The sequence below is a fragment of the Deltaproteobacteria bacterium genome (assembly GCA_016931625.1).
In the GTDB taxonomy this organism is placed as follows: domain Bacteria; phylum Myxococcota; class XYA12-FULL-58-9; order XYA12-FULL-58-9; family JAFGEK01; genus JAFGEK01.
Window position 1 is genome coordinate 1 of sequence record JAFGEK010000026.1, and the last position, 57,671, is coordinate 57,671.

Below are 57,671 nucleotides of genomic sequence, written 5' to 3' on the forward strand. Positions count from 1 at the left end.
ATAAATGGTGTTTATGATAAATTTAATCTATCAAATATTTTAACAAATCAAAATACACGAGAAAATATTGCTAAAAATGTAGATAACATACTAGCAGTTGAAAACCTGCTTGACACATATTGGGAATTTTATGGTTATGGTGATATTTTGAGAAAGTCAGTTCCATTTGTAAAACAAATCGAGCAAACACCGACCTGCAATGCAAATGTACCAAGTACATTTGCATCTTTTGCTAAAAATATAGGGGAATTGATGCATGACTATAAAAATAAAATAGCAATTTATTACCGTTTCTTAAAGGGCAAACAAGGTTTATACAATAAGGATATAGAACCAATAATGAAAAATCTATATGAAAAAATTCATATAATTAATAATGACGCTATACATAGAATTAATTTAAGAACTAAGCAACTTATAGTTCATATTCAAGATGTATTGAATATGACAAGAGAGGCTATTAAAAATAGTGCTAGTGAGAAGTTAGCGAAAAGAAGTGAGATATTAAAATATTACAAAGAACAACTTGAGCAATGCGATTTTAAAAATGATGGATTTCGTAATATACAAAAATGGGCAATATATTTTGAGGCTGAAACGATGGGTGAGGTTAAGATACAGTCGTATAATCTTAATGAATTATTGTTTGAAGGTGAGAGTTTGCTTAAAGAAGTTACTAAGCAGCTATCTGAAGTTACTACAGAGCTATCTAAACCATAATAATTTATTATCCTAAAACACCATTATCCCCACACCACTTAATATCGCCCCCAGTGAAATATAGCCTAGCCATAAATGAGTTTTAGCGATGGACTTTTGGTCATTATAGCCGAGATGATTGCGGGCTTTAAAGCCTTCGTTGATAAATCGATGTATTTAGAATAAATTAAAATGGTTAGGCTTACATTTAAGCGGTTAATTAAATGGCTAATAGATAGACAGATGACTACAGATATTATAGTATTATTTTCATGACAGCGCGAGAAGTGCTTTTGGTAATCAAAGCAAGAGGAGGTGTAGTTGTTCGACGGCGCGGATCGCATGTGCGAATCAAGGCGGGGAAATGTTTTGCTACTGTACCAGACCACGGTTCTCACGACATGCCGCCCGGAACGCTTCGTTCTATCGAGCGTCAGCTTGAGCCTTGCTTTGGTAAAGGATGGCTGCGAAGTTAAAAAGGAGAAAGCATCATGGCGAAATATTTAGTCAACTATGAACGGGATGAGACTGGTTGGTGGATCGCCAAACTTAAAGGCGTCCCTGGTGTAAACAGCGATGGACGTACCGTTGCCGAGGCCCGTCGGCGTGTACGTGAAGCACTATCCCTAGCGATCGGTGATGACCAAGCCAAGACGGCAGAGCTCGTCGATCATGTAAAGCTACCTACTCAGGCACAAAAGATCGTAGATCGAGCTACTGCCACTCGGGCGAAGCTTGATGAGATTCAGGCTGAGGCTCAGATAAGCACAGCCAAAGCTGTACGTGAACTTCGCAAACAACTTGGGCTTTCGACCCGAGACATCGCAGACCTTCTTTGCATTTCTCACCAACGTGTCCAGCAGCTTTCCCGCGTTCGGTACTCTAAAATGGCTTATATGAAATAGGCTAATCGCTGTTACAAATCGATGTTTGACATAGTGCTATGCAGCGGTAGAAATTTTTTTAATATGAGTATCCATTTCCTTTATGACTGCTTGAATTTCCATGACTTGTTCTTCATCGAAAAGTGGCTCGCTGCATTGAGTACAGACCCAAGTGCAGACGCGATCGAGTAATAAATGATATCCATTGCACCCCCACTCCACTTAATATCGCCCACAATGAAATAGGGCTTAGCTATATAATGAGTTTTAGCGATGGACTTCTGGTCATTATAGCCAAGATGACATCTCGTTACCCTCGGGATGATCTAGCTGTTTTTCCAGGGTTTTTGAAAAGTTACGCGATAATTTGCTAGAAAAAGGATAAAAAAATAGGTCAATGAACTACATATTATTTTGACATCAGTGGTTCGATGGCCTACTATCTTAATTATGGAAAAGGTCTGGATCACCATAGTTGAAACAAAGCCTTTTATGAGGAAAGGCAAAAGTCTACTATCAGAAGACGAGGTAGACGCAATCAAAAATCTCATTGCCACTAATCCAGAGTGTGGCGAAATTATAGAAGGTACGGGAGGTATTCGAAAAGTGCGTATAGGTTTGACGGGCAGAGGTAAAAGAGGGGGCGCACGTGTGATTTATTACTTCTATAACATCCATTTCCCCGTGTTTCTTTTTGATGTGTTTGCTAAAAATGAGAAGGATAACCTTCCAAAAGCAGAAAGAAACGATTTGGCCAAGCTTTCGAAATTGCTTGTCAAAACTTACAAACCAAAGAGGTAATACCATGGCAACAAAAGCCTACAAAAGAATAAAAGAGGGCATGCTGGATGCTATCGCTTATGCGCAAGGAGATAATAGCACTGGGCATATTGTCACAAGAATCCAAGTACCCACAGTTGATGTGAAGGCAATTCGAAAAAAGCTCAATTTGACACAAGATGAGTTTTCACGAATGTTCGGCCTGAGTAAGGAAACCATTCGTAACTGGGAGCAAGGGAAAAGACAACCAGAAGGTCCAGCACGAATCTTGTTGCTCGTCATCGACCGTAAACCGCAAGCAGTTTTACAAGCACTTGCAAGCTAACCTTTAAAAGATAGCAGCTCATCATTATCTTTATAAGACTATAGTTGCTTGATTTCTTTTCTTTTAGGCAGTCAAATTGGCACTATTGGATGGAATTAGGTTTATAAATATTTTGAAACCACCGCTTATACTGCGGACATCTACCGTATTACTAACAACGCAAATAGCTCTATTTGACAAAGCTTGATTGTACGTACATAATTGTACATATGTTTACTTATGCTACAATTCGAATGGGACAATCAAAAGAATGCCTTGAACCAAAAGCGCCACGGTGTAAGCTTCGAGGTTGCAGTTTTGATCTTCAACGATCCGAATATAGTCACTTTTCTGGATACCCGTATCGACTATGGCGAAGATCGCTGGATCAGCATTGGCATGGCAGGTCAGACTGTATTGATCGTGGTACACACATTAAGGGAAGGGTATGACGGTGAAGAAGTCATTCGCATCATCTCGGCACGTAAAGCAACGACTAGTGAAGAAAGACGCTAACTATCAAGTGACGCCTAAAATGCAGCAAGAGCTAGCACGACTCGCTGTCATGAAGGATGAAGATATTTGTCTTAATGACACGGACATTCCCTCTATTGAAAATTGGGATAACGCGGTACATGGCAAGTTTTACCGACCGTTCAAACAATCCATTACAATTCGTGTCGACCGTGATGTTCTTGCCTGGTTTAAAGCACGAAAGGGAGCCTATCAGACCAGTATTAACAAAGCTCTACGCGAATATATCATCGCACACACGCAAAAATAGTTTTAGAGTCTCGTGTTGTTGTAAGTCTAATAACGTGTGATTTCGAGCGATGCGAGAAATCTTGGTTTTATCTTGGGTAAGATTTCTTCTTAGCTACGCGTATGCCAAATGGGGCGATGCTATGCAGCGGTAGAAATTTTTTTAATATGAGTATCCATTTCCTTTATGACCGCTTGAATTTCTATAACTTGTTCTTCATCGAAAAGTGGTTCACCGCATTGAGTACAGACCCAAGCGCAGACGCGATCGAGTAATAAATGATATCCATTGCGATCGATATGATAAGGAGCTTCTCCTCTTTTAAGGTCAGCTTTGCAATACATGCATTTCATGGCTTTAGCCTCCTTTTAAAATCTGGGGTCCATTTTGATGCTTCTGGTATGTAAGCTGTAATAATTGCCAGGTAGCCCTCTTTAGGTGCACAGACGATATGAATAGGCCTATTCGTAACAAAGTCAAACATTAAGCAGCTATGTCCTCTTGGATCATCACAATAGTCTTCGATAATTTCGCCATTTAAAATGACGTGACGTACCTCATTGGGAGAAATCATACGATCTACTCGGTTTATTTGATTAATTGCATGAGGTAAAAAGAGGATCCTTTGGCTGGCCGATTCAAGTATCTTTTTTTTAATATTATCGGTCATTGAATTTTAGCCCTTTAAGAATAGCTGTATTACACTATTAACAACAATACTATCATAAAATATTCTGCAAACCAGAGGATTGCAAATAAATGAAGAAAAACGACAACGTATTTAAGCTTATACAGATCTATAGATTACAGTTCATTTGCTGTAATAAGCTATAGTTGTTAATGAAGTGGAGAAATTATCCTAAAACACCATAACCCCCACACCACTTAATATTGCCCCCAATGAAATATAGCCTAACCATAAATGAGTTTTAGCAATAGATTTTTGGTCGTTATAGCCAAGATGATTGCGAGCTTTATACCCAAGATAACCGCTGGTGGCCATCGCGGCAGCGGCGGTAAATAAAAATATTTTATGCACTAAGCTGCGGTCAAATTTTAGTAGGTTGCGTTCAAATGGTACAGGGGCAATAATGGCGGCAAGCGCAGTAGTGGTAAATAAACCCATGGTACCATAGGCTAAGTATTTATGGGGTTTTTTATAGCGAGCGGTAGTACCGCCAGCTTCGGTGTACATATCATTATAACTTAATTGGCCAATGATACATAAAGCAGTAGTTGAAGCGATAAGAGAAATGCCTAAGCCTTGATGCACGTTGAGCAATAGACGACGACGTTCAACAGCTTGAGGGTCTACTGCTGGTGGTGGGGGTGTTTCGGGTTTACCGAGTAAGTCAAAATCAAATTGGTCCTTAGATACTGCCCTTGCTTGGTAAGCTAGGGTAAAAATAATAAAAGTTAAACAAAAGCAAATATATCTAATTAGATAACGCATAAGTTTATAATTTACCCCCTGTAATGATAACGCGGTTAGTGCGACTGCGGCTTTCACCAACTGAGGTTACACGAATGGCGGCTTCATCTGCCACTGGGCAGTGGGTTTCACAAATACCACAACCTACACATTTGGTTAAATCAATATAGGGTTGTTTAAGGGTGCGGTCTTTTCCATTACGAGCTTGAATAGTTACCACTTTATAATGAATAGCTTTCGGTGAAGTCGGGCATACTTCTTCGCAGACAATACATTGAGTTTCATTAGCCCAGGGTAAACAACGACCGCGATCAATAGATGCCGAGCCAATACGAATTGGTTCAGTATATGGTGGTAAACCTAATTTTTCTGCTAAGGAAATATAACGAATCGCACTGGTTGGGCAAATTTCACCGCACAAGGCACATTGTTGTTCACAATAGCCTAAGCGCGCAATTAATACCGGGGTCCACAGTCCTTCAATACCGGCTTGCTCAAATGCGGGCTGCAGTCCGCCGGTAGGGCAAACTTTCATGCAGGCGCCGCATTTAATGCATTTTTCTAAAAACTCTTCTTCGCTGCAAGCCCCCGGAGGGCGAATTCGTTTGGGATTAGCGCGAGGGTTAACCCCATCAGAAGCACGCAACAGCGGTACCGCGGTTACACCCAAGGCAAGCGCAGCAAGTGAACGGCGGCGACCTAAATTGATTACATCAGTAGTAGTGGTAGGAGATGACGATAGAAAACCGTATTTTATACCGCCGCGAGGGCAGGCTTCAATGCAGTTAAGACACAATAAACATTCATTTACACGCAACTTGTCTTGCGGTTGAGCGGCTCCGGCACAATCAGCACCACAAACATTACAGTTGTTGCATAAATCTAAATTGCGATGCAGGCGAAATAGTGAAAAGCGTGATAGCAAACCTAGCAAGGCCCCTAGTGGGCAAAGCAAACGACAGTATAAACGTGGAATAATGAAGTTAAGTGAAATAGCAACGACAAATAAAAAGGCAATAATGCTTGAAGCGTGAAAGTGGCGTTCGCCCTGATAAACACCCCAAGCAAGGTTATCAAGAGCGGGGATGAGGGCAGTACTCATAGCCCGCCAGGTAAAGGCAATAGGGTCAAGCCAGCCGATTTGATTGCTGCCCAATAACGCCATTGCCAGTAAGGCTAAGAGAATAAAATATTTTAATTTAAATATTTTGCGGGGATTATTAATTTTTATGCGGTCGCTAACACGGCGTTTTTTTGCCACAAAGCTACAAGCGTGGTGAATAGTGCCAAAGGGGCAAAGCCAACCGCAAAAGAAGCGACCGAAAATTAGAGTGATAATAATTATGGGTACTGACATCAGTAGAAGCGGATGAATTTCGCGGCTAGCCAAACCAGCGCTAAGCGCAACTAACGGGTCGATGGCTAAAAACCATTCTACCGGATAGCCACCGATCAGTGATGCGGTGGTGGCAAAAACCAAAAAGAGAAATAGAGCGAAAAATACTACCTGGTAAATACGGCGAACTTTTCGAAACATTTTTTTTTAGCCTGACGTCTCAACTAGTTTAAGGCTTTTATAGTCACTACGACCAAGACCAGCTTTTTCACCAACAGCGATAAAGCTTAATTCATCTGGCGAGCGTTCAAGTAAAGTGGCGCCAAAGGCATCAAGCGCAACTTCGTCAATGCCAGCGGCGATGGTATCGCAGCGTTTTACATCATCGAGACTACCGCCTGATGGTCCGTTATGCATCATCACGCGCGTGCCATCGAGCACAGTCAAAGTGGGTTTCATCATGATGGCCAGATCAGTTATGGCTTGATCAATACGTTGATGTAAACGAACGCGATGCCCACCTAAGACCCCGTACCAATTTTTCATCGCCATACTTGCGCCGGTAAGTCCATGATGCTTAACAATAGGAACATTGATAATGCGGTCAGCCTTAATAAAAGGCCAAAAAACTTCAGCTTCGCGCAAAAGTTGACCTTTTAAACCCACCAAGCGAAAACCACCGCTATCAGGTAAAATTAAACGCGCCCCATTATCTTGAGTAGCTTTTTGAAGGCCCGAACGTGCAAAGCAACGTTCGGGTTTATTAACCGATACGTCAGCAACCCATACTTCACTGGCACCAGCTTTAGTAACGAAGCGAATGATTTCAGCAATAACTTCGGGATTAGTATTTGCGGCTTGCTCTGGTAGGCGGTTCCAACCAGCATTTGGTTTTATTAAAACCCGTTCACCTTTATTAATGAAACGACCCATACCGCCTAATGCATTAATTACCGCGCGTACATTGGCGCCAGGATCGGGGCCGCGTGCAATTGCCATATCAATACTGCCAGGTGATGAGCTAGTGCGATGATCACGTATTTCTTCATACTTAGTACCAGCAGGAGAATGCCGTGAAGCTAAAAAAGCCCCAAGACCAGTAGTCGAAACCATCAAAGCAGAGGTAGTAACGACGCGGCTAATAACTTCACGTCGTGTATAAACACGTGGTGAGGTTTTTTGGTCGTGTTCGTTGTGCATGAAAAATCTCTTATAATCTTTGCGCGAGTATTTGCGCTAAAGCAGGTAGTTTACTTTCGGCTTGTGCATCAAAGGCAGTAAGTTTGAGGTAATAAACCTTATAGTAAAACACCAGCGACATTTTAGCAGAACGTCCAGCATCACCAACCTTTACCGGCGTAGTTTGCGCCGAACCTTCGGTGTCATAGATTGCTTTGGCACCATTATTGCTGCCCATATTATAAACATCACAGGTAAATTCGTGATCATCGCTGGTAGCCATTTCCGCAGCAGCTAATCGCACAAAACCATTTTTTATATAAACGGGGGCAGCGCCATCGATATAGTCAAATAATCCCTTATCATCATAAAAAACTAATTCTTCTTTAAGCTTAAAGCCTTCAAAGGGATTGGTAAATATTGCCTTAAACGCGATAATCGGATCGTTGGTGTTAGGCAATGCAGATTGTGGCTTAACCACCGGTGGTTGGTCTTGATTATCTGCAGTGCTGTTTTGCTCTAATGTTAATGTTGGTGTGCGGGGACAAGATGCACCGCGAGTTAAAATGAAGGTAATAAGAGCTGTTGGTAATGCTACTAAAATGGCCAATAGTAAATGGCGCACGTAAAGCCTCCTGTTGGGTAATAAGATCTCTCCTCGCCTTCGGCTCGTCGAGATGACATAATCTCACCATAAAGCTCGTCGAGATGACAATCTCGCCAGGACTTTTGAAGAGGTTACTGACAATCTTCAGTTTAATTTAAATATAGCGATTGTGCCGCTAATTTAAGTTTTTTTGCAAACACAATGTTAAAAAAAAGATATTAATGAAGGGTGGTTAAGATAAAAAGTACAATTATTCAACCGTGACACTTTTGGCGAGATTACGTGGTTGATCAATATCGGTACCAAGCAAATCAGCCACATGATAAGCCAAAAGCTGCAGTGGAATAGTTGCTAATAAAGGAGCTAAAAGCGGGTCATTTTTGGGTACATAAAGAACGCTGTCGGCAAAGTTTTTGATATTTGTATCACCGTCATTTGCTACCGCTACAATATAACCTTCGCGGGCTCGTGCTTCTTGAATGTTGCTGAGAACTTTTTCGTATAAGGGGCCGGTGTTGGCGACCACAATTATCGGCATTCCCGGTTCTATTAGCGCAATCGGGCCATGTTTCATTTCACCAGCGGCATAACCCTCAGCATGGATATAAGAAATTTCTTTTAGTTTGAGTGCACCTTCAAGAGCAACAGGATATCCATAGCCTCTCCCTAAAAATAGCACCGAACGTGCGGTAGTCATGCTACGGGCAGCAGCAATAACATCGTTTTCTTTTTGCAGAGCTTTTTCGATTTGTAATGGAATTTCGCGCAAACCTTCTAATAACTCACTAGCTCGTTTTGAAGATAAACCTCTTTGACGGCCCATACCAATTGCTAAAATTAGCAGCGCTGCTACTTGAGTTAAAAAGGCCTTGGTTGAAGCCACACCGATCTCAGGACCAGCATTAGTATAAAAGACATAATCAGATTCGCGGGCAATAGAGCTATCAATAACATTTACAACAGATAATACTTTTGAGCCGTGGGCGCGGGCTGCTTTAATGGCAGCTAGCGTATCCGCTGTTTCACCTGATTGCGAAACTGCAAGTAAAAGAGTTTTTGGACCCCATAAAGGAGTGCGATAGCGTAACTCACTAGCAAGTTCAACTTCACAACCAAGACGAGCTAAATCTTCAAATGCCAAGCGACCCACCAGACAAGCATGCCAGCTAGTGCCGCAAGCAGTTAGAGTAATGCGCTCAGTGTTGATAAAAATATCTATCAATTCTTGATCAAGTACGACATCGCTGGAGCTGGCACTTAATCTACCGCGCAAGGTGTTGATGATAGCGCGCGGTTGTTCATGAATTTCTTTATGCATAAAATGCTTATGGCCACCACGCTCGGCCATTACCGGTGACCAATCGATTATACGTGGTTGGCGTTCAATAGTACGACCGTCAATAATTGATAAACGCACACTACCTGGACGTACGACCGCTAATTCATCTTCGCCTAACACTATAACTTCACGGGTGTGCGCTAACAATGCCGGAATATCAGAAGCAATCATGCCAGCATCGGGGATGACTCCGATCACTAATGGTGAAGCATTTTTTGCTACAACTATAGTATCAGGTTCATTAGCAGCAATTACTGCAATCGCATAAGCACCTTTTACTTGCGCTAAAGCGCAGCGAACTCGCGCTTCAAGATCACCTTTAGCTAAATGAATTAAATGCGCCATAATCTCAGTGTCAGTTTCACTAGTAAAGGTGCGACCAAGGCGCGTTAATTCTTCACGAAGCTCATGAAAATTTTCAATGATGCCATTATGTACGACTAAAATATCATCAACACGATGGGGATGGGCATTTTCATCTGAAGGTTTACCATGGGTTGCCCAACGCGTATGTCCGATAGCTATATTACCGGCTAATGGTTCACGGGCCAGCTTTTGTGTAAGTTCAGCTAATTTCCCTTTTTTGCGCTGCAATAAAATATTGCCTTGGTGTACGGTAGCAATACCAGCAGAATCATAACCACGATATTCAAGCCGACGTAGACCCTCAAGTACATATTCAGCCGCATTAGGTGAACCAACGTAACCAACAATGCCACACATTTATTTTTTTCCTTTTTGGTTAGCAATACGTTTGCGTAAGGTATTAGCATAACCCTCGCGGTTTTGTTGCCGCGCGCGTCCAAAAGCCAAAGTATCAGCAGGAACTTTTTGGGTTATGGTAGAACCCGCTGCAATGTAAGCGCCATCGCCAATTTCTAAAGGTGCTACTAAAGTAGAATTTGAACCGATAAACGCCCCTTTGCCAATAGAGGTAGGATGTTTATTTTTGCCATCGTAATTGCAGGTTATGGTGCCAGCACCGATATTCACTTTTGGTCCTACAGTCGTATCACCAAGATAAGTAAAATGGTTGGCTTTAGCACCTTTACCAAGTGAGGCTTTTTTAATTTCGACAAAGTTACCAACATGGGCATCAGCACCAACATCAGCCCCAGGACGTAAACGTGCAAATGGACCAATACGTGCGCCCGCAGCTATGTGAGCATTTTCGATATGACAAAAGCTTTCGATTTGGACATTTTCGGCGATAAACGTATCACGTATGATAGTTGGACCATTGATGCGACTACCGCGACCAATTTTTATTTTGCCATATAATTGAACCCCAACTCCAATTTCGACATCAGCAGCAAGCGTAACATCAAAACCGATAACTGTGTTTTGGGGGTTGCGAAAAGTAACTCCGTTTTTTTGATGCAATGCGATAAGACGTTGTTGCAATACCGCTTCGGCACTAGCCAACTCAGCGCGATTATTTACCCCGCATGCTTCAGCAAAGTCCGCGATTTTTACGGGCACCGCCCCACCTGCGGCAGCGGCTATTGGAATGATATCAGTTAAATATAATTCGCCTTGGGCATTACTAGGCGATAAGCCTTTAAGTGCTTTGCGTAGTAAAGCTGCATTTACAACATAAGCGCCAGCATTAATTTCACAAATAGCTTGTTCGCTAACATTAGCGTCTTTGTCTTCAACGATACGTTGCGCTAAAGTTCCTGAGCGTACTACACGCCCATAACCTTTAGGATCAGCCAATTCAGCAGTTAACAAAGCCAATGATGCTTTTTTAACAGCACGCTCAAGGCGTGCCACAGTGGCGCTGGTTAATAAAGGAACATCACCATAGGTAATAAAAATATTACCAGTATAATTTTTTAATGCTTCAAGACCTACTGCCGTTGCATCACCAGTACCGTATGGCTTGCTTTGCACGGCAAATTTTAAATTGGTTTGCGGAAATAGCTTGATCAACGTTTCTTTAACTTTTTCGCCTTGCGGGCTGATGACTACTACAATTGGGTTACATTTGCGAGCTAAGGCAAGGCGTACCGCATGGCTTATGAGAGGTAAGCCACAGCAAGAATGTAGTACTTTTGGTAAACGTGAGCGCATTCGTTTGCCGACGCCCGCAGCTAAAATAATTGCGGCTAATTTGTTTTGCATAACTCTGTGGCGTAGCTTTAGTGGTTCGGCAGTGTCAAGACGCGCTACTAATTTGCGTTTTGTTATTGGCATCTTGATCCCATTTACCTTGTTTGCGCAAACGTTTAATTTCAGCTTCAGCACGGTGTTTAAGCTCAAGCACATCAATTTTAGTTACACGATTGTACGGCATTTCTCCTGTTTTTAAAAATACAACATGGCTAGGTCGTTTATAAGCGGCAATATCAAGCATGCGAGATGATAGCTCAGCATTATTAATTTCTTGCTCACTAGCCAATTCAATAAAGGCAACTATAGCTTCGCCATAAATTTCATGAGGTACACCAACGCATCCAACGGCACTAATAAGGCTGGGAAAACAACCAGCAATAAAACTTTCAATTTCAGCAGGAAATACTTGATAACCTTTAGTTTTTATAACAAATCTTACCCGGCTCGCATAATGTAAGCCACGCTCATCATAGCGGCCTAAGTCACCGGTATAACAAACTCCGTCAGTCGAGATGGTTGCCCGTGTTGCTTCTTCATTATTCATATAACCTAAAAATATTTGTGGACCGTTAAAACAAATTTCACCTATTTCTCCAGCAGGTAATTTTTCTCCGGCACTACCATCTTTTTGCATGGGCTTACGAATTGAAATCGGACAAAGCGGGGTGTCAAAGCCAATGCTTGCTGCTATATCTTGGGGTTTCCATGATATCGGTGTATAGGTGCAAAAACCCGCGGTTTCCGTCAGCCCTAAACCAGTAGCGATTTTACTAGTCATAGCATTAAGGCGTTCAAGAAAAGATAGCGATACCGTCTCACCACCATAAAGGGCAGCGCGCAGCGATGACAAATCAAATTGCTCATAATTGGGTAGTCGCCACTGCATATTAAAAAGTGTGGGTATTTGACCGCATAAAGTAATACGGTGTTCAGCTATCGCCTTAAGAGATTTTTCAGCGTCAAAGACATGTAATAATACTGCAGTGGCTCCAGTATAAAGAGTTGTCATTAGCTGTTCAGTTTGGCCACCCACATGGCTAGGCGGCAGATTTATTAGCATGCGATCGCTAGGTTTCATTTTTACAGTTTCAGCTAAGCCAATATTTTGTATGAGAATATTTTCATGCGCCAAAAGTGCTGCCTTGGGGAAACCTGTTGAGCCGGTGGTAAAAATTATTAAAGCCGGGTCACGTTTAGTGACGTTGCGCTTAGCTTTACGCAAACGCCCAGTAAAGAGCGCCATAAGATAGCGGCGTTTAATATCGCGTGCAAAATCAAGTACATGTACAGCACCTGGGAGAGTGCCACCAGCGGTTTTTTGAAATTGAATAAAGTGTTTAACCGTCGTGGCTTTTTGCATAACCACTTGCACTATGGGTCTAAAATCTATCTTTGGGGTTTCACCAAGAAAGAAATATGCACACGGTTTAATAATCTCAAAGGCATCAATAATTTCTTGAGCTTTAAGTCGTAAATCTAAAGGTGCGACAATAATACCTAGTTTAAAACAGGCGTATTCCAGAAAAATGTGTTCTTTAGTGAAAGGTAAGCTAGTGGCGATAACATCACCGCGTTTTAATCCCAAAGCTAACAATTTAGCGGCAAAGGCATCGGTGATACGGGCTAAACGACGATAGGTAATTTTTGCGCCGGTATCATACTCAATAAGGGCTATTTGTTTTGGTGACTTAACTGCATATAAATCAATGTAATCACTTACTAAATGCAAAAGGCTTTTATAGTGGATTTCGCATTCAATGCGTTTTGGTTGAGTATTCATGAAAAACCGTCACTTGGTGTTAGTTAAAAGTCAACCACCAAACTTGCACGTACTTGCGCAAATTAGCAACCGGTATTTTATTGTTGAATTCTTTGCTTTGTTAACCACGTGTGGTTTAAGACTAGGTTGTATGATCATGGTAGCTGGGTTTGCAAAAATTCTAATAGCATCACTTTTTGTGACCACTACCGGTGATGTGTCACGTCTGCGTCCACCTCCCGCACCAATCGAGCTAATTGGCATGCAGATAGCTGCACCATTGCTACCATCGCAATATGCTGCTGGTATTACCTTCTCCTATGTACGCAACCCTGTAGTTTGGCACTATCCTGACGGATCATACGATCCAGTAGTTTCAGCGCAATTAATGACTGATATTGGTATGGCTGTTGGTTTGGTACCACGTTTTGACATTGGCGCAGTGGTACCAGTAGCATTGGTTCAACAAGGCACCTCAACTAGTTTATCAGGTTTACCCAGCGAGCGTTTATCTAGAGCTGGCGCTGGATTAGGTGATATACGAGTGGTGCCACGCTTAGCTGTTATTGATATAGACGACGTGGGTGTGGGTTTATCCTTGGCTGCAGAAGTAACTTTGCCAACCGGTGATAGCCAGCGTTTTCGTGGTGAGGGCACCTTAACGGCCACCCCACGATTGATTTTATCTGTACCAGTTGCCTCAATAGGTGAGCAAGAAATTCTGCTTAGTGCTAGTACTGGTATGCATTTTCGCAAAGCTACTGAAAATGGCAAAGTTGAGTTAGGTAATGAAATCGAGCTGCATTCTGGTTTAAGTGTGCCACTGCCAAGTGAAATACCATTAACCGCACTAGCTGAAATAAGTGCGCTTGCTGCGGCGAAAAAGCCATTATCGAGTCAAGGTCTTTTTGGTGCTGAAGTTATAGGCGGCATCAGAGCGTATTTAGAGCCCATTTTGGTGACTGTTGGTGCTGCGGCAGGATTATCAGACGGTGTTGGTACTCCTGATTATCGCATTATTGCAACCTTGAGTTATTGCTCACCCGCTGAACCAGAACCAATAGGGCCGACTGAAGGCGGTGGTGATGAATATATTGAACGGTGCCCCGAAATTGAGCCTGGAGTTGAAACATTTATTGGCCTAAATGGCTGTCCTGAGCCAGTTAAGCCAATCAAAGCGCCTGAAGCTAAAGATTTGTGTGCCGAAGAAAATTGCCCCAATGAAGATGAGGCGCTAACTAAATATATTCCTAAAGTTAAAATTGACATTAAATCTACCATTCTTTTTGAGACGGCTCGTTCAACAATTAAGGATAAATCTAAGCCAATACTCGATGAAGTGGCGATGCAAATGCTGGCGCATCCCGAGGTTAAGAAAATGCGTATAGAGGGGCACACTGACAGTGTCGGCCCAGCAGAAGATAACCTATATTTAAGCCAAGATCGTGCAGATAGTGTACGACGATATCTAATTGCTCGTGGGATCGAAAAAGAGCGTCTATTTGCAATAGGTTTTGGTGAAACCCGCCCAATAGCTTCAAATTCTACCGCCCGAGGGCGAGCGAAAAACCGTCGTGTTGAGTTTGTTATTGTCGAATAAAGGGGCTAAATGTCTGGTAGTTGCCGTTACCGGTTATGGTTAGATGACATTAAACCGGGCATTGTCGAAGTTAGTGGCGAGCAGGCTCATTATTTGCGTAATGTGCTACGTTTATCTTGCAGCGATAAAATTCGCCTGCTTAGCGGAAAAGGCTATGAGGCCATAGCCACAATTTTAAAAATTACCAATGATTGTGTAGAACTTGAAGTAGGCGATGTTAATCAAGCTATGCAATCATCTTTAGAGTTGACGGTAGCTTTGCCTACCCCTAAAGGCGAAAGAGCTGATTGGCTTATTGAAAAACTAACAGAGTTAGATGTTGCGCGTATCATTTGGATGCGTACGAGTAGGTCGGTTGTTTTAACTAAACCGGGTGGGCAACGCGAGCAACGTTGGCAGCGGCTGGCTCAGGCTGCAGCTAAGCAATGTGGCAGAGCGCAAGTGCCAGAGATCATAGGCACGATGACGCAGGAAGAAATTTTGCAAATTCCGGTCGCACAGCGTTACATCGCAATTAAAGGAGGCCAATCGTTAATAAGGCAGCTTAAAAGTGCAATCCCAGTTGCTACAGCTACTTTATTGATTGGGCCTGAAGGTGGATTTACCGATACAGAAATGGCATTTGCCTATAAGTGTGGATGTTTAGGTGTAAGCTTAGGTTTGCATACCTTGCGTATGGAAACAGCAGCAATTGTTGGTGCAGCCATGATTTTATGCGAGCAAAGTGCTACCATAAACACATGCGAGCAAGGCGGAGAGTAGAATAATGGAGCGGGTAGCTTGCCCATATTGTAAGTTTATGAATTTTTCTATTTCAGCTTATTGTGGCCGCTGTGAAAGACCGCTGCCTCGTTCTAATAATTTAGTTAATAAAAATCAAAATACAGCTACGCATGGCAAAGCAACTATTACATCACCTAATCTAGGGGCACTACCACCTGTACATAAAATTGTGGGTTTGCCACCTTCGCCAGTAAAAGAAGCAACGCCACCACCAACTTCATCAGTAGCAGCACCAATACCCGTATTAACACCAGCACTAGTAATTAACTCACCGAGTAAAGAAAATATTGCAGCCCCTGAAAAAATCGCTGCCATACCAGCAGCAGTGAAGCTCACACCGTCACCAGCGGTGAAAGTTACAATGCCAGCTAAACCACATGCATCACCAGTTGTAGAAATCCCAGCGCCATTGCCGCCTTTATCACTTGAAGCATCACCACCTACAGTGCAGCCTATTGCTCTTGATAGCAAAGCAGTTAAAAAGCCAAAGTTGCAACCAAACTTTAGCGATGTTTGGCCCGAGCAAGATCAAACGATTGCCCTAAAAATACCCTCTTTTTTAAGAGCAGGTTTAGCAAAAGCAATTGATTTAAGTTTAGTTGTTGCGGTTGCAGTAATCACCCTTATCATTCAAGTTTTGTTATGGGACGTTAGTTTTGTTTCAACTGGTAATACTTGGCTTGATCGTATAGCCGAGTGGCTAAATTTTAATGATGAAATTTTAATCAACGCCATTATTACCGCAGCTTTATTTGCCGCAATTTATAGTGCGATTAATGCGCTTGGTAGCGGTCAAACGCTTGGCCGTAGAGTTACCGATACTGTTTTGGTACGCCAAAATGGCAAACCCTTTTCTATTTGGCTGGCTATTATTCGCTCGTTGATTGGTTTTATCAGTGTCGTTCTTGGTGGCATCGGTTGGTTTTGGTCGATTGTTGATCCCTGGCATCGCAGTTGGCCTGATAAATTTATGGGTAGCGTTGTAGTGTGTCGCCATCATAGTAAAACTCGGTAAAAAATAATTTTTCATCTACCAAATAATATTAATGTTAAAACAGTGAATATCATTATCGCAGCTAATAAGTGAAATATTTTCTATATAACACTGAGCAGCAAGCATGCGGTCAAAGGGGTCACGATGTTTTTGAGGCCATAAACCAGCACGCTGTGCATGGGTAAGTGTTACCGGCAACTCAGTAAATCCAGCACGTTGCACCCAACCAGGAATATCCTGAACTAAAGTAGAGGCCGAAGGTAATTTGCCTAAACGATATTTGGTTGCGATTTCCCAACCACTGGCACTTGATATCAGAATTTTATTAGCGCGATCAGCTATTAGTGCTCTTGCAGCGATAGATAATTTGTCATCATTAAAAAGCCACCATAACAAAACATGAGTATCAAGTAATAATTTCAATTTTTATTTGCCCTCCCAGGCTTGTAGTTCATCTGCCGGTAATTCATCAAAAAATGAGTCATCTAATTTGCCGTGTAGTAGCCCAGGAACACGAGGCTCTAGGGTGTTAAGCGGGCATAATCGAGCATAAGGCTTACCGTTTTTAGCAATAATGATTTCTTCACCTGCATGAGCATGCTCAAGCAATTTTGAAAGCTGAGTTTTGGCTTCGTGAACGTTGACAACCATATAATTGATTATGACCATATATTTAGACTAAGTCAACCATAATAAGATATACGCCACTCACGTTATCCAATTGCTTCTTGTTTTAAGATGCGCCACAACCAGATAACTAATGAGCCCTAAGAGCATAGAAGCATTGGCGATGTTGCCGAACGAAGTACAAATGCAGCTTACTGATATTGCTGAAGTCTTTGCTGCCGTACCTGCCGTCGAGTTGTTTTTATTATTTGGCAGCTATGCCCGTGGCGATTATGTGATTGATCACAATACCGGTTATCGCTCAGACTTTGATTTATTGGCAGTTACTAAAACCGCCAAAGATGCAGCAGATTATAACATTTTTATGGGTCTTGAAGAGCGCACTCGACAAATTGCCGGCAAAACCCCAGTTTCACTTATTCGCCACGATATTGCCGAGCTCAATCGCGAAATTCGTATGGGGCAATTTTTCTTTGCCGACATAATCCGCGAAGGCATCGTGCTTTATGATTCACATCATGTGCAATTAGCTAAGCCTAAGGCAGTTACTCTGCAAGAGCGTTTTGAATTAACGCGGGGGTATTTCAACACTTGGTTTGCCAGCGCCAGTTCATTGTGGACCGTGGCGCATCATATTCCATTTATTGAGCGACGTATGGCGGCTTTTTTGCTGCACCAAGCCGCCGAGCGTTTTTATCATGCGGTAACTTTAGTTTATGATGGCTATAAACATCGCACGCATAATCTTGAGTTGTTAGCCTCATACGCCGAGCCTCATCATCAACTGTTGCAACCCTCATTAGCGCGCACTAGTGCTGACGACGAACATTATTTTTCACTACTCAAACGTGCTTATATTGAAGCGAGATACTCATTAAAATATGATGTCACTAAACCTGAGCTTACCGAGATGTATTTGCGCGTATTTGATTTTGCCAAGCGCGTGCGCAGTGTCTGTCTTGAAAAATTAGCATCATATTTTGGCGCTGAAGCATTAGGTGAGCTGCCTGATATTGAAGAGAATGTTGATCTTAACGAACTACCCCCACCACCTGATAATTTAAATGATCAAGAAGCATTAGATTTGTGGCAAATGGTAGTCAAACGCTTTGTACAAAAGCGTGGTGATGAAAGGTATGAAGAGGGGCATGAAGCTGGGAAGCAAGAAGGTGAATTTATTGGCGAACTGCGCGGCAAAGTACAAGAACGCGCCCAAGCAATTATCGATGTATTAGCGCAACGTAACATTGCTATTAGTGACACTGAGCGTGAGCAAATATTAAATACCCGCGATGAAGAAATGTTAAAGCTCTATTGGCAGCGGGTGTTTGAGGTGCAGAGTGTGACACAAATGTTTGTAATCAATGGTAAAATATAAACAATTTTATATAGTATTATAAATATTGACATATGTGTAAAGTAATGTGTAAAGTTATATTGTGAACCGAACTTTACCGCCACTAAAGCTTGAAAAATCGCCTCTTGTTTTAGCATTAGCGCAAATTCGTTTTTCTGCTGTGCTAAAAATGGAAAAATTTATTCCAGATTTACAGGAAATATTACGTCATAAAGGATTTCCAAAGTTTTTTGAAACGCAGTCGCAAGAATTTCAGCAAGGCCCACAAAAAATAGAGTTGATACCAACTCCTCGATGGGGGTTTGCAGATAAAACATTACAGCATGTAGTATTAATCGCACCAAATTTTATCACACTACAAACAAATAATTACGATGTATTTGAAAAATTTGTCGATACGTTACAAATCATTTTTCGTGCGGTTAATGAGGTAGTTGCTCCTGCTTTAGTTGAAAGAATTGGATTACGCTATATTGACTTAATTCGTCCTCAAGCAGAAGAACCATTAACAAAATATTTATCTGAAGGATTGCATGGATTGCATGGATTGAATGCGGCTAAATTAGAAGTTCAATCGCTCCAGCATCGTTTTGAGACAATTGGGAAAACAGATAACGGTATACTCGTTATACGTTTATCACAAAATAAAGAAGCAAAATTTCTTCCACCTGAACTTGATCCGGTTGGATTAAAATTTGATTTAGATATAAGTCGTAATGAACTAGTTACATTGCTTGATATAGATCATTTCTCAATAACTCAGCTTGATATGGATGAACAAGTTGTTGTTGATACAATGTGGAATTTACATGACCATTGTGACCGTGTTTTTCGTGAGGCTGTGACTCCTTATGCATTGCAAAAATGGGGAAGCAAAGATATACCTATGAGCTAAACAGAGGGGGCATTATGAATTCTTTATTACAATACGAACCTACAGGGATGAGTAAAACAACTTCTGAAGGTGTTGTACAAACTGCCGCAACAAACGATGAAGTATATGAATGTACACAAGCATTCAGAAAATTAATGCCTTATGTATTTGCAGTTGCGTCTGTAGGCAGCCTCAACTCAAATTGTATAAACAATAGCACTTTTTACCCAACAGGTAGCAATAATTTAGCAGCGTTAATACAGAATGAAACATTTCAACCTGAGCGTTTAGTATTTAATCAAGAGCCAGTAAATGAAATGCTTGCTAATTTTAGGGCGGCATTTTTACTAACAATTAAAGAGGCCGCTGCAATTTTGCGTGTAGAACGTCCAACAATTTATGCTTGGCTTAGTGAGAACGTTAGACCACACGCAGATAATCTACGTCGACTTCATGAACTTTCTAATTTAGCAAAAGAATATGCTTCACGAGCACAAGGTGCAATTACACCAATTCGTAAATATGCAGCCCCTCAAGGTGAGTCTGTTTTTGAGCTTATGTGCCAAGAGCCACTAGATATTTTAAAAATACGTGAAGCATTGCATCAGATTACCCATGTTTCTAAAGATGTTGAGAAACCAAAAAGACACCGCAGCGCCAGAGAAGCAGCTCGCGCTTTAGGGCTAGATCCCACAGCTCTTGCTTCACAAGAACGCTTAGATTTTGAAACTGGAAAAAGAATTGCAGATGATAACGAGGTTTAATCAAATACGATAGGATTGTGAGTTTTACAAATGGAAGATGAGCAATCCGTAAAATTCGCAAATCAAATTAGCGAAAATGGATGGCAACAAGGCTCTATCTTACCATTATCTTTAACATCGCAAATTGATTTATCAAAAGACATCATCGCAATAGTTATATCTCATGACTGTGATTTACTGACTGCAAATTTTATTGACGAACCTTTTGTTGAAATTGCACTAGCGAGAGTTTCAAAAAAAAATGGTTCATTATTGTGGGGAAAGAATCCTAGAAAATTGCAGTTAAAAATCTGTGGTAGTCAGCAAGAATATTATGAGATTAAAGCTTGGGAGAAGAGACAAGTAAAACGAGAGTTATTGGCGACAAATAAACCAGATCAGCAAATTAATATAGATGATCAAAATTTAAAAGTTCTTCAGCGTTGGCTTGGAAAAAGGTATTTCAGAGCAGCATTTCCAGATGAATTTAATAACAGATGGAAAAATGGTAAAAATAAAATCTCAAAAATTTTAAGAAATGATGCAGAAAATATATCAGCGATTTATCTACTTGGTTCTAATGCAGAATTACCAAAGGATAAAAATTATATTATCGAACTTCGTGCAACTATGGCAGTCGATGATTTCGACGACTTTAAGAAACGAAACCAAGCTCAAAATGTAGTTCAACAAATTGAAACAGAACTTAACTCATGTGACGGTATTGAAATAGCAGAAACCATACTATTATCAGAAGCTGATATATCCCTGGATGACTTGAAAATATTGAAACGTTGGGATTTTGATTCTATGAGTATTCGTGATTCAGAAAGCGCAATAGCTGAAGAACCAATATAACAATTTAAAATAATAAAAGGGTGGTACTGGGAGTCATATAAATTTTTTGAAAAAGGTTTCCACATAACCACCAAATTCATTAACTAACCAGTTTCAGCAATCACCACTTTTTCATTTTTTTTAACATCTGCATAAAAACATCAGGTAGCTGCTCGCGAATAAAGGTTGACCCGGCTTCACTCGACCCCCCGGGATGTGCCACGCGCTCGATTAAGGCTTTGGCGGATAGATTATCATTAGCTAATAATGCTAGGCCTACAGCCATATTTACGTTGGGTAAGGTTTCGGCAAAACGTGAACAATATTTAGCTAAGTCAGTATTAGTAACGCATGAAACTATTAGGGGATTATGTTTTTGTATCAATACTAATGAGTATTATATTGTTTACTAAAACTAGAGTCTTTGCGCCTGGTCGTGTAAGCTTTCTATTATTGATGGAGGTATTTACCCATGCCGCTTAGTCGTCGTCATTTTCTTGCTGGAACCGCTGCGGTAGCTGGTCTGTCATTATGGCCAATTCGTCGTTTATTAGCAGCCCAACTACCTGATATTATAGATGTTTCAGGTAGTGACCCAGAAAAAATGGTAAATGCCGCGCTAGAAGCTATAGGTGGTATTAAGCGTATTGTTAAACGCGGTGACTTTGTTGTGCTTAAACCTAATGCTGGTTTTGCTAATCCGCCGGATTGGGGCACCACCACTCATCCGCAAACCGTGGTGGCAGTTGCAAAAGCTTGCCTTAATGCTGGTGCCAAACGAGTTACCATCGTTGAATATCCACAGGGTAATGTAAGTAAGTGCCTAAAACGCTGTGGCTTACAAGCGGCGCTGACGGCAGTGCCAGAGGTGCAAGTAAAACTGCTTGGTGCTGCTGAAGATTTTAAATCGGTAAATATTGCCAAAGGCAAAGCGTGCAAAAAAGTTGAAGTTGCTAAGTTGGTATTGTCAGCAGATGTTTTAATTAACATACCAGCCGCAAAAGCCCACACTGAAACTACCGTTTCGCTAGGGTTAAAAAATGCTATGGGGTTAATTAAAGACCGTGCGGCTTTTCATACGCAATTTGATTTGCATCAAGCTATTGCTGATTTAGGTCATGTTATTAAGCCGCAATTAACTATTGTTGATGCGACTCGTGCTTTGCTTACTAATGGTCCGGCAGGCCCTGGCGAGACCGTTACTCCAGGACGTTTGGCTGTTGGGCGCAATGTCACTTCAGTTGATGCCTATGCATTATCGTTGGCGCGTTTTGCACAACGACAGTTGTCGGCAAATGACGTAAAGCATATCGCATTTGCTGGTGCCGCAGGTTTGGGTGAAGTTAATATTGCTAAGCTTAAAGTTAAAAAGGTGCAGGCCTAAAAAAGAATAAAATCGGTTGGTATTTGCGAAATACCTGTGAAAGTCTCATGATCGATCACATCTTTTTTTTAATTTTCATAACCGTATTAATAAATTACATTTTTCATCAATGTCATTCCCACGAAAGTGGGAATCTAGAGTATCTTTATTATAATTTAATTTGCTCCTGGATGCCCGCTGTTGCGAGCATGACGAGGAGGCTTTGGTGTCAACTAAAAGACACCATCGTCAGGCAGTGGTTGGATTATAAACGCTACGATCATTATACCTGCATTTTTACATTCGCGATAATGACCTTATTATTAAGCATTTTTATAAATACTAATGCCTTTGCCCGTGTTCCTTCGTTAGCCATTGACTCCCGTGAAGGCGTCTGGATGGGCGTAGGCCATACTTTTATTCAGCAATCTCGTGATCGTTGGAATGTTTATGCTGCGTCGGCCCCGGTGAATGCACTTACCGTTGATGATTTGACTTTATGGGTTGCCACCGACGATGGTGTGGTACGATTTGAAACCGCCAGTCGTCGACAAACTATGCTAACTATGGATGATGGTCTGCCAAGCCAAGCAATCACTAGCGTGGCAGTTGACCGTAATTTCGTATGGTTTGCAACTAACCGAGGTCTAGTACGCTACCGCAAACTTGATCGTACGATTAGAGTTTTTGATGACGAAAATGGCCTGCCACATCGAGCAGTTAATGCAATTTTAGAAGTAGGCAATGTGGTTTGGATTGCTACGCGTGCAGGTCTAGCGGCATATGATGCGGCCACTGAAAGTATCCGTTCTTATACCGCAAACGATGGTTTAGCTTCTGACTATATTGAAGAATTATATGCGTTTCGTGATGAAATTTGGTGCCGTACTGACGTAGGTTTAAGTCGCTTTCGCCCAGATACCAAGCGTTTTACTAATTTTAGTTTCGCTGACCTTGGTGGTGAACAAATACGTGCGGTTGTTGCAGACGGTGACAAACTTTGGATTGGTACTGAAAAAGGGTTAACTAGTTACGACTCAGCCAGTGAAGCATTGGTGGCTTTTACGCAACAAAGTTCGCTTGAAAATAATTCGATTATCGGGCTTGAGCCTTTTACTGATTATTTGTTTATTATCACTGAAGCTGAAGTAGTTCAGTATCACAAAAACAATCGCAGCTTTAGGCGATTTACGGACACCGATGGTTTAAAAAGACGCACCGGCGCGATTGGTACTGTATTGGCAAGTGGTCAGCTTATTGTAATGTTTCAAGATGGTGCTGAGGTTTTAGATATTCAGCGTGATCTGTGGATGCATCGTACTCTTGAAGTCACTAAAACCGCAGGTGAAACAAGTGCGATTAGTTGGCAAATTTGGAGCACCCTCGATGCTCAACAACCACGCGATTTAGATACTGGTAAGAAAGGCACTGGTGGTTATGCCAACTTAAGTGGTGGTGCGGGCCTTGGTGTTGACGTTGGTGAAGGGCGTTCTTTTGACGCTTCGGCAATTCTTGATTATGGCGAGCTTGAACTTAAAGGCATTCGCGATGTCGAAGGCAAAGTCGAATATCGCGGCCGCGATAGTGATGTCGTACGTGAAGTTGAATTAAATGACAAATATAACTATCGCTCACTTGAAGAAGGTATTGTTGGGCCGTTGCTAGTATCAGGGGCGCATACGCGGGTAGCAACACCGGGCAGCGATCCAACATTTAGTTTTGCAGTTGATGGCGGTGTTCGCCGTGGTGTTAGTGCGCGTGATTTTATTATTAATCAACCTCGCCAAGAGATTTATGCATTGAAACATCAATATATCTTGCCAAACTCTGAAAAGGTTTATCTTGATGGTGAGTTATTAACCTCTGGTACTGATTATACGGTGTTATATACTGCTGGTAAAATTGCTTTTTTAGATCCCGAGCGTGTTGATGATTTAAGCGTTATCGAAATTGCTTATGAATACGATGTCATACCTAAAAAGGGCTTAGGTGTTATTTCATTGTTAGATATGCTGCCCGACAACAATGAAATAGGTTCGTGGGCGCAAGCAGCACAACCAACTGTAGTCAGCCAAGAATCTGGCCTATATCTACAAATCGATGGTGCTGCCCCAAAATATATTGATCGTGGGTGGGTGCGTAGTGTCTTTGCCGAGTATCAACAAGGCAGCTTAACTATGCGGGTGTGGGTACATGATATGGGGTCTAAAGAAAACGCCCAAAAAATCTATGATGATGATCGCCCCGCTTCGCTTGAAACGTTTGCCGGTAAAAATAACATTGTTTTAGATATTGGTTTAGCTACGTCCTATGCCATTAAAGCTTACGTAGATTCATTTTATATTGAATTATCAATTGATGATAAAAGTGAAACAGGTAAGAGTTCAATTAATATATTTGGTTTAGAGTTACTTGAACGTGGTGAAAATGCTGGTGAGTATCAATTTGAAGCTCGCCGTGAATCAATTGTTGCAGCACGGGCGGCATTCTCACCTTTATCGGGTTTAGAATTTGGTGGTCGGGCTATTCAAGTAGAAAGCTTGCCTAAAGAAACCTCAGAAATACCCAAACGACGTTTAATAACTGGGATTGTAGACACGCGTTTTGAACGAGCCTCGGAGCAAGGAGCTCGATTTACTGCGTATGCAGAAGGCGCCGCCAGTCATGACATGCGCCACAATAAAAAAGACGGTTTTACAGGTTTGGGGCAATTGCGTATCGCTCATCCATTTATTGAAGGATCAGTATCAGGTCAGCATACGGATAATTATTATATACCAATTGGTAGTATGCAATCAGCATATGGTTTGCTGCGTGATGAAGTACGCGCTGATACAACGTTATATCCTACGCGTTGGTTGCCAACCTCGCTTTTCTTTGTGCGCCAAACATCACGTAACGATGAGGAAGATGCAACCCGTAATGGCGGTCTAAGCCAACATACAATTATGCGTATGCAACTCACTCATCCCAGTGTACCGGCTTTAGATATGCAAGTCGGGCATAGCTTGCTTGATGCTAAAAATGGTGCTGAAACTAATCGGCTTAAAGCCATCGGCCAAGGTGAGTATGATTTAGCTGAGGGTATTTTAAAACCCTTAGGTTTTAAAAAATTATATATTAAAGGGTTGTATAGTATTTCAGAAGCCGAAACTGAAAACGCTCCCACTATCAATGATAATGGCAATGACCGAGTAGTTATTGGTCGTATTGAAACCAAGTTTTCACCGACAGCAACAGAAAGTGCTTATGCGATTTGGCGTAGTCGTAACGTAGGTGCTAGTAGTCCAGAAAATTCAAAGTTAGCTACGACTAATCATCATTGGGAGCTTAATGCTGGGGCACGCAGTGCGATTATTCCAGGCCTAGTGCCGCAAGTTAATGAGTCAGTAATTTATGATGATGACCGTTTAGCTGACGAGGGACCAACAAGACGAGCTAACTCATCACTTTCAGGGCAGCTGGGTATTTATCCGGGGGAGTGGATTGCAGCATTAACCCCAGTAGTTATGGATGCGAAATATTCATATAACACTGAGAATGTTGTAGTGTCAGGTTTACGTGAAACCGACACCCGTGCGCATCGCGCTGATAATCGTATTAGTTACAACGGCATGGGCATGTGGGAAATGTTGTTGCAGCAAGTATATGAGACTAGCTTTTTAGGGCAAACGCAAAAACGCCAAGATGAAACTTTAGAGATTAGAAATCGTTTTGTTTTTAAGCCCGTGCATACCTCACCAATTACGGTTCGTTTTGATTATGTGCGTGAGCGTACTCGCAATGATTTAACAGTACTTGCAAGTGCGCCACTTTGGGGGGTGCGCGATTTATATGATTCGCTTTTAAGTTGGCAAATGCGTTGGACCGATAGTTTTACGACTAAACTTGAAACGGCCTATACGTTGGATCATACTCGCAGAAAACTACAAGAAGCCAGTACCGGTACGCCTGCAGTATTGCAAAATTTTCGTCAACACCAAGTTACACCCGGTATTGAGTTACGCTATCAATTACAAACAGATGAAAACTCATTGTTTGTGGTACAGCGCAACCAAATTGGGCGAATATTTGGTAGTGCTGAGGCGCAAAAAGCGATTACCGGCAATTTTTCATTGGGTATAATTTGGACCTATGCTGATAATATTTATTTTGACGGTGAAGTAGCCTATACCCAGACCTGGTGTGATACTGATAGTTGTTCAACGCAACGTTTGTTGACCCCGCGGTTGTTGTTTACTGCAAAGATGTGATTAAGTTGTTCAGTTATTAGACACTCTTTTCGAATAAGCTCACTTATAATTCTTAAGTTCTTAAGTTTTATGTTCTTTAAATCTATATTTTTATGTAATGACCGATTTTTACCTTTAACTAACAAATTTGAACTGGATATTTAAAGAACAGGGAATAGGAAACTGAGAATGAAAGGCGATGATATAGCTGATAGACGGATACTTTTTGATGTTCTTATTTGTGATCAAATCTATTATTTAGTTAAAGTATATACAGTAATAGGAGTTTCTATTGCAGGTATATCTGGTTTTGTTTTAATGTCATTTGGTACGGGAGTCATAGAATTACATCTTACAATAGTTCCATATTTTGGATTGATAAAATAATAATTTGAACGAAACTGTTGCGCTTTTAAACCTTCTTTTATAGCACCGCCAATTAATACTAGCGGCTCATTGGCAGCCGTAAAACCTAAAATATCTGTAGCAGATGAAATATTATCTAATGAGTATAGGTAATATATTATTTCTGGATTAACATATTCTTTTAAAAAGTCTATATTGAATTCATTAATTAAATACGAATTCATTATTTGGGAAACAGGTTTAGAATGCGCATACCAAGCTGTTTTAAAAATAAAGCGATCTTTGTTTGTAGAGTCTGGGTTTGAATTAGAGTCATTATCTGTGTTAATCGGTACAAAACAGTGACTGCTAAATGATGGCAGCTTTGGTTGCGGCTGATTTGTAGAAGTATTTTCAGATAATGATTGTAAAAATAAATTATTTTGACGATTGATAGTGGGGTTCTTAATCTTATCGTTTGCCTTAATTAAAACATTTTTGAGCACATTTTTTATATCAAGCCCTATTGATGCAAAGCGCTTTAAATCATCAATATTAATTGTTAGCTCACCAATATTATATTTTGACTTGTTTTTATCGTAACGTAAAGCGCCATTTTCAGCTAATGTCATTAAGTCTTGCTTAAATTTTAAAGCAACTTCACAATATTCAAAAATGTTAGCGCCGGATTGATTGAACTCAAATTTGTCGTAAGCAGTGAAATCAATCGATGTAAAGGTTTCTCTGACACGTACCGTACTTTGTTCTAATTTTGCGTTAGTACTTGTAGCGCGATATGCTTCGGCTAAAGAGCAATAAAGAGATGTGTAGTCTGACTGTTGAAACCGTTTTTTTCGTTTCCACCCTTTTTTTAATTTTTGTATTGATACCAGCTTTTTATACGCTTTCTCGTATTTTTCAATTAAAACACCATTAGTCTTTTGCACATCTAATTGGTCCTGATTAACTAAGTATGCCGCCGGGGTGTCTGCTTGGCTTTTCATTTCTGTTACAGATGCATATTTATCAATATTATTACCGTGATTATCACCCCATTGAAATCGCTTAATGGTATTGTAAAGCTGTACTATTAGCAGATCTTGATCGAGTTTTTTGATATTATCGCCACCCATACTGTCTCCAAATATTATAACATTATAAAGGTGTATTTTATCCGATTCAGTCTCACTCAGTTTTTATCGGCAATTTTATTAATTTGTTCACAAAATATTACTTGTTGTAATAAAATATTCTAAGATTACGTTATCAGAACAGAATAATTTTAATTTATTGATAATATATAATTTACTGAAATCCATCAAGGTAGTTAACTATCGTAATTTCGGCATTAGTAAAGCGTTTTTGCAAGTCAGGCAAAATAGCATCAGCAGTAGCAACTAGTACGACTATTAAATTATCAGGGTGAAGATAAAGTTGTAGGGCTTTGCTAACCGCTTCAGGTTCAATAACAGATAGTCGTTTAGGCAACTTTAAGAACTCATTAGGTGGTAGATTTAATATTTCATCGCGAATAGCAGGTAATACCAGGTCAGAAATAGTTGCTATTTCTAAAGGATAGCGGCAAAGCAAATATGACCGTGCCGCCTCAATTTCTTGGTTTTCAATTTGGCCATTAGCCAGTTCGCGATAAAGTTGCAATTCTAATTCTAAGCAATCAACTGCATCAGTAATTGCTGGGGCACTATGCAATATTAGTGGGCTTTTAAATGGTAATTTGCGTGCAAATTCCGCGTAGGCAGTATACGACCAACCACGAATATCACGCACTTCACGACAAAATTTTGCAGTAAAGGTACCGCCAAAAGCAACGATACCAAGCCAAAAGTTAAGTACATCATCAGCAAAGCCGCTTACCGCCGAACGGCCAACACACATTTGCACTTGTGAGCGGTAGGGTTTATCAACAATGAAAATATTTAAACCATCAGGCTCAGGTAAATTTGTAATTTGTTGTTGATGGTAATGTTTAGCATTAAGTTTAGCGATTATTGGTTCAAGCAATTGTTGCGCCTCGAGTTTGTTGATGTCGCCACTAAGGGCGGCAATGAGGCTGTTAGCATTCCATTGAGCTTTATAGGCTGAACGTAAATCGTCAGCTTTTAGCCAAGCTATTTCACTGGGTTCACCGGTTGGTCGACGAGCTAAAGGGTGGTCTTGATAAAGCGCACGCCGCCAAAAATGATAAGCTAAAGCTTCATCACTTTCGCGCTCGAGGCGCAGGGCATCAATAAGCTCTCGCGATAAAATTTTACATTCTTGTTCATCAAATGCCGGGATAAGCACAGCATCGCTAAGCAAATTAAAAGTAGCTGATAAATTTCGTTTTAAAGAGGTGCCATGTAACAAAATTAATTCACTAGTAACGGTAGTATCAATTTGTGAACCTAAACACTCAAGCGCGCAATGAAACTCACGACGGTTTTGTTTTTGCGTGCCTCGCAATAACGACTCAATCATCATACGAGTGCGACCAGCCTGGCCTTGGGGATCAACGAAAGCACCATGGCGCAGTGCTAAAGTAAAGTGCACCACGGGTAAGCTGGTTTCTGGTAGGGTTAGTAAGACAGCCGGACCCACTTTATCGCATTGTACTATCGGTTTATTATTCATTGCCATTTCTCCTACTAGCAGATTGGGCCACTACGATATTGCGATTATCTTGACGAAAAATTTCACGGGCAACTCGTGATAATTCTACGGGAGTTATTTGTTTAAGTTTTTCTAAGCTTAAAAGGCCAATAGTAAAATCAGCAAAATTGGCTTCAAAGTGTCCGAGAGTGTCAGCAATAGCCACGGCATTTTTTAAACTGTTAAAAAAGTTAAGCTCGAAGGCTGCTCTTACTTTTTCATCTTCGTCTTTAGTTATGCCATTAGCTAATAGATCAAGTTCATTTTGGGTAACACTAATTATTTTCTCAGGGTCAACTTCAGGACGTGCAGCAATAAAGAGTTCATAAAGTCCTGGTTCAGCAAATGGCAATAAGCCACCTTCAACGCTACTGGCTAATTCGCTGATTGTAACTAAACGATGGTAAAGCCGAGCGTTATCGCCATCGAGTAAAACATCAGCTAATAGCTGGGCGGTGAGAAAGTCATGGTCATTTTGGCTGGGTGTATGAAAACCGATGCATAATTGTGGTACCACAACTGAGTGGGTAATATCTAAACGACGTGAAATATTTTGTTTAGGCTCACATGGTCGTTCACGCTGATTAATTGTTTGAGCCGATAAGGGGCCATAAGAGCGTGCTAATTGGCTGAGGGTAGTAACTACATCAAGCGCACCTGCAACTACCACTACAGCGTTATTAGGGGCATAATAGGTACGATAAAATTGCTTTAGGTCATCGATAGTAGCTGCCTGCAAATGTTCAATTGAACAAATGGTCGGCCAACGATATGGGTGGCAAGTAAATGCTAAGTTAAATAGTTTTTCAGAGAGGGTGCCGCTAACTGAATCATCGATACTCATACGTCTTTCATTTTTTACTACTTCAAGCTCGCTAGTGAAGGTGTCTTTATCGATAGTTAGGTTGGCCATACGGTCAGATTCAAAATCAACCACAGTGGTAAAATTGTCCCCATAGGTAGAGAGAGCTTGGTGGTAATAGGTCCAGTCAACCCAAGTGGCAGCATTAGTTTGAGTTCCACGTCGCTCCATTTCACGATCGAATTTGCCTGCCGCGTGATTTTCGGTACCTTTGAACATTAGGTGTTCAAAGAGATGGGCTAAACCGGTGCGATTAGGATCTTCATGTTTGCTGCCAACTTTATACCAGGTTTGATAGGTAAAAATGGGAGCGCGATCATCTGGAGCAAAAATAATTTTTAGGCCGTTATCAAGCACAAAACGAGCCGCCCCCACTGACTTATTAAGACTAAATGCACAATCAAAATGAATACGATGCCCAGAAATAGAACTGGCATCAGCAGCGGCCTTTATTAATAGCTTGCGATCGTCAAGACTCATAAAATTACTCTCGGGGTTAAAATTTTATAAATTCATATAAGATATTTTTTTGACCGTAGAACATACATATACCTACAATGTAATGAATCATCACACCTAACAACAGTGTGTTGATATTAGGTATATCAGTAAGAAGGGTTTATTTGGAAAATTTTGTTGTTATAATTTTAATATCCAAAAGTGCTCGTGTGCTCAGTAAAGCTGATACGAGCAGGTCATCTTAGGGAGCCCCCTCCGAGTCCCCGCGATGATCAAGAAACGGTGAGCGCGCACTCGCCGTTTCTTCTTTGGATGCTATAAGAATAATTAACTTAAAAAAATTATCGCATTCCTCGATTATGTAATTGCCAAGCCGCCACCGCCTTATTGTGACAGCTAAGTGTTGGGCAAAAGAAATGTCTCCCATTATTCATGGATACAAAAAAGAAATCATTGCAGTTGCTTGGGGCAACAACAGCTTTAAGTGCAGCTTTACCAGGATTAGCGATGGGTCCAGGTGGCAAGCCATAAATATGATAGGTATTGTAGGGGTGTTTAAAATCACGCAAATGTTTACGCTTTAGATTGCCATTAAAATTAGGGTCAGCAATGGTAGCAGCATAAATTGAAGTTGGATCAGTTTCTAAACGCCAAGCAGGTTTAGCTTTTAAACGATTATAAAACACGCAGGCAATTCGTGGTCTTTCTTCAGGGGCACCAGTTTCTTTTTCAACAATCGAAGCCAGAGTAACTAATTGACGGGGAGTGAACTGTAAGGGGCCGGTTCCGACATGAGTTATTTCGCGATAGACATTATGAAACATTTGAAACATTACTTTAAAAATAGCTTTAGCAGAAAGGCCTCTGGCAATCGTATAAGTTTCAGGAAATAGATATCCTTCACAGGTTGGTCCAGGTATATCATTTTGTTTTAGAAAATTTTGATCATCACAAAGGTGATCAAATTCGGTAACAGTCATCCAAGCAGCAGCAGCTAAGCTGTTACGTATTATCCAACGATTTTGCCCTTCGACAATGGTAAATTGTTCGGTGCGAACTTTTCCGGTAATTAATTTATCAAGCATAATTTTAGGAGTATCTTGCGGTTCAATTAAATATTCACCGGTACGAATACTGGTGCGTTTTAACCAACGCGCATACAAATAAAGCAGACGGGTGTGTTGTAATATTTGTTCTCGTTCTAGTTTATCTAAGGTTTGCTTTAAAGTATCACCACGCTTAATTGATAAGGTATGCGGTTTTGATAGGGAAAGCGGGGTATTAAGATGGCGCTGAAACAAAAAAAATCCGCCGCCCAAAGTTATGATCAGCGCCAAAAAAAATAGTAAAAAAATCGAATGACTAATTTTTTTTAGGCTCATGTGCTTTTCATATCCAGAAAAGATTGTAGCATAATTGCTGCAGCAACTTTATCAATAGTTTGTCGACGTTTATTACGACGTACTCCTGCTGAAATCATGGTGCGTTGCGCACCAGCGGTAGTTAAACGTTCATCCCAACGTTTAATAGGTACGGATGTATGTTGGGCAAGTGAATTAATAAACTCGTCAACATATGCGGCAGCAAAACTGGCTTCACCGTTGAGTTGTAAAGGATAACCAATAACTATTTGATTTACTTCGTGTTGATTAATTAATTCTATAATTCTTTTTAGTGTATCTGTTTTGCGTCGATCGATAACTTCAAGCGGCTGTGCGGTAATACCTAAAGGGTCACTTAAAGCGACACCAATACGGACTTTACCAACGTCGATCCCGAGTACTCGAATCATTTAATAGTTCCGCTAGATAAAGAAGAGAAAAAAAGAAGATCTTATTGTTTGTCTGATAGGCGTTCTTCAAGAGCTTCGAGGCGTTGGCGAATTTCATCCATATCACGACCTAAGTTAGCGTAACGGGAAACAGTACCAACACTGCCTTTAATACGTTCTTCGACGTTTTTCTGTATTTCATCGAAAGATTTTTTCAATTCGCCGAGCTTGCTTTGAGCGCTGGACTCATTTTCTTGGCGTCTATGAGTAAAACGCTCAATACGGCCCTCGATGTCAGATTTAAGTTTTTGCGCTGTATCGCGGATTTCTATCGCGGCATTTTGAACGCGTTGCGCGCCATCGCGAGCTATCTCACTAATACTCTCACCGCTATTTTGAATAAGATCGCGCAATAAAGTAAGCGGCATAAAGCTTTTTTTCTTTTCAGTTTCGAAAATGATTTGGGCCAGAGTAACACTGGTGAGATCTTCACCAGTTTTGTTATCAATTACTTTTACTTCTTCTCCGGCTTTTATCATTTGAGAAATATCTTCGAGCGTTACATAACAACTACGCTCTGTGTCATAAAGCTTGCGGTTTGCGTAGCGTTTTACAATCTTCTGGGCAGACATGCTAAAGTGCGTAGCACGGGCCTATGTACGGGTCAAGAAAAGGCGATCATTAAAATGAAAATCGTAAAACAATTTAGGAACACCCCCTAACAAATGAGTGGTCAAAATTTAAATATTCTAGAATCGCTTGGGTTTGACCTAGAAATGACGGGATTCATGCAAGATAGGCCAAACATCATTATTGGCCGGATTGTGCGTCATGATCGTATCAGCCTGTTAGCCCTAACAGAGTTAGGGGAATTTATTGTTGAAGTACCTGGTAGAATGCGAAGAAAAAGTACAAATATTGAAACTCCGTGTATTGGTGATTGGGTAACTTTAGCGCCAACCATACAACCTCAGCGTGTCACTTTAGATTCAGTATTACCGCGACGCACTAAATTAGTTCGGCAAAGGGCTGGGGAAATAAGTGGTGAACAAATTCTAGCGGCTAATATTGACACATTATTTATAGTTTCTGGGTTGGATAACGACTTTAACCCAAGGCGTATTGAACGCTATTTAACGTTAGCGTGGCAAAGTGGCTCACGTCCGGTAATTGTTTTGAATAAAATCGATGTTTGCCCTAATCCAGCTCAACGCATTAGTGAAACCCTAGCGATAGCTTTAAATGTACCGGCAATAGCAATTAGCGCCAGGACTAAACAAGGCATTGATGGAATACGTCCCTTTCTTGGTTTTGGTAAAACCGGAGCTTTAATTGGCTCATCTGGTGTAGGAAAATCCAGTATTGTTAATACGTTATTGAATGAACAGCGTTTTGCTATTGGTGCTGTACGTCTGCAAGATCAACGTGGTCGTCATATCACTGCCCGTCGTGAACTAGTGGTGTTACCAGAAGGTGCCGGTTGCTTGATAGACACCCCTGGTTTGCGAGAAGTGCAACTCTGCGGTGATGAAAATGGCTTAAATCAAGCTTTTGCCGATATTGCGACATTGGCAAAACAATGTCGTTTTACCAATTGTACCCATGGCATAGAACCGCATTGCAAAGTGCGAGAAGCTATTGATAACGGTAAATTATCATTAGCACGTTTTGATAACTATCAAACCTTACAAAACGAATTACAGCGGTTGCAAACACGTTGGCGTACCAGCAAACAATTATCCAAAGGAGCTAATAAATATAAAAAGCGAAAGTAACTTTTCGTGTCTCATTTTGACACATTGTTGGTGTTTCAAATTGCGACATCTTGCAGCGGTAATATTATTTTTAGTTTAATCCAATAGTTTAGTGAAAAAGTCTAACTATATGATATTAAAAATGAAATACGGATAAATTGCTACTATTCTATGATGCTCCTTATGGTTGGCACGGTAAATGCTTAAATTATAAGTCATGATGATTACTTTACGATGCAACAATAACAAAAAAATTTTGTGTGTTGCTTCATTTATGTGGGGAGAAAATGTGGGGAGACTAGGGGGATAAAAGCAGCAACACCGTTGGGGAGGGTAAGTATGTTAACGGTAGCAGATGTTGATTGTAGACTAATAGGGAGAGGATGATAGTTTTTATGAGGGAGTAAAACGTTTATGGGGTGAGGAGCGTTGAAAAAACTGGCGTATGCTATATTGATGCATGATATATAGCAAATACATGAAACGCGTCGCTACGATTGACATAGGTACTAATACGGTGTTGCTGCTTGTTGCCCAGTTACAAGATGACAAGTTGGTTACACTTGCAGAACAAGCAGAGATTACTCGATTAGGTAAGGATGTTGATAAAACTGGTCGGCTTAACTCTGAAGCAATAAAGCGAACCGCAGAGGTGTTGGCTCAATATGTTAAGATCGCCAATTCTTTTAAGGTTGATAAAATATTTACGGTAGCCACCAGTGCAGCTCGTGATGCGCAAAATAGCGAAGAATTTTTTGCTCTTATAAAGCAGAGTGCTAGTCTTACTCCTGAAATAATCAGTGGCGATGAAGAGGCTAGATTAGTTTGGGCTATAACCTGGCGTGATTTTGGTAATACGCAACAATATAATTCAGCAGTAATTAATTCAACATTATCCGTACTTGATGTTGGTGGGGGATCAAGCGAATTTATTTTTGGGTCATCGAATTTACCAACAGCGAGAACCAGTCTACAAATTGGCTCAGTACGATTGGCTGAGAGAGTATCTTCAAGCGATCCAATGACTTTAGCAGATCTTGAAAGGCTTAATAGTATTGCTTTTGAGAATGTTAAAGAATTGGCTAACATGCCTGGGATAATTGATATAGATAAATCTAGATTAATAGCAGTCGCGGGCACAGCTACAACCTTAGCTGCGGTAGCTTACAAACTTGAACGTTATGATGCTAGCAAGGTTCATGGTTCACGGCTATCGCTACACGCTCTTGAAGAATTACAAAGCTACTTAGCTTCGCTTACTGTTGAACAGCGAGCATGTTTACCCGGCATGGAACCAAAGCGCGCCGATGTAATAGTTGCTGGTTGTGCAATTATTACGACAGTTATGAACATGCTTGGCTATAAAGAATTAGTTATATCTGATCGCGGTGTACGTTGGGGGTTATTATACGATCGCATACAAATGCTGTGATTGCTTTATTTATAAAATTTATTTATCTGGTCGCCAACTATGAACGATTTCGATTAGATGACGAGCATTCTCTGGCGGTGTTAAAGGTAGTACACCATGACCAAGGTTAAAAATGAAGCCCGGATGTCCATGAGCTTGTTGTAAGATAGCATGAGCGCGTCGCTCAATTTCGCTACGACTACAAAATAAAGTTATGGGATCAAGATTACCTTGCAGGGCAAGTGGCATTGATCGCAACTTTTGTCTGGCGGTAGCAATACTTATTTGCCAATCAATACTGAGTACATCAGCCTTAACTGTTGCAACTTGTTTAAGTTGAGCACTGATATTTCGGGCAAAATAAATTACTGGTACTCCTGTTAGTTTAATGGCTTTTATAGCGCGTCTTGCTGGCGCCAAGGCGAATTTTTCAAGATCATCAAATGCAAGTTCACCAGCGTTTGAATCAAAAAGTTGAATGACATCACATCCAGCTTTTACTTGGGCTTGGGCATGAGCAATAATTGCATCAGTTACTCTATCAATAATTTTTATCGCAAGCTGCGGCTCATTATAGATAATTTTTTTTGTTTCAAGCCAATTTTTATTAGGGATCCCCTCAATCATATACGCTGCTAATGAAAAGGGTGCGCCGCAAAAACCAATAAGTGATATGGATTTATCAAGTTGGGCACGAGTGATATCAATTGCTTCTAAAACATATTCAAGATCTTGCTCTGGTTTAATAGTTTTAAGTTGCTTTAATTCTTGTTCGTCGCGAACAACTTTTAGAAATTTGGGGCCCGGGTCGAAATGAAGTGGCAGACCCATGGCTTTACCGATTACAGTGATATCGCTAAATATTATTGCGGCATCTGCATCTAAATACTCAACGGCGCTAAGCGTAGCTTTTGCAGCTAAGTCGGGTTTAGAACATAAATCCCAAAATGAAGCCTGATGTTTTAATTTTTGATAAGCAGGTAAATATCGACCAGCCTGACGCATAAGCCAAACTGGTATTTTTTCAAAGACTTGCCCACGACACGCATTATTAAAAAGAGTCTGTATCGTTACAGCAGTCATAGTTAATAGTTAATAGTTAATAAGTAAAAGTATAAATATAGTTAGTAAACTATAAATTGATTTCCACTGGTAACTGTTCGTCAAAGTCGATTCCCTTGCGGGTTACATTTGCACGAAAACATAATATCTCAACACCACGTGCAACTGCATCGCGAAATGTTTGCCCATAATCAGGATCGATATGATCAGCTAAACGAAATGCTTCTACATCACAACGTTGTGCAACAAAGATTGCCATACCGCGATGGCCTTTGCGAATAAGATCGGTAAGTTCAGTTAGTCGTTGGCCTTCAATTGGGCTGATAGTATCAGGAAAGTATGCAACTTTGTTTTCAGCTAAAGTAACGTTTTTTACCTGAATATAACAAGAGCGTAAACTATTACCCTCAAGAGTGATATCAACATGAGTACCGTAAACTATTGCCGTTTCACGACGAAGTACAGCATAACCAGCCAACTCTTTAATTTTGCCAGCCATAATAGCTTCAGCAACAACTGCTGTTGGTCGACCAGTATGAATACCTACAGGTGTGCGCCCAGCAAATATTATTTCAATTTGATGTTTTAATTTGCGACGACTGTCATTATGCTCAGAGAGTAGGACTTTACTACCAGGATCTGAGCAACCCAACATAGAGCCAGCATGTGCGCAATGGGCTGATATTTCATCACCACTGGGGAGTTTTACATCAGCGACAAAACGATTACGTCGTAGCAATGTGCCTTCAATTAAAGGCTGCTCGAAACGCACGGACTATCACCTTTTCTCTCCCCCTTTAACGTTGGTTACTATCATAGTTGATTTAAAAAAGCATATAATTTGCAAACTATTTTATAATATTTACTCTAATATTCTACCGTGTAATTCTATTGGTATAGGTAGGTTCAATCTATCTAACAATGTTGGTAAAATATCATATAAATTTGCATCATTTGGTGCTGCTCGCGCTCCTTTACCATCACGTAAAATACATACTCCTTTAAGAGCATGATTGGCAGCATCGCGACCAGTATCGTTATATAAGGGGTATATGTTATTATAGCCCACACTACCAATGGCACGAAAACCTAAATTATCAAAATAAACTATCAAATCCGGCGCGATATTATTGGTTTGTTCATAAATCATTTTGGGTATAAATACTTGGGTATCAAGTTTTTCACCCCTAGGTCCTGGCAAAGCACATAAAGCGGTACCGACTTCATGTGCTAAGTTTTCAATGTCATAAGGTTGCACAATGCCTTGAGGTTCTCGTCCAACAACATTGAAATATAATCGACCGACATGACCACCATCGGCCCAGATGCGAGTGCGTGGCCAATCAATACTAAGCTCATCCCAAGTAGTCGGGCTGGTAGGTTTATGATTAAGATATAAATAATTGTGATCGATAAGCCACTGATTTAAAGCAATACCACCTTTATTAGTTTGGGCGCCGTGGTCAGAGATAATTAGAACAATGTCACTATCAGCTAGTATAGATAGAAGTCGACCAATTTCGCGATCAAGATGTATGTAGTAATCACGAATAGCACTAGTATATGGATTGTCTTCTTCATAGCTATAGTGCTGACGCCAAAAAGCATGATGCATACGATCAGGGCCCATTTCAACTAACATCAGCAAAGTCCAATCTGACTCTTGTGCCCAAGCGCGTGCGAGGCGAAAACGTCTTCGGGTGGCGGCATGAATAGATTCTTTTAAATTTTCAAGATTTAAATGGCGGTGATTGGCAACATCAGCTAGTTCGCCTTCGGCAATACGTCTAAATTCATTTTCGATGCTAGCTGGGTAAGTTACCGGGCTAGGTGCAGAGGCACTGGGATAGTCACTTACCATCATTCCTAGAATAGGTTTTGGCGGATAAGTTTGCGGTATTGATATCAAGCGAGAGTGGGCGCCAGCGTCTTTTAAATAGTTCCACAGAGTTGGTACTTGAATATCAATAGAAGAAGCTAGGCGACGTTTATCGTAGCTATAATCAGCACGATTACGAAAACCATAGCAACCCAATACTCCGGGATCGACCCCAGTTAGCATAGCACTCCAGGCTGGTATAGTTATTGGCGGATTGATGCTTTCAATGGGGCCAGATAAGCTGCAGGCAATAAGGGCATTTAAGTTTGGTAAAACATCGCGTAGCTCATTAAATACAAGCTCAGGAGATAAACAGTCTAATCCGAGTACACACAGACGTTGTCTTGGTGGCTTAGCTTTACTATATAATGCAGACATTTATTTAAGAATTTGTAATGGCAAATTGATTTCAATGCTACTTAATCATTCTATAGTAAAATAAAATACTAATCTTTTCGTAACTACTTAGGAGTTTGGGTCCATAACGCGCTATAGTAATCTTTATGAAAAAGTGGTGCTGGTTTTGGGTGTCATTTTTTTTTATATCGACTGCTTTTGCAAGCAGCAACGAGATTGATGAGTCTGATAGCTTTCTTGATCAACTTACCGGGCAAGGTAATGCGGGCTATACCAAAATCTCAAATAAAAACATTTTGTTACAAAAGCCATCAGCGCCAAGAACCCCAAAAGATTTGCCACCTTGCCGAAAACCAATCGTAATAACCAGAACCTTACCTAAAAACGTTGGTGAGACAATTCGCTACACCTTGAATGTAAATGGATTATCAGTCGGAACAATTGATTTTCGTATTGAAAAGCGAGGAGCAGCAAATGGCCGGATCATTACCGAATATCGTAGCCTATTTAAAATAACTGAAGTGGTTGCATCTTTATTGCCCGTAGAGGGACGGGCGGCAGCTTTAGTAGCTGATGAGACTTACTGGCCAATTCAAGCAATGAATAATTACAAAATTAGTCGCAATGAATTTTCTGAAAAGCAACAATTTAGCGCTGACGGACATAGTGCACGCTCGCATCGCATACGAAATGGCAAGGCTTCAGATGAACAGCAAAGCTTTCCAGGGGCAGTGCAAGACTTTGTTAGCGGTTTTTATTTTATGCGCAGCTTACCTCAAGAAGCTGATGGTTGTGCGATTTTATACGGTAATCAACGAGCATATACAGCTTGGGTAAAATATATCGCCACTGAACAAATTAAGACCCCCGTAGGTATACGACCTAGCTATCGCTATGATGTAAAGTTTGCCTCAAATAAAGCGCAAAGGGCTGCAATGGGTAGGTTATGGTTAAGTACTGGTGAAGAGCGTCTGCCGTATAAAGCAGAGTTGTTAACCGGCACGCATTTAGTTGGTGATATTTATCTATACGAGACGGGCAAACCTTAAGTGTTATGCGGTAAGTAAGAGCTATCTTCATCACGAAGTTGATTAATATGGTCCATGGTTACTAATTTGGCATCGGCTTTAATAGGGAAAATAGGCACACCATTTCGTATATTTTCAAGATTATCAGTGGGTAGTAGGCACTGCCTTAAAAGTTCAGACACTACTGTGCCGGTAGATTTATGCTTCAGCTGTGCAATATGTTTAGCGACCGTTAAAACATCATCATCGATATCTAAAGTAGTTCTCATATTAATAGCATCACGAATCAAACATCAAATGTCAACATGCAGAGAGCTTATTTAGGGACACGCCTAGATTCCCGCTTTTTTTTGCAAATATGCGGAGTTTTATCAGGATTTAGCTGATAACGAACCCCATTTTTATCTGTGTGTACAAATACCGGGGCACGACATTGTGCGCATGGTACAGGGCAATTGGAGCCGCCAGACTTAGTCGGTAACGGTTTATTTAAAAGAGTAGATTTCAAGGAAAAATTTTAGGCACGTGGTGGATTATGAGCTGCTTGTGAACTAGCAACATCACAATTTGATTCTTCAGGATAAAAGACATTGGCAAAATATTTTTGCACATCAGCAATAGGTATGCTGAAGATACCGTCATTGGTGCCATCAAAATTGCTGCCATGAACTTCTTCGCCATCTACATACGAAACACCAGGCTCGTACATACCCCAAGGATTACGTAAAGTAACCATCAATTCGCCAGTGTCAGGGTCTTCATAGGTACCAAGCACGGTATAGGCATGACCACCAGGGATGCCAGGAGCGATATCTTCAACGTCACCACGGCCAGTATTATTACTAACTAAAGCAATACAATCGCCACCCCTAATATCAGCGCGACCAAGAATGTCAGCGAGTTCATCGGTATCCATGTTTTCAGGTACGTCCCAATTTTGCACTTTACCGGTGATCGCGAAATAAGCATCATGAACATAACCGCCATCACCTACGCCGTCACCATTTACATCTTCACCTTCTAAGCGGACATAACCTTCATCAGCACTGCCACTTTCACTCAGAAATACACCATAAGCTTTTTCATAAACGGCGACCCAAATTTCGTATTTATTATTTTCATCAAAATCATTGCTTTGGGCATAAAGTTCCCAACCATTTTCGTTGCGTAGAAACTGGTCGTTTACCGTAACCGTGCGTGGTCGTACTTCACCCTCATCATCAAGTTCGTAAAAAGTAACATCAAATAATTGTTCGCCGGTTACAGGGTCGGTGTAGGCTTTAATATTTCTTTCAAGTATTTCAGGGTCTTGAGTAGCTACACCACTTAATGCTGATAAGAAATAACAGTCACCAACTTCGCCTTGTATGGTATCAGCAAAATTGGCACCGTTTTCATCAAAAAGCTCTGTATCTATTATAGAGTTATCGGCTTCGTATAATATACCGCTGTATTCGGAATATTTGCTAGTTGGGGTAGTAGCATCAACATCGTTATCAGTATTAGTATTATCAGGAATATCAGTGTTATATTGATCGTTAGCATTTTTTACAATAGTAGCGATCATTTGAATGGTGAAGCTGGCCAAAATTGTAGAAATAGCCTTCCAGATAGCAATAGTTTCAGCATCATATTTACCAATTAAATTGTCAGCAAAATCATCGGCGGCAGGATTAAGGGTATAGGTATCAGCAGCAGAAGATTTGTGAGGCTGAGCGGCCATTGCCGCATAAGTACTTAATGCTGCCGTAGGCTGATATTTATCAAGAGCTTTTGCAGGGCTTGATGAACTGCTTTTGACATATGAGGTTTGTGATTCTGTGTTTACTTGCGTATTATTATCTGGGGTCTGAGTGTTTATTTGGTTATTTAATAAGCCAGAGCGGTCATTGATAGCGGTCATAATATCTCCTGCACATGTGACAGAATACTATAATACATACACAGATGTATCCCAATTAGGCTATAGCAGCATAAAAAAGTTAACCATCGCCGGTTTGCCAGTTCTTAAAAAAATCATTTGAAGTGATCGCTGCTGTGCTGATCGCGGTAGCGCTGCAGCAGCGTACGAAAAACACGTTTAAGCTTTTTATCAATAATTTCAGGCTCACCAAGCGCGTAAAGAGCCGCACCAGCAGCTTCAATAGTCGAAATATATTGCTTACGGGGCTCAGTGCGCACAGCACCATAAATTGAGGGTTCTTTGGGTGATAGGGTTAAACGCGGCGATTTTAATAGCCAAGGATTACGCCACCAAAGACTTTTAGCTTGTGACCAAGTACCATCCAGCAAAATTATGCCGCGAATTTTGCTTGGCGAAACGGTTTTGCCACTACGGTTACTTAGCTCATAGTTTGTGTCAGGTGAAAACTGAACATTTGGTCGCGGGAAAACAACGGCCCAATGCGAAGCTTCGGTATTTTTACCCCAAGCTTTGCTTAAAGAAGGCCACGATAAACCAACTTTAAGTACGCATTTAGGCAACATCATGGCTAATAGTTTAGCGCTGCCTAATTCAATATCTTGTTCGCGCGGATGTTGTAGAACAAGTACGTTATGTTTGGTGGATATCGCCTCTATACGATCACAGACACAGATATCTTCTGGTCGTAAACACTGTGAACAAGATTCTGTCATTCCATTAGTGCTGCCATGCGAAAGCGAGGATATCCCGCTTCGGCGCTAGTAAGCAAGACACGTCTCACTAGCGTGTAGGGAATAGATTTATCGCAAAGAACCATTAGTACATCTTCATCTTCTTGATTAGCAGCTTTTCTGCTGCTAGCCACCTTTCTGCCCTTAACCGCAACCAATTTGCGATATAGCGGTTCAATACGGCCAGTACCAGAAGCGTCTTTGCCCAGACGGCCATTTTTAATGGTCATCACTACTTCTTTATCAACCCGTAATTCTCGTTGGCCAATGGCAACATTGGTGGCTTTTTTTGGAGGTAGTTCTGCTTTTGAAGTAGGAAGCTGTACCCCACCTTCATTTTCGATAGCAGTCTGTTGTGCTGCCAAACCAAACATTAAGAAGAATAACAAGTTGGTTAAAACGTCAAGCATTGCCGTTAAGTTGACGTTAACCTCGTACTCGCTTCCGCCTTCTCCACCACCACCGGCCATGTTTGCTCCTTTATTATACTTACTTCACTTTTTCAGAAGCTGGTGTTGACGAGAGTACCACTTCATCAAACAGCATAATTTTACGACCATCAGGTAAGCGTTGCTCTCGTGCGGCATCCATAATTTTTACAACCTTTTCGAATCTAAAACCGTCGTCAGGCACTAGGATCATTGTACGCGATTCTGGATATTTTTCTTTAATTCGTTTTAAGGCGGCGGTGAAATTTTCATAGTCATACTCATCACCTTTTACCCCAAAGCGACTACTATATTCCTTTAGTTTGCTCGGGTCGATATTGGGGCTGTCACACTTAAGGGTAAGTCCAGTAGCATCGGCGCGTACTGTGATATTAACTTTTTCTTCTTCAGGTATAGGTGCTGCAAAAGAGGTATCGCCACGAGTAGGTATGGTCGTAGGTAAAACCGCAATAAGCGTTGAACCAAAAGCAGCCAGCAAGAAGAAAAGAATATTAGACATAACGTCCATTAAGGGCGTGAGGTTTAGATAAACTTCGTAGCTAGTGGCAGATTCTTTACCAAAAGCGCCGCCTAAAGGTGAACGATGACCACCGCCGCCAAAAGACATGTTGTTTTCCTATCTGCGTCGGTCTGCGTTATCATCGCGATGCCACAAAATAGCATCAATGACGCTTGCGGTTGATTGTTCCATAAATGCCAAAGTATTGTTGGTTTTGTTAATGAGCAGCAGATAAAACACGATGGCCATAGTAGCTACTGATAGACCAAAAAAAGTGTTGTAGAACGCGATAGCAATACCTTGTGATAAAATCGCTTGTCGCGTTGCCGCGTTTTCGCTACCAGCGCCTTGGAACGCAATAATCAGACCATGGATAGTACCGATTAGACCGAAGAGAGTGGCTAAGTTAGAAAGCTGTGGCAAAAACACTGTACCAGCTTTAATTTTTGGTATCTCTTCAAGAGCTACGGCTTCGACACCACGGCGAATTTCTTTTTCAGAGCGATCTGAGCGTGAAAAAGCTGCTGCCAAAATTCGCGACAGTGGGCTAGGCGAAGAGTTGCAAAGTTGCAATGCTTTACCAAAAGAGCGTTGTTCAGCATAAGCAACCGTCTCTTTTAGCAAAGATTTGCGGGATGAACTACGCCCCCACAAAAATACGAAACGCCAAAGGGCGATAGACACACAGATAAGCGACACCGAAAGTGTCGCAAACATGAAGGGGCCACCAGCAAGAAGAAGACTTATCATCAGAGATGTTCCTCAAGTCATAGTAAGATAGAAATTTTCACCGCGCTTAGGCGCTCTGTCAACCTAGATTTTAGTTAGTTGGCTCTGATAGTCAAAAACCTTGGAGTTAAGTACAAATGCTCGATATACAAAATTTAGCTAAAACCTTTGGTGGACAAAAGCTTTTTTCAGATTTGAATTTTCATATTAGCCCCAAAGCACGTATCGGTTTAGTGGGGCCAAATGGGGCTTTAAAAAACTACGCTGTTGCGCATCATTATCGGGCATGAAACTAGCGATGAAGGTGATTTTATAAAGCAAAAATGCTTACAAATCGGCTACTTACCTCAGAGTGGGTTGCGTACAAATGATACTTTGGTGCTAACCTATGTAATGCATGCCTGCCCTGATTTAATTCAACTTGCTAAGGAGCTTGAGGCATCAACTGCACGTTTAGCAGAGGCGAAAAGTGATGTTATTGCTTTAGCAGAAGATCATGTAGAAATTTTAGAGAACTATCAGAAAAATGAGGCCTATGCCCTTGAAGGTAGGGCGCGTGAAATTCTTAGTGGTCTTGGGATTAATGAAAATTTGCTGCAAAAACCGCTAAGTGAGTTATCAGGTGGTTTAAGTATGCGGGTTGAGTTAGCCCGGTTATTGTTAGCAAAACCGCAACTATTGCTATTAGATGAGCCAACCAACCACCTTGATATGGCTAGTTTAAATTGGCTTGAAAATTTTTTAGTTGATTATTCTGGTGCTTGGTTAGTTGTTAGTCACGATCGTTATTTTTTAAATCGTATGGTTACTAGCATTGCTGAGCTCAACGAAAACGGTATTCTCAGTTTTACTGGAAATTACGATGATTATTTAGATGCTCGTGATGCTTTAGCTAATCGTCTTGCTACAGAGCAGGCAAGTATGGCTAAGCGCATGGGGCAGTTGCAGACATTTATCGATCGCTTTGGTGCAAAAGCCACCAAAGCTCGGCAAGCGCAAAGTAGGGCTAAGCAAGCTGCAAAATTGGCTCAAAGTATGGCTGCTAGCAAACAAAGTATGCCAAATGTGCAAAAGTCGAAACGCAGCATGAATATGGCGTTGCCGCAACCACCACGATCTGGCGAAACAGTCGTTTGGCTAAAAAAGGACTTTTATGCTACGCTACCTTAGTTCTGCGAGCCAGCGCTTTGTTTAAATCATAAGTTGCTTGCAGATTCATCCATAGTTTAGGTGTTGTTCCCAGGACTTCAGCTAAGTCTAAAGCGGATTCAACAGTAATTCCTCGTTTGCCATTAATTAATTCATTAAGTCGTGCACGAGTCCATCCAAGTTTTTTGGCAAATTCGATTTGCGTTAGGCCCATTGGCTGTAAAAATTCTTCGAGTAATATTTCACCAGGATGAAATGGGTTAGTTGGTTCACGCATGTCAGCTCCTTTCTAATGATAGTCAATAACGGCAACATTGTAAGCATCGCCATCTTGCCAACGAAAAACAAGCCGCCACTGATCATGGAGTTGTATTGAGTAAAAACCTTTAAATTTACCTTTAAGTAATTCAAGTCGATTACCTGGTGGTATGCGTAGGTCATTGATAGAGGCAGCATCATGCAAGAACAAAAGTTTTCGTCTAGCAGTTTTGTAGAGATCTTTGGGGAAATGCTTAACCTCTTTTGAAATTTTGTCATCATATAAATCCTCAGCGAGCTTATTGCCGAAGTTTTTTATCATCATAGTATGATATTATCATACTATGATAATTTTTTCAATAACAAATATTCATTATGTTTTTAATGTTAGAAATAGATTAGTATTACTTTAAATAATGCATACCTTAGCTCCAATTTTGGCAATACTTGATGCTGGTGTACACGAGGGTGTAGCGCCAGCAATGAACGTGGCAATTTTAGTTCATGGAAAACTTATACATCAAAGTTGGCATGGCCAGGCAGCTCTATTTCCAGCACCGCGAAAACTTAGCAAACATGATTTATTCGATGTAGCTTCATTAACTAAAGTATTATGCACTACGACGTTAGCAGCTTTACTTGTAGATAATGGGGCACTAAAACTAGAAAGTTGCGTGACTTCTTATTTTGCACAAGCTACGCATTTACAAAATGTTACTGTTCGTCATTTGTTATCTCATACCAGTGGTCTGGCTGCTTATAAGCCCTATTACGAGTTGGTGCTAGCTCAACCTATTGATGGTTATGAAAAAATACATAAAGCAGTTCTAAGTGAAAATTTAGAAGCGACTCCCGGAGAACGTGTTTTATATAGTGATATAGGTTTCATAATTTTAGGTTTTATCATAGAAAAAATTACGGGTGAAAGTTTGGACGTAAGTTTTGCAAAGCTGATCGCACAACCGTTACAACTTAAGAGAACCTTTTTTATTCGGGAAGGTTCAATAAATTATACAAAATATAGTTATGTTGCCACCGAACAGTGTGAACATCGCAAAGAAGTAAATTGTGGATCAGTGAATGATGATAATGCCTGGGCATTAGATGGGGTAGCAGGTCACGCTGGATTATTCTCTGATGCTTACGATGTGGTTCAAATAGGGCAAAGCTGGCTTAATGCTTTGCAGGGAAAATCAAGTATACTAAAACGAAATACTGCTAGCTTATTTGCTAAACGTGATAACTTACCAGGTAGTACTAGAGCATTAGGATGGGATACACCAAGTCTTACAAAAAGTTCAATTGGTAATTATCTTGGCCGCGGTTTACGTGGTGCTATTGGACATCTTGGCTTTACTGGAACTTCATTATGGATCGATATTGATAATGAAATAATTTGCGTTTTGCTTACTAATCGGGTGCATCCTTTTTGTGATAATCAAATGATTAAAGAATTTAGAATAAAATTTCATGATGCAATAGCAGAAGTACTCAACGTGTAAAAAAAGGGCAGCAAAACTTTATGGGCAATTAGTGAATTTAGCTAACAGTACAGATTTCTGTTAAACTAAACAGGCTTAATTATTACATACAAAACAAAAGTAGAGCCCAACAAAATGATTTTTGAACTACTTGATTTAAGCAATTATTCGTTGGGTTTTTTATCTTTGCAAACGTTATTTACCTCAATAATTGTTTCAATTTTGGGTATTATTGCACTTATTCATGAGCGTTTTTCGCGTATTGGTATGGTATTTTTTGGTATAACTCAAAGTATAGCTTTATGGTTGTTTGCGTATAGCTGGATCTATAGTTCACCGAATATTCAATTTGCTTCAGCCTGGGCAAAAGTTGGACATTTTGGTATAGTAATGATTTCTCCAGCATGCTACCATTTTGCCACACTAGTTAATAATAAAGTAAAAAGGCGATTTCGAGATGTCCCGGTGGTATGGCTTGTTTCATTCGTGCCTTTAATATTTTTATTTTTTACCGATATTTTTGAGAGATCGATACAAAGCACGCAATGGGGCTACTACCCGTTTTATGAGGCGGAAGTATATATATTTTTAGTATATTTTTTAGGCATCAATTTTTTAGCTACGCGTCGTTTATGGCAAAGTTATCGTAATGCTATTGAAGAGGGTGTTAATTTAACACGAATAAAAATTTTATTAGTTGCTTTCTGTATTGGTTATCTAGCAAGTTTTGATTTTGCACTGGCCTTTGGTTTTTCTCTTTATCCTTTTGGTTATATAGCAATAATGATATTTATTCTTTTATGTACTTTTGTAGTTTTACGATATCGCTTTGTCGATATAACCCCAGCGTTTGCGGCTTTACCTATTTTACGAACCATGCGTGAAGCTCTGCTAGTGCTGGATAGAGATTTAATAGTTAGAGTGGTTAATCCAGCGGCATGTAATCTTTTTGGTATAAAAAAGTCGGCGTTATTAGGTAGGCGGGTTGACCATACTATAATTAATAGTCCACCATTTAATGAGAATTTAAACGCTTTGATTCGTTATAGTTCGTTGCATCATTATGAAATCGAATATTGTCATACACCAGGAGATCAGCGAATACTGAGTGTTTCGAATACGATAATGAATGACTCATCGGGGAAACCACAAGCAGTTGTTTGTGTTGCAAGAGATATTACCGAGTATAAACGTTCAGAAGAGCGCATACGGTTTTTAGCATATTATGATAGTTTAACGGGTCTACCGAATCGTACTTTTTGTTCTGAATTATTAAGTCGTTCATTAGAAAGAGCAAAACGTTATAGTCATACGATGGCCCTTTTGTTTGTTGATCTCGATAATTTTAAGCGAATCAATGATACATTGGGGCATGAAATCGGGGATCAATTATTAAAAGTAGTAGCGCAAAATATTGGCGCTTGTATCCGTGGATCAGATCATTTTGCCAGAGCTGGCAAACGTAGATATGAGAACATAGTATCACGACTTGGTGGTGATGAATTTATTATTTTGCTAAGTGAAATAAGGCAACCTAGCGACAGTCACATAGTAGCGCAGCGAATACTAGATATATTTACTAAATCAATTAACATAGCTGGTAATGAATTATTTATCACTGCAAGTATTGGAATCGCTTTATTTCCAATAGACAGTATTGATGTTGACAGTCTATTGCGTAATGCTGATGCGGCAATGTATCACGCTAAGACTCGAGGAAAGAATAATTATCAATTTTATAATGAAACGATGAATGCCTCAGCACATGAGCGTCTTAAACTTGAACATCAGTTGCATAAAGCAATCGAAAGAAATGAATTTTCAGTAAGTTATCAGCCTGTGGCAACAGTTAATGATGTTAGCTTTGTTGGTTGCGAAGCTCTTATACGTTGGAATCATCCAGAACATGGTGAGCTATTACCTGATGAATTTATTCAGCTTGCTGAGGAATGCGGGTTAATATTACCAATTGGTGAATGGATGATTACAGCTGTTTGTATGCAACAGCGAATATGGCGTAATGCTGGTTTGAAACCGGTACGTGTGGCAGTAAACTTATCTAGTCGTCAACTTGAGCACCCTGACATGGTAGAAATAATTACTGATCTTCTTAGCAAATATGATTTAGATGTTGAGTGGCTTGAATTTGAAATTACTGAAAGTGCAGTGATGTATAATTCAAGCAAAGCCCTAGAAACACTTGAAAGGCTTAACAAAATGAAAATAAAGTTAAACTTAGATGACTTTGGAACAGGCTATTCGTCTCTTGCCTATGTTAGACGAATTCCATTTAATGTAATAAAAATTGATCGTTCTTTAATAAATAATATGTTAGTAGATCACGAAGATGCGACTATTACTGCAGCTATAATAGCAATGGCTCATAGTCTTAAACTAAAAATTATCGCTGAGGGTGTAACTAATGAACAAGAACTTATCGAACTGCGCAAATTGGGATGTGATGAATTTCAGGGATTTATGTATAGTAAGCCATTAAAAATAGCTGAATTTACTACGTTTTTAAAAGAGCGACAGATCTGTTAGATTTAAAAATATTAAACCAATAAATTTATAGCCAATATGGCGAAGGCGGTTCAAGTCCGACTACTGAAATTGCTGTGCAAGAATACATTGAAAGTTTATCAAAATAAATTTTATTTTTGTAAGTAGTTTGTAAGTTAGTGTTATGGTAGAAGAGAGTATGCATAAGCAGCTCTTTAACTCGACTAATATTGCTGGTATCGATTTTCGTAATCGAATTATTCGTTTTATTTCTTTAAGCCGTCCACTAATTCGCGAACCTGGTTTAATGGCAAATTTGCTAAATGCTAAGCAGACAGCATCACAATGTAATTCATGCTCATATTGCGCCTTTGCCTATGAAATAGAACCGTTGCGTTGCAGCTATGGTAAGCTTCATAATAACAGAGTAATTACAGAGTATTTAGGGACACTCCCTATTGTTTTTCTTTATAAGTTTTTGGGTCAAGTGAAATTTCGGTACTGAAACTAGCCTCTATTAAATCAATCCGGTTACTGTCAGCGCGCATGACATATTGCTGTGCATTTTCAGTTTTGCCAAAAACCATTGCATCTACAATAGTACCATTTTTAGCTTTAAGATTAATGCGTAAAGCTGGTCGCGCTAGGTCATATTTTTTAATATCGGTTTGAGTGGCTTTATCTGTAACTACTTTGGTAGCTTTTAAACTCCACAAACGATAAAGCAAATCAGTTAGCGTCGCATCTTGTACTTTGGCTTTTTCAGGTAGAATCATATTCCAATCATCAATGCCGTTCTTATCGCTACGTAAAAAGGTAAGCGTTTTATCAGCACTAATTAATTCAAGAGTCTGTACTTGAGAACGAGTGAAATTGAGCACTCGTAAATCACGTAATGTACTTGCTTCAACTAATAATTTTTCAAATACGGTAGTACCATTAATTTCTAAGATTGGATTATCCCCGCTAATCATCGCATAATACTTAGTGTCGTCTTTATTTTTAACTTCTGAAAATAGCAATTGCTTGGGGAAACCGTGATTTAGTGAAAGCGTCACTGCAAGTTTTGGCTTATCAAGACCGGTTAGCTTTAATTTTTCTGGCGTTGCTTGTTCAGCAATGAATGTTGTTGCAGTCACATTAGCCAACTCAGTTAAGATGCCAGATATTGTTTCATTATCAGCAATTGCGTTAAGTGGCTGCAGCATTCGCCAGTTATTAGTATCAACTTGCTCACAAATATATTTAGTTTTATCGAGTTCAGTTACCGTTATTTTTTTAATATCGTTTTTATTAAAAGTTAGCAGTTTTTTATTACGTAATTTGAAAAGGTCTTGGTCAAGTTGATATTCAAGTGTACTTGCCACCATAAATATTTTTTCACTGCCGGTACGTTCAACGTATAGTGAGTCATCAAACGAATTTTTAATACCAACTAAAAGAGTTTCTTGCTTCCCTTGCGTATCGCTAAGCTTTACGCGAAATCGCGGTGAATTAAGACCAAAAATGTTGCGGTCACCCACAACACCTTTGTTGTTGGTTAAACTATTTTTTTTATTTTTATTTTCCAGAGATAATAGTTCATTAATAATGGAAGTAATGGTTTTATTATCAGCCTTGGTTTTAAGTGGTGTAATTAAAGACCAGTAGTTATTGCCATCCGCAGTTTTTTCGTGAACTAAATTAAAATTACCATTATGGTTAGTTAGTGAAATTTCTTTAATAGAGTTAGAATCTTTAAAGGAAAAAACTTTAGCCGCAGCATTTAATGCTTGTTCTTGTTGTTCGCTATTACTGGTTTGCCAAAAGGCAATCACGATTGCACCGCCACCGAGTATTAAAGTTACAAGTAGCCCCAAAAGCCTTTTTTGCATGAGGGTCATGGCTATTTTGCCTCTTTTCAATTAACTAGCGTTTACGACGGGTTAACACGATACCTAAACCAAAGGCGACTACCAAAACAGGGAAAATATCAAGAGAGAAAAATTTTATTTGCGCCATTTGCTCGCCAGTAAGAAATAGTTGGCTGGCTGCTCGGGATTTTGGTCTGATAGCGATACGGCTTTGTTCTTGGGCCAACCAATGAATCATGTTAATCGCTAAATCACGATTACCTTGAACATTTAAATATTTGTTATTGATCCATTCACTATCACCAACAACTATGAGATGACTTTCATCGCTACGCTTTTTAGCGGTCTCACTGTCACTGATGGTTTTTGTTGCTGTGATAAACACCGATAATGGGGCTTGAAAATCTTTGTCGTCAAATTCAGCCGCGCCACCAACCAATTTTGTTTCACCCCAAGCTGATTCACCAGCCTCTAGTAAAGCGTTAGCTTGTAAACCTTCAATGCCATCACCACTGACCGCCAATGAACGTGTAGTCATAAATACTGCTGGGGCGGTTAAATCTTTAACAATGATATGAGTTTCTTGTGATTGAGTTGGTTGAATTAAAGGAGCGGCGGCGCCAAAGCCAAGCAATCGATTGACCGGATTGGGATCAACAACGATGTCATTATGCGCTTCAATATGCCATTGTTTTAAAAGGCCCAAAAGTCCCGCATCAGTATCAGGTTCTAATAAAACAACCATACGCCCACCCTGATTGAGATACGCTTCAAGAGCCGCAATTTCTGGTGGCAATAAAGGTGATCGCGTAGCTGCTACTACAAGTACAGGGACATTTTCTGGGATGGTAAGTATATCTTGGTTTTCTTCATTAGTAGTTTGAGCTTGTTTTAAATCTTTAGCTTTAAGTTTATCGCCTTTTGCCGCTTCGCGAGCTCGTAGCAGTGAAATTTTTTCGACTCCATAACCTTCAGCTTTTAGAGCATCAGCATAACCTTTATAGCCTTCTTGCGCATCGGCAGTATCAATATCAGGTTCGCCATGACCGGTTAAAAAATAAATGGTCTTGGCTGTTTGCTCAGCAACTTTAATAATAGCGTTGGTTAATTCTTCTTCACTAGTGTCTTTGGCACGAGCCTCTTGTGAGCCATCCGTAATGACAATCCGCGGACCGCGCTCAGTAATTTGATACTGCTGAATTAAATCAGGACGACTTTGTGGATCAATCATTTCAAAAGTAAGCTTGTCGCTGGCATTTTGATATCGGCGCAGGGTGTCTTGGGTGCTTAAAAAGTTTGGTTCATTACTATTTATAAAAGCATAAATCGTAACTGTAGATTTCAAGCGCTCTAATACACCAGTAGTTTGTGGTGAAAGGGTATATAAACCTTCTTCGGTAAAATCGAATTGTTTTGGATTTTTAAATGCAACGTAGTTGATAACCCCAACAACTAATAAAGCAACAATTATAGCGGCGCTACTCATTAGTAATAAAGGCGTTGAGCGTGATCCAAAAAAACGTCGCCAAAAACGAGGATTAACTGCAAGATAAATTATCAGTGAGGCAACCCCAAGACCTATTTTACCCCATAGCAATACCCCACTCTCACCAGTTAAAAACCAAGTTATGGGGGCACTAGCAAGCAGCACAATACCAAAAGCGCCGGTGAAACGTGCTACTGACAAAAAGCCAGAGGTTTGCTGGGTAGTCTGGGTAGTATTGTTAGTTTTTTTTTCTGTCGTTGTTTGTGACGAAGTGCTCATTTAAGTTACTCCGATATTCACTAAATGCCTTCTTAATAACTAGCTAACGATTAAGATGTTTAACGCCAACGTTGTGCTTCGACGACGCGATAAGTAAGAAACAACCCAACAAAAGCGAGCGAAGCATAATAGACAATGCCGGTTACTTTTACGACGCCTTTAATAAAATCTTCAAGATGATTAGTTATTGAGATGTATTCAAAGAAACCTTGCCAAAAGCCTTCTTTGCCACGTGAGGCATAGCCAATTACAAAAAACATTAACAATAATGAAAACGAAGTAATAGCAGCTACAATTTGTGAAGAAGTTAAGGCGCTCGCTAGTAAGCCAATGGCAATAAAGCTTGCCCCTAAGCAGAACATACCAACGTAACCTATAATTACGGTTTTGAAGTCAAGAGGGCTTTGCCCAGCAGCAGCCCCACCATATACATGTAATAATAGTGGAAAAATGAAAGTAAGTGCGAGCATTATAGTCATTATAGTTATGGCTGCGAGATATTTTCCTAAGACTATTTCAGCCGGTCTGACTGGTACGGTCATTAGTAGTTCAAGAGTATTACTTTTACGTTCTTCAGCAAATAAACGCATGGTTAGTAAAGGCAATAAAAATAAAAAGAACACTGAGATGTTACGTAAGATATTACCCATTACGACATCAGTGAGGTTAAGTTGCTGCTGCATCCATGGCTGTTGTGCAGCTTGCATATAGATTTGCTGATATTGTTCAACTAGCGTAGTGAAAAAGAACGCGGTCATCAGCAAAAAGAAGCCGAACAAAGCGTAGCTAACCCAAGTAGTCAGATAAACGCGGATATCTTTACCGGCTATAGTTAAAATATTACGCATATGAGCTCTATGCCTCCGTAAGTTGCAGAAACACCTGCTCTAATGATGCTGCTTCACTGTCATGACGATGTTTGGCGACCAGATCATCGAGTTTGTCATCAGCTACAATGGTACCGTGATTAATAATGATGACACGGTCACAGGTGGCAGCTACTTCTTGCAAAATATGGGTTGAAAGTAACACCGTATGATTACCCGCTAAGCTTTTTACTAAAGAGCGTACTTCACCAATTTGCCGCGGGTCTAAACCAACAGTCGGTTCATCAAGAATCAGCACCTCGGGGTCGCCAAGTAATGCTTGGGCTAAGCCAACCCGCTGACGAAAACCTTTTGACAAAGGAGCAATTAAGGTATGTCGCTCATCGCCAAGCTTGGTTATTTCAACAACGCGCTCAATTTCGCTTTGTAACTTTTTACTGCGCAAACCCTTTAGTTTACCAACAAAGCGTAAATACTCATTAACGGTTAAATCCAGATAAACCGGCGGTTGCTCAGGTAGGTAACCAATGCGACGACGTACTTGCATCGGCTCATCTAGTACATTAAAATCCGCAACTTTGGCTATGCCAGATGTTGCTGGCATAAAACCGGTGAGGATTTTCATAGTTGTGGTTTTACCTGCGCCATTAGGCCCTAAAAAGCCAACTATTTCACCTTTGTTTACTTTGAAAGTAAGCGAATCAACCGCAGTGAGGCTGCGATAGCTTTTGCATAGGCCAACAGTCTCAATCATAACTCCTCCAAATGTACCCCTATAAAAGCGCTAAGCTTTTAATGCGATGACAACCCACGATGTCAAGCGTGTATTTTTAAAAATAGCTAATTTGTTGGGTGAAAATTGTTAAAGGTTTTTAAGCCTTTTTAATCAGACTGGTTTTGGTGGTAATTTATATAATCTTCGTGGTTTGATTTATTAAATTTTTCAGAATATCTATGGTTAATGTACATTACTAGGTTCCGATGCATAAACTTTGTTATGAATATAGGCATTTTTTCTGCTAAATAAAGATTAAATTAAAATTTATTTACTGGACAGAATGAAACAAAAAATTAACGATCCAGCACAAAATGCAGCCCGCGAAAAACGTTTTGTGGCATTAACTTCAGTAATTGCAGCGGTAGTGCTTACGGCAGTAAAAATTATTGTCGGCATTAACACTGGCAGCTTGGGTATTCTCTCAGAAGCTGCTCACTCTGCCATCGATTTAGTTGCAGCATTAGTAACTTTTTGGGCGGTGCATGCCGCTTGCAAACCCGCTGACCGCGAGCATACCTATGGTCATGGCAAAATTGAAAATATCTCGGCTTTATTTGAAACTTTATTGCTTATTGCGACTTGTGTTTGGATCTGCATCGAAGCCATCGAACGCTTGGCCTATAATCCAGTGCACGTTGACCCCAGCATATGGGCTTTTGCGATTATGGTCGGCTCTATTATTATTGATTTCTCACGATCACGCGCGCTAGCACGGGTTGCCAAAAAATATCAAAGCCAAGCTCTTGAAGCCGATGCTTTGCATTTCTCCACAGATATCTGGTCATCCGCCGTAGTTATTATCGGCTTAGTGTTTGTACGTCTTGGTGATGCCCTGGGTATACCTTGGCTTGGGCAAGCTGACGCCGTCGCTGCCTTAGTTGTTGCCGGTATTGTGGTGTGGGTAAGTTTGCGTCTTGGCAAACGTTCGCTTGACGATTTGCTCGATGCGGTACCGTCACATATGCAAGAACTAGCGATGCAAGCCGCCGCCTTAGTTGAAGGTGTGCGCTCGGTTACTCAAGCTCGACTGCGACGTAGTGGACCTCAAGTATTTGTTGATCTCACTTTAGCAGTAAAGCGTGATTTTGCATTTGAACGCGCTCATGAAATTGGAGATGCGGCAGCCATCGCGGTAAGCAAAGCCATACCCGGTGCTGATGTGGTGGTGCATGTTGAGCCAATTCAAAGTGTAGATGAAAATCTTACCACCATTACGCGGTTAATTGCCGCGCGCTATGGTTTAGGCGCTCACGCAATTAGTATTGAGACTCACCAAAACGGTGAGTCAATTGAAGTGCACCTTGAAGTTGATGAAAATCTCACCCTTTTACAAGCACACTGTCGCGCCAGTGATTTTGAGCATGCTTTAAAGAGTGCAGCTCCAAAGTTAATTGAAATTACCACCCATATCGAACCGACCGGGGTTCATTCGGCAGTACGTAATGGTGAGCCGATAGAAAACCAAGAAGTATTAGTTTTAATTGAAAAGTTAAAATCTAGCGTAGCCTTGCCATTTTCGGTGCATCATTTGCGTATTCGTAGTGTACAAAATGAAATTGATATTTCGTTTCATTGTACTATAGACGGTCAAACACCTATTACCGAAGCTCACTCATTAACCGAACAAATCGAGAATAGTCTACGTGAACAGTTACCCAATGTCGGTCATGTGCTTATTCACGTTGAGCCACCGGGACGCTGTGGATAATTTGAAGAACAAAAAACGTTATTACCCTAAAACCCGTCGCGCCTGTTCAATGTCACTTTTTATCTGCGCTTTTAGAGCGGTTACATCAGAAAAATTTATTTCGCTACGCAGGCGATCAATAAGCTCAATGGTCATTGCGGTACCATATAGCGGCCCGCCTTGGTATTCAGGAAAATGGGCTTCGATTTTTAATTGGTCGCCACCAAAAGTGGGGGTGGTACCAATATTAACTACCGCTTCAAACAAGCCAATATCGCAAATTGCACGGCCAGCGTAGACACCCGATGACGGTATTAGCTCATAGTGAGTATCTAAATTGGCCGTCGGAAAACCTAAACCTGTACCACGTTGTGCTCCTCGTAAAATCACACCGGCAAGCGTAAACGGTCGACCCAGCAACATGGCTGCCCCACGTACGGTGCCCGACCATAAATATTCACGAATTTTGCTTGAACTAACGGTTATGTTATTAACCATATGAGTAGCTATTGAATGCACGCTATAGCCAAAAACATTACCCCACTCAAACAGTTTTTGTACATCACCGCTTTGTTTATTGCCAAATGTGAATTTATTGCCGACAACAACATGTTTGGCCTTGACTTTGGTTGCCAAGGTGCGTGCGAAGGAATTGGCGCTTTGTCGGGCAAACTCATCAGTAAAGGGCTCAATTAAGGTGGTGCCAATTCCCATTGCCTCAAGTCTAGCTAAACGTACAGATAGTGGTTCAATTAACTTAGGCGCATTGGCAGGTTGAGTTATTTTTAAAGGATGCGGATCAAAAGTATAGACTAAGCTAGGCAACCCGGTAGCGGCTGCAATAGCTTGAAC

58 protein-coding genes (1 of these 58 running past the window's edge) are annotated in these 57,671 nt (G+C 40.6%); 24 read left to right on the top strand and 34 right to left on the bottom strand.

Annotated features, from left to right (window positions below; all coding sequences use genetic code 11):
• The 7 genes from JW841_02010 to JW841_02040 form a co-directional block, all read left to right on the top strand.
• On the top strand, nt 1-720 hold a 720-nt coding region (locus JW841_02010; GenBank protein ID MBN1959695.1), incomplete at its 5' end, for a hypothetical protein.
• Nucleotides 721-971: 251 nt separating this feature from the next.
• A complete protein-coding gene (locus JW841_02015; protein MBN1959696.1) occupies nt 972-1,175 on the top strand; it encodes a type II toxin-antitoxin system HicA family toxin in 204 nt (67 codons plus the stop codon).
• A gap of 15 nt (nt 1,176-1,190) precedes the next feature.
• Nucleotides 1,191-1,604, top strand: coding sequence for a type II toxin-antitoxin system HicB family antitoxin (locus tag JW841_02020; GenBank protein MBN1959697.1), 414 nt, complete (start codon nt 1,191-1,193; stop codon nt 1,602-1,604).
• A 429-nt stretch (nt 1,605-2,033) separates the two neighbouring features.
• On the top strand, nt 2,034-2,384 hold the full coding sequence (locus JW841_02025; protein MBN1959698.1) for a type II toxin-antitoxin system RelE/ParE family toxin: 351 nt from the start codon (nt 2,034-2,036) through the stop codon (nt 2,382-2,384).
• A 4-nt stretch (nt 2,385-2,388) separates the two neighbouring features.
• Nucleotides 2,389-2,688: a helix-turn-helix domain-containing protein gene (locus tag JW841_02030; protein MBN1959699.1), complete on the top strand. Its 300-nt coding sequence runs from the start codon at nt 2,389-2,391 to the stop codon at nt 2,686-2,688.
• Nucleotides 2,689-2,907: 219 nt separating this feature from the next.
• Nucleotides 2,908-3,183 (top strand): BrnT family toxin, encoded by a 276-nt coding sequence (locus tag JW841_02035; GenBank protein ID MBN1959700.1) that lies wholly within the window; start codon nt 2,908-2,910, stop codon nt 3,181-3,183.
• The gene (locus tag JW841_02040) at nt 3,116-3,451 is read left to right on the top strand and encodes a BrnA antitoxin family protein (protein ID MBN1959701.1); all 336 of its coding nucleotides are present in this window, start codon (nt 3,116-3,118) and stop codon (nt 3,449-3,451) included. Before JW841_02035 ends, JW841_02040 begins: the two co-directional genes overlap by 68 nt.
• Nucleotides 3,452-3,570: 119 nt before the next feature.
• On the opposite strand, the gene JW841_02045 is transcribed toward JW841_02040, so the two are convergent.
• The 9 genes from JW841_02045 to JW841_02085 form a co-directional block, all read right to left on the bottom strand.
• Complete coding sequence (locus tag JW841_02045) at nt 3,571-3,783, bottom strand: YgiT-type zinc finger protein (GenBank protein MBN1959702.1); 213 nt, start codon at nt 3,781-3,783, stop codon at nt 3,571-3,573.
• Nucleotides 3,780-4,100, bottom strand: coding sequence for a DUF4258 domain-containing protein (locus JW841_02050; GenBank protein MBN1959703.1), 321 nt, complete (start codon nt 4,098-4,100; stop codon nt 3,780-3,782). Before JW841_02050 ends, JW841_02045 begins: the two co-directional genes overlap by 4 nt.
• Before the next feature lie 189 nt (nt 4,101-4,289).
• Nucleotides 4,290-4,883: a hypothetical protein gene (locus tag JW841_02055; GenBank protein ID MBN1959704.1), complete on the bottom strand. Its 594-nt coding sequence runs from the start codon at nt 4,881-4,883 to the stop codon at nt 4,290-4,292.
• 4 nt (nt 4,884-4,887) lie between these two features.
• Nucleotides 4,888-6,399 carry a 4Fe-4S binding protein gene (locus tag JW841_02060; GenBank protein ID MBN1959705.1) on the bottom strand — a complete coding sequence of 504 codons (1,512 nt, stop codon included), beginning with the start codon at nt 6,397-6,399 and terminating at the stop codon, nt 4,888-4,890.
• Nucleotides 6,400-6,405: 6 nt separating this feature from the next.
• Complete coding sequence (locus tag JW841_02065; protein MBN1959706.1) at nt 6,406-7,398, bottom strand: DUF362 domain-containing protein; 993 nt, start codon at nt 7,396-7,398, stop codon at nt 6,406-6,408.
• A 10-nt stretch (nt 7,399-7,408) separates the two neighbouring features.
• The gene (locus JW841_02070; GenBank protein MBN1959707.1) at nt 7,409-8,002 is read right to left on the bottom strand and encodes a hypothetical protein; all 594 of its coding nucleotides are present in this window, start codon (nt 8,000-8,002) and stop codon (nt 7,409-7,411) included.
• A gap of 232 nt (nt 8,003-8,234) precedes the next feature.
• Nucleotides 8,235-10,046, bottom strand: coding sequence for a glutamine--fructose-6-phosphate transaminase (isomerizing) (glmS, locus tag JW841_02075; protein MBN1959708.1), 1,812 nt, complete (start codon nt 10,044-10,046; stop codon nt 8,235-8,237).
• Nucleotides 10,047-11,522 (bottom strand): bifunctional UDP-N-acetylglucosamine diphosphorylase/glucosamine-1-phosphate N-acetyltransferase GlmU, encoded by a 1,476-nt coding sequence (gene glmU / locus JW841_02080; GenBank protein ID MBN1959709.1) that lies wholly within the window; start codon nt 11,520-11,522, stop codon nt 10,047-10,049. It lies immediately after the preceding gene.
• Nucleotides 11,485-13,221 (bottom strand): acyl--CoA ligase, encoded by a 1,737-nt coding sequence (locus tag JW841_02085; protein MBN1959710.1) that lies wholly within the window; start codon nt 13,219-13,221, stop codon nt 11,485-11,487. Before JW841_02085 ends, glmU begins: the two co-directional genes overlap by 38 nt.
• Here JW841_02085 and JW841_02090 point away from each other — a divergent pair.
• From JW841_02090 to JW841_02100, 3 genes are read left to right on the top strand one after another with little or no spacing between them, the layout of a single operon-like run.
• Nucleotides 13,220-14,800: an OmpA family protein gene (locus JW841_02090; protein ID MBN1959711.1), complete on the top strand. Its 1,581-nt coding sequence runs from the start codon at nt 13,220-13,222 to the stop codon at nt 14,798-14,800. The genes JW841_02085 and JW841_02090 overlap by 2 nt on opposite strands.
• Nucleotides 14,801-14,809: 9 nt before the next feature.
• The gene (locus JW841_02095) at nt 14,810-15,562 is read left to right on the top strand and encodes a 16S rRNA (uracil(1498)-N(3))-methyltransferase (protein MBN1959712.1); all 753 of its coding nucleotides are present in this window, start codon (nt 14,810-14,812) and stop codon (nt 15,560-15,562) included.
• 37 nt (nt 15,563-15,599) lie between these two features.
• Nucleotides 15,600-16,598, top strand: a complete 999-nt coding sequence (locus tag JW841_02100; protein ID MBN1959713.1) for an RDD family protein — start codon at nt 15,600-15,602, stop codon at nt 16,596-16,598.
• Nucleotides 16,599-16,613: 15 nt separating this feature from the next.
• Here the strand turns inward: JW841_02100 and JW841_02105 are convergent, their stop codons facing one another.
• Both JW841_02105 and JW841_02110 read right to left on the bottom strand, forming a co-directional pair.
• Complete coding sequence (locus JW841_02105; GenBank protein MBN1959714.1) at nt 16,614-17,000, bottom strand: type II toxin-antitoxin system VapC family toxin; 387 nt, start codon at nt 16,998-17,000, stop codon at nt 16,614-16,616.
• Between the two features lie 3 nt (nt 17,001-17,003).
• The gene (locus tag JW841_02110) at nt 17,004-17,228 is read right to left on the bottom strand and encodes a type II toxin-antitoxin system prevent-host-death family antitoxin (GenBank protein ID MBN1959715.1); all 225 of its coding nucleotides are present in this window, start codon (nt 17,226-17,228) and stop codon (nt 17,004-17,006) included.
• A 109-nt stretch (nt 17,229-17,337) separates the two neighbouring features.
• On the opposite strand from JW841_02110, the gene JW841_02115 reads away from it, so the two are divergent.
• From JW841_02115 to JW841_02130, 4 genes are all read left to right on the top strand, one after another.
• Complete coding sequence (locus JW841_02115) at nt 17,338-18,582, top strand: HEPN domain-containing protein (protein MBN1959716.1); 1,245 nt, start codon at nt 17,338-17,340, stop codon at nt 18,580-18,582.
• A gap of 61 nt (nt 18,583-18,643) precedes the next feature.
• Entirely contained in the window at nt 18,644-19,456 is an 813-nt protein-coding gene (locus JW841_02120; GenBank protein ID MBN1959717.1) for a TIGR04255 family protein, read from the top strand.
• 14 nt (nt 19,457-19,470) lie between these two features.
• The gene (locus tag JW841_02125; GenBank protein ID MBN1959718.1) at nt 19,471-20,199 is read left to right on the top strand and encodes a helix-turn-helix domain-containing protein; all 729 of its coding nucleotides are present in this window, start codon (nt 19,471-19,473) and stop codon (nt 20,197-20,199) included.
• A gap of 30 nt (nt 20,200-20,229) precedes the next feature.
• The gene (locus JW841_02130; protein MBN1959719.1) at nt 20,230-21,036 is read left to right on the top strand and encodes a hypothetical protein; all 807 of its coding nucleotides are present in this window, start codon (nt 20,230-20,232) and stop codon (nt 21,034-21,036) included.
• A 100-nt stretch (nt 21,037-21,136) separates the two neighbouring features.
• Here JW841_02130 and JW841_02135 read toward each other — a convergent pair whose 3' ends face one another.
• A complete protein-coding gene (locus tag JW841_02135) occupies nt 21,137-21,301 on the bottom strand; it encodes a hypothetical protein (protein MBN1959720.1) in 165 nt (54 codons plus the stop codon).
• A 186-nt stretch (nt 21,302-21,487) separates the two neighbouring features.
• On the opposite strand from JW841_02135, the gene JW841_02140 reads away from it, so the two are divergent.
• On the top strand, nt 21,488-22,399 hold the full coding sequence (locus tag JW841_02140; protein ID MBN1959721.1) for a DUF362 domain-containing protein: 912 nt from the start codon (nt 21,488-21,490) through the stop codon (nt 22,397-22,399).
• A gap of 290 nt (nt 22,400-22,689) precedes the next feature.
• The gene (locus tag JW841_02145) at nt 22,690-26,631 is read left to right on the top strand and encodes a hypothetical protein (protein ID MBN1959722.1); all 3,942 of its coding nucleotides are present in this window, start codon (nt 22,690-22,692) and stop codon (nt 26,629-26,631) included.
• A gap of 233 nt (nt 26,632-26,864) precedes the next feature.
• On the opposite strand, the gene JW841_02150 is transcribed toward JW841_02145, so the two are convergent.
• From JW841_02150 to JW841_02175, 6 genes are all read right to left on the bottom strand, one after another.
• A complete protein-coding gene (locus JW841_02150) occupies nt 26,865-28,088 on the bottom strand; it encodes a hypothetical protein (GenBank protein MBN1959723.1) in 1,224 nt (407 codons plus the stop codon).
• Nucleotides 28,089-28,260: 172 nt separating this feature from the next.
• Nucleotides 28,261-29,586, bottom strand: coding sequence for an insulinase family protein (locus JW841_02155; GenBank protein ID MBN1959724.1), 1,326 nt, complete (start codon nt 29,584-29,586; stop codon nt 28,261-28,263).
• Complete coding sequence (locus tag JW841_02160) at nt 29,579-30,946, bottom strand: insulinase family protein (protein MBN1959725.1); 1,368 nt, start codon at nt 30,944-30,946, stop codon at nt 29,579-29,581. The genes JW841_02155 and JW841_02160 overlap by 8 nt, the downstream gene beginning before the upstream one ends.
• 320 nt (nt 30,947-31,266) lie before the next feature.
• Nucleotides 31,267-32,307, bottom strand: a complete 1,041-nt coding sequence (mltG, locus tag JW841_02165; GenBank protein MBN1959726.1) for an endolytic transglycosylase MltG — start codon at nt 32,305-32,307, stop codon at nt 31,267-31,269.
• The gene (gene ruvX / locus JW841_02170) at nt 32,304-32,717 is read right to left on the bottom strand and encodes a Holliday junction resolvase RuvX (protein ID MBN1959727.1); all 414 of its coding nucleotides are present in this window, start codon (nt 32,715-32,717) and stop codon (nt 32,304-32,306) included. The genes mltG and ruvX overlap by 4 nt, the downstream gene beginning before the upstream one ends.
• A 41-nt stretch (nt 32,718-32,758) precedes the next feature.
• Complete coding sequence (locus tag JW841_02175; GenBank protein MBN1959728.1) at nt 32,759-33,328, bottom strand: transcriptional regulator; 570 nt, start codon at nt 33,326-33,328, stop codon at nt 32,759-32,761.
• Nucleotides 33,329-33,421: 93 nt separating this feature from the next.
• Here JW841_02175 and rsgA point away from each other — a divergent pair, with 93 nt between their 5' ends.
• On the top strand, nt 33,422-34,471 hold the full coding sequence (gene rsgA, locus JW841_02180; protein ID MBN1959729.1) for a ribosome small subunit-dependent GTPase A: 1,050 nt from the start codon (nt 33,422-33,424) through the stop codon (nt 34,469-34,471).
• Between the two features lie 457 nt (nt 34,472-34,928).
• A complete protein-coding gene (locus tag JW841_02185; protein MBN1959730.1) occupies nt 34,929-35,882 on the top strand; it encodes a Ppx/GppA family phosphatase in 954 nt (317 codons plus the stop codon).
• Nucleotides 35,883-35,900: 18 nt separating this feature from the next.
• Here JW841_02185 and JW841_02190 read toward each other — a convergent pair whose 3' ends face one another.
• From JW841_02190 to JW841_02200, 3 genes are all read right to left on the bottom strand, one after another.
• Nucleotides 35,901-36,944, bottom strand: a complete 1,044-nt coding sequence (locus JW841_02190; GenBank protein MBN1959731.1) for a uroporphyrinogen decarboxylase — start codon at nt 36,942-36,944, stop codon at nt 35,901-35,903.
• A 49-nt stretch (nt 36,945-36,993) separates the two neighbouring features.
• The gene (gene sfsA, locus JW841_02195) at nt 36,994-37,695 is read right to left on the bottom strand and encodes a DNA/RNA nuclease SfsA (GenBank protein ID MBN1959732.1); all 702 of its coding nucleotides are present in this window, start codon (nt 37,693-37,695) and stop codon (nt 36,994-36,996) included.
• Nucleotides 37,696-37,785: 90 nt separating this feature from the next.
• Entirely contained in the window at nt 37,786-39,180 is a 1,395-nt protein-coding gene (locus tag JW841_02200) for an alkaline phosphatase family protein (protein MBN1959733.1), read from the bottom strand.
• Nucleotides 39,181-39,329: 149 nt separating this feature from the next.
• Between JW841_02200 and JW841_02205 the strand changes: the two genes are divergently transcribed.
• Nucleotides 39,330-40,208, top strand: coding sequence for a DUF3108 domain-containing protein (locus tag JW841_02205; protein MBN1959734.1), 879 nt, complete (start codon nt 39,330-39,332; stop codon nt 40,206-40,208).
• Here JW841_02205 and JW841_02210 read toward each other — a convergent pair.
• From JW841_02210 to JW841_02235, 6 genes are all read right to left on the bottom strand, one after another.
• Nucleotides 40,205-40,456: a CopG family transcriptional regulator gene (locus tag JW841_02210; GenBank protein MBN1959735.1), complete on the bottom strand. Its 252-nt coding sequence runs from the start codon at nt 40,454-40,456 to the stop codon at nt 40,205-40,207. The genes JW841_02205 and JW841_02210 overlap by 4 nt on opposite strands.
• A gap of 248 nt (nt 40,457-40,704) precedes the next feature.
• A complete protein-coding gene (locus JW841_02215; protein ID MBN1959736.1) occupies nt 40,705-42,090 on the bottom strand; it encodes a hypothetical protein in 1,386 nt (461 codons plus the stop codon).
• Nucleotides 42,091-42,203: 113 nt separating this feature from the next.
• Nucleotides 42,204-42,824: a DTW domain-containing protein gene (locus tag JW841_02220; GenBank protein MBN1959737.1), complete on the bottom strand. Its 621-nt coding sequence runs from the start codon at nt 42,822-42,824 to the stop codon at nt 42,204-42,206.
• On the bottom strand, nt 42,821-43,312 hold the full coding sequence (locus JW841_02225; protein ID MBN1959738.1) for a biopolymer transporter ExbD: 492 nt from the start codon (nt 43,310-43,312) through the stop codon (nt 42,821-42,823). Before JW841_02225 ends, JW841_02220 begins: the two co-directional genes overlap by 4 nt.
• 19 nt (nt 43,313-43,331) lie before the next feature.
• Entirely contained in the window at nt 43,332-43,898 is a 567-nt protein-coding gene (locus tag JW841_02230) for a biopolymer transporter ExbD (GenBank protein MBN1959739.1), read from the bottom strand.
• Nucleotides 43,899-43,907: 9 nt separating this feature from the next.
• Nucleotides 43,908-44,540, bottom strand: a complete 633-nt coding sequence (locus JW841_02235; GenBank protein ID MBN1959740.1) for a MotA/TolQ/ExbB proton channel family protein — start codon at nt 44,538-44,540, stop codon at nt 43,908-43,910.
• 116 nt (nt 44,541-44,656) lie between these two features.
• On the opposite strand from JW841_02235, the gene JW841_02240 reads away from it, so the two are divergent.
• Nucleotides 44,657-44,809, top strand: a complete 153-nt coding sequence (locus tag JW841_02240) for a hypothetical protein (GenBank protein MBN1959741.1) — start codon at nt 44,657-44,659, stop codon at nt 44,807-44,809.
• Nucleotides 44,787-45,689 (top strand): ABC-F family ATP-binding cassette domain-containing protein, encoded by a 903-nt coding sequence (locus JW841_02245; protein MBN1959742.1) that lies wholly within the window; start codon nt 44,787-44,789, stop codon nt 45,687-45,689. The genes JW841_02240 and JW841_02245 overlap by 23 nt, the downstream gene beginning before the upstream one ends.
• Here JW841_02245 and JW841_02250 read toward each other — a convergent pair.
• Nucleotides 45,676-45,945, bottom strand: coding sequence for a HigA family addiction module antidote protein (locus JW841_02250; protein ID MBN1959743.1), 270 nt, complete (start codon nt 45,943-45,945; stop codon nt 45,676-45,678). The two genes, JW841_02245 and JW841_02250, sit on opposite strands and share 14 nt — an antisense overlap.
• A gap of 12 nt (nt 45,946-45,957) precedes the next feature.
• Nucleotides 45,958-46,248, bottom strand: coding sequence for a type II toxin-antitoxin system RelE/ParE family toxin (locus JW841_02255; protein MBN1959744.1), 291 nt, complete (start codon nt 46,246-46,248; stop codon nt 45,958-45,960).
• 91 nt (nt 46,249-46,339) lie between these two features.
• Here JW841_02255 and JW841_02260 point away from each other — a divergent pair, with 91 nt between their 5' ends.
• Together JW841_02260 and JW841_02265 are read left to right on the top strand one after the other, a co-directional pair.
• Nucleotides 46,340-47,428, top strand: a complete 1,089-nt coding sequence (locus tag JW841_02260; protein ID MBN1959745.1) for a beta-lactamase family protein — start codon at nt 46,340-46,342, stop codon at nt 47,426-47,428.
• A gap of 114 nt (nt 47,429-47,542) precedes the next feature.
• On the top strand, nt 47,543-49,951 hold the full coding sequence (locus tag JW841_02265) for an EAL domain-containing protein (GenBank protein MBN1959746.1): 2,409 nt from the start codon (nt 47,543-47,545) through the stop codon (nt 49,949-49,951).
• Nucleotides 49,952-50,364: 413 nt separating this feature from the next.
• On the opposite strand, the gene JW841_02270 is transcribed toward JW841_02265, so the two are convergent.
• From JW841_02270 to JW841_02285, 4 genes are read right to left on the bottom strand one after another with little or no spacing between them, the layout of a single operon-like run.
• Complete coding sequence (locus tag JW841_02270; GenBank protein MBN1959747.1) at nt 50,365-51,792, bottom strand: DUF4340 domain-containing protein; 1,428 nt, start codon at nt 51,790-51,792, stop codon at nt 50,365-50,367.
• Between the two features lie 25 nt (nt 51,793-51,817).
• Nucleotides 51,818-53,527: a GldG family protein gene (locus JW841_02275; protein ID MBN1959748.1), complete on the bottom strand. Its 1,710-nt coding sequence runs from the start codon at nt 53,525-53,527 to the stop codon at nt 51,818-51,820.
• Nucleotides 53,528-53,586: 59 nt separating this feature from the next.
• Nucleotides 53,587-54,375, bottom strand: coding sequence for an ABC transporter permease subunit (locus JW841_02280; GenBank protein ID MBN1959749.1), 789 nt, complete (start codon nt 54,373-54,375; stop codon nt 53,587-53,589).
• A gap of 7 nt (nt 54,376-54,382) precedes the next feature.
• On the bottom strand, nt 54,383-55,108 hold the full coding sequence (locus JW841_02285) for an ATP-binding cassette domain-containing protein (GenBank protein MBN1959750.1): 726 nt from the start codon (nt 55,106-55,108) through the stop codon (nt 54,383-54,385).
• 304 nt (nt 55,109-55,412) lie between these two features.
• On the opposite strand from JW841_02285, the gene JW841_02290 reads away from it, so the two are divergent.
• The gene (locus JW841_02290) at nt 55,413-56,840 is read left to right on the top strand and encodes a cation diffusion facilitator family transporter (protein MBN1959751.1); all 1,428 of its coding nucleotides are present in this window, start codon (nt 55,413-55,415) and stop codon (nt 56,838-56,840) included.
• A 21-nt stretch (nt 56,841-56,861) separates the two neighbouring features.
• On the opposite strand, the gene ribF is transcribed toward JW841_02290, so the two are convergent.
• Nucleotides 56,862-57,671, bottom strand: partial view of a riboflavin biosynthesis protein RibF gene (gene ribF, locus JW841_02295; GenBank protein ID MBN1959752.1) — the 3' portion only. 111 nt of this gene lie beyond the right edge of the window; 810 of the gene's 921 nt are visible here — the last part of the coding sequence; its start codon lies beyond the right edge, outside the window; its stop codon occupies nt 56,862-56,864.

What these genes read in the sequence shown, in the direction of transcription:
- JW841_02090 (MBN1959711.1), top strand. Translation starts at nt 13,220, where the DNA reads ATGAAAAACCGTCACTTGGTGTTAGTTAAAAGTCAACCACCAAACTTG.
- JW841_02235 (MBN1959740.1), bottom strand. Translation starts at nt 44,540, where the DNA reads ATGATAAGTCTTCTTCTTGCTGGTGGCCCCTTCATGTTTGCGACACTT.
- JW841_02015 (MBN1959696.1), top strand. Translation starts at nt 972, where the DNA reads ATGACAGCGCGAGAAGTGCTTTTGGTAATCAAAGCAAGAGGAGGTGTA.
- JW841_02265 (MBN1959746.1), top strand. Translation starts at nt 47,543, where the DNA reads ATGATTTTTGAACTACTTGATTTAAGCAATTATTCGTTGGGTTTTTTA.
- JW841_02145 (MBN1959722.1), top strand. Translation starts at nt 22,690, where the DNA reads ATGACCTTATTATTAAGCATTTTTATAAATACTAATGCCTTTGCCCGT.
- JW841_02225 (MBN1959738.1), bottom strand. Translation starts at nt 43,312, where the DNA reads ATGGCCGGTGGTGGTGGAGAAGGCGGAAGCGAGTACGAGGTTAACGTC.
- JW841_02190 (MBN1959731.1), bottom strand. Translation starts at nt 36,944, where the DNA reads ATGACTGCTGTAACGATACAGACTCTTTTTAATAATGCGTGTCGTGGG.
- JW841_02135 (MBN1959720.1), bottom strand. Translation starts at nt 21,301, where the DNA reads ATGGCTGTAGGCCTAGCATTATTAGCTAATGATAATCTATCCGCCAAA.
- JW841_02150 (MBN1959723.1), bottom strand. Translation starts at nt 28,088, where the DNA reads ATGGGTGGCGATAATATCAAAAAACTCGATCAAGATCTGCTAATAGTA.
- JW841_02100 (MBN1959713.1), top strand. Translation starts at nt 15,600, where the DNA reads ATGAATTTTTCTATTTCAGCTTATTGTGGCCGCTGTGAAAGACCGCTG.
- JW841_02220 (MBN1959737.1), bottom strand. Translation starts at nt 42,824, where the DNA reads ATGACAGAATCTTGTTCACAGTGTTTACGACCAGAAGATATCTGTGTC.
- JW841_02085 (MBN1959710.1), bottom strand. Translation starts at nt 13,221, where the DNA reads ATGAATACTCAACCAAAACGCATTGAATGCGAAATCCACTATAAAAGC.
- JW841_02270 (MBN1959747.1), bottom strand. Translation starts at nt 51,792, where the DNA reads ATGACCCTCATGCAAAAAAGGCTTTTGGGGCTACTTGTAACTTTAATA.
- JW841_02160 (MBN1959725.1), bottom strand. Translation starts at nt 30,946, where the DNA reads ATGAGTCTTGACGATCGCAAGCTATTAATAAAGGCCGCTGCTGATGCC.
- JW841_02275 (MBN1959748.1), bottom strand. Translation starts at nt 53,527, where the DNA reads ATGAGCACTTCGTCACAAACAACGACAGAAAAAAAAACTAACAATACT.
- JW841_02140 (MBN1959721.1), top strand. Translation starts at nt 21,488, where the DNA reads ATGCCGCTTAGTCGTCGTCATTTTCTTGCTGGAACCGCTGCGGTAGCT.
- mltG (MBN1959726.1), bottom strand. Translation starts at nt 32,307, where the DNA reads ATGAGCCTAAAAAAAATTAGTCATTCGATTTTTTTACTATTTTTTTTG.
- JW841_02115 (MBN1959716.1), top strand. Translation starts at nt 17,338, where the DNA reads ATGAGCCCTAAGAGCATAGAAGCATTGGCGATGTTGCCGAACGAAGTA.
- JW841_02250 (MBN1959743.1), bottom strand. Translation starts at nt 45,945, where the DNA reads ATGCGTGAACCAACTAACCCATTTCATCCTGGTGAAATATTACTCGAA.
- glmU (MBN1959709.1), bottom strand. Translation starts at nt 11,522, where the DNA reads ATGCCAATAACAAAACGCAAATTAGTAGCGCGTCTTGACACTGCCGAA.
- JW841_02280 (MBN1959749.1), bottom strand. Translation starts at nt 54,375, where the DNA reads ATGCGTAATATTTTAACTATAGCCGGTAAAGATATCCGCGTTTATCTG.
- JW841_02210 (MBN1959735.1), bottom strand. Translation starts at nt 40,456, where the DNA reads ATGAGAACTACTTTAGATATCGATGATGATGTTTTAACGGTCGCTAAA.
- JW841_02030 (MBN1959699.1), top strand. Translation starts at nt 2,389, where the DNA reads ATGGCAACAAAAGCCTACAAAAGAATAAAAGAGGGCATGCTGGATGCT.
- JW841_02065 (MBN1959706.1), bottom strand. Translation starts at nt 7,398, where the DNA reads ATGCACAACGAACACGACCAAAAAACCTCACCACGTGTTTATACACGA.
- JW841_02200 (MBN1959733.1), bottom strand. Translation starts at nt 39,180, where the DNA reads ATGTCTGCATTATATAGTAAAGCTAAGCCACCAAGACAACGTCTGTGT.
- JW841_02240 (MBN1959741.1), top strand. Translation starts at nt 44,657, where the DNA reads ATGCTCGATATACAAAATTTAGCTAAAACCTTTGGTGGACAAAAGCTT.
- JW841_02215 (MBN1959736.1), bottom strand. Translation starts at nt 42,090, where the DNA reads ATGACCGCTATCAATGACCGCTCTGGCTTATTAAATAACCAAATAAAC.
- JW841_02020 (MBN1959697.1), top strand. Translation starts at nt 1,191, where the DNA reads ATGGCGAAATATTTAGTCAACTATGAACGGGATGAGACTGGTTGGTGG.
- JW841_02125 (MBN1959718.1), top strand. Translation starts at nt 19,471, where the DNA reads ATGAATTCTTTATTACAATACGAACCTACAGGGATGAGTAAAACAACT.
- JW841_02055 (MBN1959704.1), bottom strand. Translation starts at nt 4,883, where the DNA reads ATGCGTTATCTAATTAGATATATTTGCTTTTGTTTAACTTTTATTATT.
- glmS (MBN1959708.1), bottom strand. Translation starts at nt 10,046, where the DNA reads ATGTGTGGCATTGTTGGTTACGTTGGTTCACCTAATGCGGCTGAATAT.
- JW841_02050 (MBN1959703.1), bottom strand. Translation starts at nt 4,100, where the DNA reads ATGACCGATAATATTAAAAAAAAGATACTTGAATCGGCCAGCCAAAGG.
- JW841_02175 (MBN1959728.1), bottom strand. Translation starts at nt 33,328, where the DNA reads ATGTCTGCCCAGAAGATTGTAAAACGCTACGCAAACCGCAAGCTTTAT.
- JW841_02025 (MBN1959698.1), top strand. Translation starts at nt 2,034, where the DNA reads ATGGAAAAGGTCTGGATCACCATAGTTGAAACAAAGCCTTTTATGAGG.
- JW841_02095 (MBN1959712.1), top strand. Translation starts at nt 14,810, where the DNA reads ATGTCTGGTAGTTGCCGTTACCGGTTATGGTTAGATGACATTAAACCG.
- JW841_02185 (MBN1959730.1), top strand. Translation starts at nt 34,929, where the DNA reads ATGAAACGCGTCGCTACGATTGACATAGGTACTAATACGGTGTTGCTG.
- JW841_02155 (MBN1959724.1), bottom strand. Translation starts at nt 29,586, where the DNA reads ATGAATAATAAACCGATAGTACAATGCGATAAAGTGGGTCCGGCTGTC.
- JW841_02045 (MBN1959702.1), bottom strand. Translation starts at nt 3,783, where the DNA reads ATGAAATGCATGTATTGCAAAGCTGACCTTAAAAGAGGAGAAGCTCCT.
- ruvX (MBN1959727.1), bottom strand. Translation starts at nt 32,717, where the DNA reads ATGATTCGAGTACTCGGGATCGACGTTGGTAAAGTCCGTATTGGTGTC.
- JW841_02035 (MBN1959700.1), top strand. Translation starts at nt 2,908, where the DNA reads ATGCTACAATTCGAATGGGACAATCAAAAGAATGCCTTGAACCAAAAG.
- JW841_02285 (MBN1959750.1), bottom strand. Translation starts at nt 55,108, where the DNA reads ATGATTGAGACTGTTGGCCTATGCAAAAGCTATCGCAGCCTCACTGCG.
- rsgA (MBN1959729.1), top strand. Translation starts at nt 33,422, where the DNA reads ATGAGTGGTCAAAATTTAAATATTCTAGAATCGCTTGGGTTTGACCTA.
- JW841_02255 (MBN1959744.1), bottom strand. Translation starts at nt 46,248, where the DNA reads ATGATAAAAAACTTCGGCAATAAGCTCGCTGAGGATTTATATGATGAC.
- JW841_02040 (MBN1959701.1), top strand. Translation starts at nt 3,116, where the DNA reads ATGACGGTGAAGAAGTCATTCGCATCATCTCGGCACGTAAAGCAACGA.
- JW841_02110 (MBN1959715.1), bottom strand. Translation starts at nt 17,228, where the DNA reads ATGGTTGTCAACGTTCACGAAGCCAAAACTCAGCTTTCAAAATTGCTT.
- JW841_02290 (MBN1959751.1), top strand. Translation starts at nt 55,413, where the DNA reads ATGAAACAAAAAATTAACGATCCAGCACAAAATGCAGCCCGCGAAAAA.
- JW841_02130 (MBN1959719.1), top strand. Translation starts at nt 20,230, where the DNA reads ATGGAAGATGAGCAATCCGTAAAATTCGCAAATCAAATTAGCGAAAAT.
- JW841_02060 (MBN1959705.1), bottom strand. Translation starts at nt 6,399, where the DNA reads ATGTTTCGAAAAGTTCGCCGTATTTACCAGGTAGTATTTTTCGCTCTA.
- JW841_02230 (MBN1959739.1), bottom strand. Translation starts at nt 43,898, where the DNA reads ATGTCTTTTGGCGGCGGTGGTCATCGTTCACCTTTAGGCGGCGCTTTT.